At 46.6% G+C, this 57,671-nt stretch carries 42 protein-coding genes (2 of these 42 only partly in view); 31 read left to right on the forward strand and 11 right to left on the reverse strand.

Features of this window, described 5'->3' with window-relative positions:
- Positions 1 to 449: the 3' end of a glutamate biosynthesis transcriptional regulator GltC gene (gltC, locus tag M1K58_RS01030; RefSeq protein ID WP_256756808.1), read on the forward strand. Its footprint begins 454 nt before the window's first position; 449 of the gene's 903 nt are visible here — the last part of the coding sequence; the start codon falls outside the window, past its left edge; its stop codon occupies positions 447 to 449.
- A 124-nt stretch (positions 450 to 573) separates the two neighbouring features.
- Here gltC and M1K58_RS01035 read toward each other — a convergent pair whose 3' ends face one another.
- Entirely contained in the window at positions 574 to 1,260 is a 687-nt protein-coding gene (locus M1K58_RS01035) for a zinc metallopeptidase (RefSeq protein WP_256756809.1), read from the reverse strand.
- A 42-nt stretch (positions 1,261 to 1,302) separates the two neighbouring features.
- Positions 1,303 to 1,758 carry a MerR family transcriptional regulator gene (locus M1K58_RS01040; RefSeq protein WP_256756810.1) on the reverse strand — a complete coding sequence of 152 codons (456 nt, stop codon included), beginning with the start codon at positions 1,756 to 1,758 and terminating at the stop codon, positions 1,303 to 1,305.
- Between the two features lie 383 nt (positions 1,759 to 2,141).
- On the opposite strand from M1K58_RS01040, the gene M1K58_RS01045 reads away from it, so the two are divergent.
- The 3 genes from M1K58_RS01045 to M1K58_RS01055 are packed head-to-tail and all read left to right on the forward strand — an operon-like array spanning position 2,142 to position 5,358.
- The gene (locus M1K58_RS01045; RefSeq protein WP_256756811.1) at positions 2,142 to 3,503 is read left to right on the forward strand and encodes an ammonium transporter; all 1,362 of its coding nucleotides are present in this window, start codon (positions 2,142 to 2,144) and stop codon (positions 3,501 to 3,503) included.
- A 47-nt stretch (positions 3,504 to 3,550) separates the two neighbouring features.
- The gene (locus M1K58_RS01050) at positions 3,551 to 4,609 is read left to right on the forward strand and encodes a DUF294 nucleotidyltransferase-like domain-containing protein (RefSeq protein WP_256756812.1); all 1,059 of its coding nucleotides are present in this window, start codon (positions 3,551 to 3,553) and stop codon (positions 4,607 to 4,609) included.
- 5 nt (positions 4,610 to 4,614) lie between these two features.
- Complete coding sequence (locus M1K58_RS01055) at positions 4,615 to 5,358, forward strand: exonuclease domain-containing protein (RefSeq protein WP_256756813.1); 744 nt, start codon at positions 4,615 to 4,617, stop codon at positions 5,356 to 5,358.
- Here M1K58_RS01055 and M1K58_RS01060 read toward each other — a convergent pair.
- Both M1K58_RS01060 and M1K58_RS01065 read right to left on the reverse strand, forming a co-directional pair.
- Positions 5,315 to 5,779: a M67 family metallopeptidase gene (locus tag M1K58_RS01060; protein WP_256758191.1), complete on the reverse strand. Its 465-nt coding sequence runs from the start codon at positions 5,777 to 5,779 to the stop codon at positions 5,315 to 5,317. The two genes, M1K58_RS01055 and M1K58_RS01060, sit on opposite strands and share 44 nt — an antisense overlap.
- Positions 5,780 to 5,835: 56 nt before the next feature.
- Positions 5,836 to 7,146: an MFS transporter gene (locus tag M1K58_RS01065; protein ID WP_256756814.1), complete on the reverse strand. Its 1,311-nt coding sequence runs from the start codon at positions 7,144 to 7,146 to the stop codon at positions 5,836 to 5,838.
- A gap of 211 nt (positions 7,147 to 7,357) precedes the next feature.
- Here M1K58_RS01065 and M1K58_RS01070 point away from each other — a divergent pair, with 211 nt between their 5' ends.
- Positions 7,358 to 7,936, forward strand: a complete 579-nt coding sequence (locus M1K58_RS01070; protein ID WP_256756815.1) for a TlpA family protein disulfide reductase — start codon at positions 7,358 to 7,360, stop codon at positions 7,934 to 7,936.
- Positions 7,937 to 7,981: 45 nt separating this feature from the next.
- Here M1K58_RS01070 and cimA read toward each other — a convergent pair whose 3' ends face one another.
- The gene (cimA, locus tag M1K58_RS01075) at positions 7,982 to 9,598 is read right to left on the reverse strand and encodes a citramalate synthase (protein ID WP_256756816.1); all 1,617 of its coding nucleotides are present in this window, start codon (positions 9,596 to 9,598) and stop codon (positions 7,982 to 7,984) included.
- A 132-nt stretch (positions 9,599 to 9,730) separates the two neighbouring features.
- Here cimA and M1K58_RS01080 point away from each other — a divergent pair, with 132 nt between their 5' ends.
- From M1K58_RS01080 to M1K58_RS01105, 6 genes are all read left to right on the forward strand, one after another.
- Complete coding sequence (locus tag M1K58_RS01080; RefSeq protein WP_372339086.1) at positions 9,731 to 11,032, forward strand: DNA polymerase IV; 1,302 nt, start codon at positions 9,731 to 9,733, stop codon at positions 11,030 to 11,032.
- Between the two features lie 125 nt (positions 11,033 to 11,157).
- On the forward strand, positions 11,158 to 11,394 hold the full coding sequence (locus M1K58_RS01085) for a ferredoxin (RefSeq protein WP_256756818.1): 237 nt from the start codon (positions 11,158 to 11,160) through the stop codon (positions 11,392 to 11,394).
- Positions 11,395 to 11,579: 185 nt separating this feature from the next.
- Positions 11,580 to 13,412 (forward strand): CHASE2 domain-containing protein, encoded by a 1,833-nt coding sequence (locus M1K58_RS01090; RefSeq protein WP_256756819.1) that lies wholly within the window; start codon positions 11,580 to 11,582, stop codon positions 13,410 to 13,412.
- A 94-nt stretch (positions 13,413 to 13,506) separates the two neighbouring features.
- A complete protein-coding gene (locus M1K58_RS01095; protein ID WP_256758193.1) occupies positions 13,507 to 15,912 on the forward strand; it encodes a FecR family protein in 2,406 nt (801 codons plus the stop codon).
- 39 nt (positions 15,913 to 15,951) lie between these two features.
- Positions 15,952 to 17,556 (forward strand): stalk domain-containing protein, encoded by a 1,605-nt coding sequence (locus M1K58_RS01100; RefSeq protein ID WP_256756820.1) that lies wholly within the window; start codon positions 15,952 to 15,954, stop codon positions 17,554 to 17,556.
- A gap of 158 nt (positions 17,557 to 17,714) precedes the next feature.
- Complete coding sequence (locus M1K58_RS01105; protein ID WP_256756821.1) at positions 17,715 to 19,181, forward strand: L,D-transpeptidase; 1,467 nt, start codon at positions 17,715 to 17,717, stop codon at positions 19,179 to 19,181.
- Positions 19,182 to 19,197: 16 nt separating this feature from the next.
- Here the strand turns inward: M1K58_RS01105 and M1K58_RS01110 are convergent, their stop codons facing one another.
- Positions 19,198 to 19,341, reverse strand: a complete 144-nt coding sequence (locus M1K58_RS01110; RefSeq protein ID WP_256756822.1) for a hypothetical protein — start codon at positions 19,339 to 19,341, stop codon at positions 19,198 to 19,200.
- Between the two features lie 253 nt (positions 19,342 to 19,594).
- Between M1K58_RS01110 and M1K58_RS01115 the strand changes: the two genes are divergently transcribed.
- Positions 19,595 to 20,689 carry a quinone-dependent dihydroorotate dehydrogenase gene (locus M1K58_RS01115; protein WP_256756823.1) on the forward strand — a complete coding sequence of 365 codons (1,095 nt, stop codon included), beginning with the start codon at positions 19,595 to 19,597 and terminating at the stop codon, positions 20,687 to 20,689.
- An 11-nt stretch (positions 20,690 to 20,700) separates the two neighbouring features.
- A complete protein-coding gene (gene yjbM, locus M1K58_RS01120) occupies positions 20,701 to 21,507 on the forward strand; it encodes a GTP diphosphokinase (RefSeq protein ID WP_256756824.1) in 807 nt (268 codons plus the stop codon).
- Positions 21,508 to 21,567: 60 nt separating this feature from the next.
- Here the strand turns inward: yjbM and M1K58_RS01125 are convergent, their stop codons facing one another.
- Positions 21,568 to 22,023, reverse strand: coding sequence for a PCYCGC domain-containing protein (locus tag M1K58_RS01125; RefSeq protein ID WP_256756825.1), 456 nt, complete (start codon positions 22,021 to 22,023; stop codon positions 21,568 to 21,570).
- Entirely contained in the window at positions 22,023 to 22,526 is a 504-nt protein-coding gene (locus M1K58_RS01130; RefSeq protein ID WP_256756826.1) for a thioredoxin family protein, read from the reverse strand. Before M1K58_RS01130 ends, M1K58_RS01125 begins: the two co-directional genes overlap by 1 nt.
- Positions 22,527 to 22,673: 147 nt before the next feature.
- Here M1K58_RS01130 and M1K58_RS01135 point away from each other — a divergent pair, with 147 nt between their 5' ends.
- Positions 22,674 to 23,516 carry a pseudouridine synthase gene (locus tag M1K58_RS01135; RefSeq protein WP_256756827.1) on the forward strand — a complete coding sequence of 281 codons (843 nt, stop codon included), beginning with the start codon at positions 22,674 to 22,676 and terminating at the stop codon, positions 23,514 to 23,516.
- Complete coding sequence (locus M1K58_RS01140; protein ID WP_256756828.1) at positions 23,513 to 24,304, forward strand: Cof-type HAD-IIB family hydrolase; 792 nt, start codon at positions 23,513 to 23,515, stop codon at positions 24,302 to 24,304. The genes M1K58_RS01135 and M1K58_RS01140 overlap by 4 nt, the downstream gene beginning before the upstream one ends.
- Before the next feature lie 75 nt (positions 24,305 to 24,379).
- Here M1K58_RS01140 and M1K58_RS01145 read toward each other — a convergent pair whose 3' ends face one another.
- Complete coding sequence (locus tag M1K58_RS01145) at positions 24,380 to 25,570, reverse strand: GGDEF domain-containing protein (RefSeq protein WP_256756829.1); 1,191 nt, start codon at positions 25,568 to 25,570, stop codon at positions 24,380 to 24,382.
- Positions 25,571 to 25,702: 132 nt separating this feature from the next.
- Between M1K58_RS01145 and M1K58_RS01150 the strand changes: the two genes are divergently transcribed.
- From M1K58_RS01150 to M1K58_RS01160, 3 genes are read left to right on the forward strand one after another with little or no spacing between them, the layout of a single operon-like run.
- Positions 25,703 to 26,827 carry a glycosyltransferase family 4 protein gene (locus M1K58_RS01150; protein WP_256756830.1) on the forward strand — a complete coding sequence of 375 codons (1,125 nt, stop codon included), beginning with the start codon at positions 25,703 to 25,705 and terminating at the stop codon, positions 26,825 to 26,827.
- Positions 26,828 to 26,832: 5 nt separating this feature from the next.
- Positions 26,833 to 28,116, forward strand: coding sequence for a metallophosphoesterase family protein (locus tag M1K58_RS01155; protein WP_256756831.1), 1,284 nt, complete (start codon positions 26,833 to 26,835; stop codon positions 28,114 to 28,116).
- Between the two features lie 24 nt (positions 28,117 to 28,140).
- Positions 28,141 to 31,467 carry an AAA family ATPase gene (locus tag M1K58_RS01160; protein WP_256756832.1) on the forward strand — a complete coding sequence of 1,109 codons (3,327 nt, stop codon included), beginning with the start codon at positions 28,141 to 28,143 and terminating at the stop codon, positions 31,465 to 31,467.
- Here the strand turns inward: M1K58_RS01160 and M1K58_RS01165 are convergent.
- Complete coding sequence (locus M1K58_RS01165; protein ID WP_256756833.1) at positions 31,352 to 32,452, reverse strand: YkvI family membrane protein; 1,101 nt, start codon at positions 32,450 to 32,452, stop codon at positions 31,352 to 31,354. The two genes, M1K58_RS01160 and M1K58_RS01165, sit on opposite strands and share 116 nt — an antisense overlap.
- Positions 32,453 to 32,825: 373 nt before the next feature.
- On the opposite strand from M1K58_RS01165, the gene M1K58_RS01170 reads away from it, so the two are divergent.
- The 3 genes from M1K58_RS01170 (at position 32,826) to M1K58_RS01180 (ending at position 36,636) form a co-directional block, all read left to right on the forward strand.
- Positions 32,826 to 34,808, forward strand: a complete 1,983-nt coding sequence (locus tag M1K58_RS01170; protein WP_256756834.1) for a glycoside hydrolase family 15 protein — start codon at positions 32,826 to 32,828, stop codon at positions 34,806 to 34,808.
- 179 nt (positions 34,809 to 34,987) lie between these two features.
- Positions 34,988 to 35,368, forward strand: coding sequence for a BlaI/MecI/CopY family transcriptional regulator (locus M1K58_RS01175; RefSeq protein ID WP_256756835.1), 381 nt, complete (start codon positions 34,988 to 34,990; stop codon positions 35,366 to 35,368).
- Positions 35,365 to 36,636, forward strand: a complete 1,272-nt coding sequence (locus M1K58_RS01180; RefSeq protein WP_256756836.1) for a M56 family metallopeptidase — start codon at positions 35,365 to 35,367, stop codon at positions 36,634 to 36,636. The genes M1K58_RS01175 and M1K58_RS01180 overlap by 4 nt, the downstream gene beginning before the upstream one ends.
- Before the next feature lie 86 nt (positions 36,637 to 36,722).
- Here M1K58_RS01180 and M1K58_RS01185 read toward each other — a convergent pair whose 3' ends face one another.
- On the reverse strand, positions 36,723 to 37,448 hold the full coding sequence (locus M1K58_RS01185; protein WP_256756837.1) for a hypothetical protein: 726 nt from the start codon (positions 37,446 to 37,448) through the stop codon (positions 36,723 to 36,725).
- 250 nt (positions 37,449 to 37,698) lie between these two features.
- On the opposite strand from M1K58_RS01185, the gene M1K58_RS01190 reads away from it, so the two are divergent.
- The 10 genes from M1K58_RS01190 to M1K58_RS01235 form a co-directional block, all read left to right on the forward strand.
- On the forward strand, positions 37,699 to 38,271 hold the full coding sequence (locus M1K58_RS01190; protein ID WP_256756838.1) for a xanthine phosphoribosyltransferase: 573 nt from the start codon (positions 37,699 to 37,701) through the stop codon (positions 38,269 to 38,271).
- Between the two features lie 84 nt (positions 38,272 to 38,355).
- Positions 38,356 to 38,682 (forward strand): hypothetical protein, encoded by a 327-nt coding sequence (locus M1K58_RS01195; RefSeq protein WP_256756839.1) that lies wholly within the window; start codon positions 38,356 to 38,358, stop codon positions 38,680 to 38,682.
- Between the two features lie 96 nt (positions 38,683 to 38,778).
- Entirely contained in the window at positions 38,779 to 38,994 is a 216-nt protein-coding gene (locus M1K58_RS01200; RefSeq protein ID WP_256756840.1) for a hypothetical protein, read from the forward strand.
- A gap of 496 nt (positions 38,995 to 39,490) precedes the next feature.
- Positions 39,491 to 41,251, forward strand: coding sequence for an ABC transporter ATP-binding protein (locus M1K58_RS01205; protein ID WP_256756841.1), 1,761 nt, complete (start codon positions 39,491 to 39,493; stop codon positions 41,249 to 41,251).
- Positions 41,251 to 42,948 (forward strand): ABC transporter ATP-binding protein, encoded by a 1,698-nt coding sequence (locus M1K58_RS01210; protein WP_256756842.1) that lies wholly within the window; start codon positions 41,251 to 41,253, stop codon positions 42,946 to 42,948. Before M1K58_RS01205 ends, M1K58_RS01210 begins: the two co-directional genes overlap by 1 nt.
- Complete coding sequence (locus M1K58_RS01215; protein WP_256756843.1) at positions 42,945 to 44,015, forward strand: glycosyltransferase; 1,071 nt, start codon at positions 42,945 to 42,947, stop codon at positions 44,013 to 44,015. Before M1K58_RS01210 ends, M1K58_RS01215 begins: the two co-directional genes overlap by 4 nt.
- 18 nt (positions 44,016 to 44,033) lie before the next feature.
- Entirely contained in the window at positions 44,034 to 53,012 is an 8,979-nt protein-coding gene (locus M1K58_RS01220; protein ID WP_256756844.1) for a non-ribosomal peptide synthetase, read from the forward strand.
- Entirely contained in the window at positions 53,005 to 54,219 is a 1,215-nt protein-coding gene (gene fabD, locus M1K58_RS01225) for an ACP S-malonyltransferase (RefSeq protein ID WP_256756845.1), read from the forward strand. Before M1K58_RS01220 ends, fabD begins: the two co-directional genes overlap by 8 nt.
- Before the next feature lie 5 nt (positions 54,220 to 54,224).
- Positions 54,225 to 55,883, forward strand: a complete 1,659-nt coding sequence (locus M1K58_RS01230; RefSeq protein ID WP_256756846.1) for a type II CAAX endopeptidase family protein — start codon at positions 54,225 to 54,227, stop codon at positions 55,881 to 55,883.
- Between the two features lie 59 nt (positions 55,884 to 55,942).
- Positions 55,943 to 57,671, forward strand: partial view of a non-ribosomal peptide synthetase gene (locus M1K58_RS01235; RefSeq protein WP_256756847.1) — the 5' portion only. Its footprint extends 8,528 nt past the window's final position; 1,729 of the gene's 10,257 nt are visible here — the first part of the coding sequence; its start codon is at positions 55,943 to 55,945; its stop codon lies off the right edge, out of view.

Consider the following 57,671-nt stretch of genomic DNA (forward strand, 5'->3'; position numbering starts at 1 on the left):
AAAGTGAACAAGTTACTGGGGAGGTCATCTTAACAGAAGAGCTATTCGCGATTCTGCCTAAAACGCATAAGTTTGCGATGGAGGATTCGATTCGATTAAGTGATCTTAAAGATGAAAACTTTGTTTTATTTAGTTCAGGTTATTCTTTACGACCAATCGTTTGGGATGCATGCAAGGAAGCGGGCTTTACTCCTAAAATCGGCTTTGAAGGCGAGGAGTCGGGAACCATTCGTGGACTCGTCGCGGCTGGGATGGGTGTAAGCTTGCTGCCGGAAATGGCGATGTATGAGACAAGCTCAATGATGCCAGCAGTTGTTAAGATCAGCGAGCCGCATGTTACTCGAACAATTGGGCTTATTAGACGTACGGGGGAAAAGCTACCTCTGGTTGTTCAGATTTTTCATGAGTTCCTGCTTGATTTTTTCAATAAAAAATATAAGTCATTGTGACTTTGTTTGACCATAAAAACAAGTGAATAAGAGGTTGCCTTTGAAGAGGTGGCCCCAAAACGAAAAATAGGTAGTGCTGGAATTTCCATGCACCACCTATTTTTTCTGTTTAAATGCTCTTTTTTTAGTCCCGGTTATTGTTCGTGAAGATCAGAATGTATTTCAACAGCTCGAGAAGAGCGATCAGGGCAGCTGCTACATAAGTTAGCGCAGCCGCATTTAATACTTTGGCAACTCCTCGTTCTTCTTCGTGAGTAATAAAGCCTTCCGAAATCATCAGATCACGAGCGCGTGAGCTTGCATTAAATTCGACAGGTAGCGTTACGAGCTGAAAAGCAACGGCAGCTGAGAAGAAGATGATCCCAATTCCAATCAAATTGAATGAGGAGAGTAGGAATCCTGCGATGAGCAGGATAGGTGCGGCTCCAGAGGCTAAACGAACGGCTGGAAACATTCGATGACGCAACACGAGCATGGGGTAGGAGTTCTGATGCTGGATCGCATGACCGACTTCGTGGCAGGCAACTGAAATTGCGGATATTGAATTTTCATAATAAACAGGCTCTGACAACCGTACAACACGTTTGATCGGATCGTAGTGATCAGACAATTTACCTGGGACGGGCTCGATCGGCACATCATGAAGGCCGTTGTGGTCTAACATACGCCTTGCTGCATCATATCCAGTTAAACCACTCGCGCTGTGCACGCCAGACCATCGGTTAAATGTACTCTTAACTCGGTATTGAGCCCACAGTGACAAGAGAAAAGCGATGATGATGAGATAATCCATCGGGTGAAAGAGAATCATGGTGTTGTCCCTCCGTCTATTGGGTGGATGTCATAAGCTAAGCTACATAAAGTTACTCTTCCCTAAAAGGAGAAGTAGAGCCTCTACGCAAGCGGCAGTTTGAGGTGTGATGGCGTGAAAAAGACGTTTCACCTGCTGTGGCTTCATTTGATCGAGAACAGGCTCGAGGTCTTTAACTTCTCGTTCCAGTTGGGCTAAATGAGTTTGTAGCTCTGAAAGCTTACGCGTTACATCTTCATCAGCGACGATGCGTTTCAATGAAGTGAATTGCTCACGAATTTCTTCTAATGAATATTTTTGTGCCTTTAGCTGTTCAATTCTCCGTATGCGAGCTACAGTATCATCGTCATAAAGGCGGTAATTACCGGTCGAGCGTTTGATTGGGGCTAATAGGCCTAAGCCTGTGTAGTAATCGATTGTACGAGGGCTAATGCCGGCTAACGCGGATAGTTCACCAATCCGGTACAGGCGCGGGGAATTCATAGCTCCATTTCGCATCGGTACACCTTCTTTCTTGCTAATAACTTTTTTCTTATCATACCGAATGAGGAACCGTACAGTCAAACGTGATACTTAGCCCCACGAGACGTACTATTATAGGATTTTTAAAAACCACGGAACATATACTTACATGAAGGACGAATGGGGAGGAAGAAAATAGGCAGTGTGGTCTGAAATCCATGAGCATAAAAGTAAGAGTTGGATTTTTTAATGGTCTAATTCCTAACATGAATAGATGAAAACTCTAAATAAACAGCTCTAAAATAAGAAAAGTGAATTATTTTTTGTGATTTATATTGTCAAAATGCTTTTATCATCCTATAATGACACTAAGTCTTTCGTTAGATGTCATGTAATATTACATTTGAGGAGTGGTCGTTGTGGTTAAGAAAAGTTTAGTTTCATTAGGAGCACTTCTCGTGCTGTTTCCGACAATCGCATTTGCTGAGGATCCATCTGCAGGTCAACTTAACATGGGGCTTAATGCATTATGGGTAATGCTTGCAGCTATTCTTGTTATTCTTATGCAAGGTGGATTTATACTTCTAGAGGCTGGTTCCACACGAATGAAAAATGCAGGTCATGTTGCGGGTAAAACAATCTTCACGCTTGGCCTAGCTTCGATCGTATATTGGGCAGTTGGATACGGCATCACTTTTGGAGGAGACGCTTCTGAGTCTCTAAACAAATTCATTGGGTTAGGAAGCTTCTTTTTTAATCCGGAAATTGCTTCGATAGACAATGGAGCACCTTCCTCTATATTCTTCATCTTCCAATTAGCATTTGCTGCCGTATCGCTCTCGATTGCATGGGGTGGATTCGCAGAACGGGCTAAGCTATCTGCTTACCTTATCTTCACACTATTCTTCGTATCTGTTATTTATCCGGTTGTTGCTCACTGGATTTGGGGCGGCGGATTTCTTGCAGCAGATGGTGCACAAGACTTCGCGGGTTCGACAGTTGTTCACTTAACGGGTGCTATCGCTGCTCTAGCGGCAACGATATTATTGAAACCTCGTATTGGTAAATTTAATAAAGATGGCTCTGCAAACGAAATTCTTGGTCATAACCAAGTGTTCACAGCGTTATCGGTATTGATTTTGTGGGTAGGTTGGTTTGGGTTTAATGCAGGTAGTACAATCGCGATCGGTGATGGATTCTTCGGCTTCGTCGCATTCAACACGCAATTAGGTGCTGCAGCTGGTGCGGTAGCTGCGATGTTGATCTCATGGTTGGTTAACGGGAAAGCGGATATTACGGCAATGCTTAATGGTGCACTAGCTGGACTTGTAGCCATCACAGCGTCTTGTGCGTTCGTAGATCCTTGGGCAGCGGTTGTTATCGGTTTGGTTGCAGGTGTACTCGTATTCTTCAGTGCTAAATTTTTCGAAAAAATGAAAATAGACGATCCGATCTATGCACTTTCTGTTCATGGAGCAGCAGGAGTTTGGGGTACGCTAGCGAATGGTTTGTTTGCTACAGAAGAATTGTCCGCAAAAGTTGGTGTGGGTAGAGCGGGATTGTTCGAAGGCGGCGGCTGGGAGCAATTGTGGGTGCAATTTGAGTCGGTTGTTATCGCTGGAGCTTTCGCTTTCATCGCATCGTTCATCGTATTGTGGGTAGTGAAGAAAGCAATTGGTTTCCGTGTAACAGAAGAGCAAGAAATTGTTGGTTTGGATTTAAGTGAGCACGGTAACTATGGTTATCCAGAGCAAATGAAAAAAGCTGGAACGTCGGTCTAATCCAATAGTCCATATACCGGCGTAAATACAGGAGGGGTTGAAGCCGCATGCATAATCCCTTAAGGGAGAAGCGGTTGCTTGACATCGCCGGCGCCGAGAATATTGAGCAACTTAGAGAGATAAGAGTTAGAGAACAAAACCGATTGACAATGGAGCTATCCGAATCTTCAACACACGAAGTGGTAGAGTCGCTCAATGAGCTTCATGACGCTCTAATTACTCAAACGTTAAAGTTTGCGGAGAACGAATTGGCACGGTTGGGGCTAGGTGCCCCTCCCGTGCTTTATGCGTATATGCTATATGGCAGTGGTGGTCGTTATGAGCAAACGATGTACAGTGATCAAGACAGTGGCTTAGTGTATGCTGACCCTTCTAATGAGCTTGATAAAGGTCGATGTCAGAACTATTTTCCTCTGTTAGCTGAAACGGTAGTTCAATATTTAATTGCTCTGGAGTATCCTCCGTGTGAAGGAAATGTAATTTCGTCCAATCCGGAATGGTGCTTGTCATTTCAGGGCTGGGTGAACAAAATCGAAAACTGGTTCGCTGAACCGAGCTGGGAAAATGTTAGGTATCTGCTAATTGTCGCTGATGGACGAGCGGTGTTTGGGAATATGGAGCTAGCGGGTAAATTACAGGATCATTTCTATAATGATTTACTTAATCATCCGATTATTGCTCGTCGAATGATGGAAAATACACTCAAGCACAAAATGCTTGTTGGAGTATTTGGTCAATTGTTAACGGAGAGATACGGTGAAAATGCTGGAAGCTTAGATATTAAGTATGGTGCATATATTCCTATGGTTAATGCTTTCAGGCTGCTTGCCACGCAAGCGGGCATTCGTGAGACGAGTACACTTCAGCGAATTCAAGCGCTAAGGCTAAAGAACCTCTTGACCGAAGAAGAAGCGGATGAAGCGTACGAAGCATTCTCTTTCTTCTTGAAAATGCGATTGCTAACTACGATTATGAATGATGGAAAGCTATCTCCGGAGCAATTAACTAAAGAATTGATAGATTTGTTGAAGAAGGCTTTGAAGGCTGGCAAAAAAATTCAGCGTAAAGTTCAAAGGGAGTTGCAGCACCGCTTCGGCGGGAGGTGATAGCGATGAAGGAACCCAAAAATACGAATTCAATGGGGAGAATGTGGAACTTATACAAGATGGGCGGAATTACTCCGGCTATTGCATCCATGCTTGGCTCATCTAATGCTCAACAAATGGCCTTTATCCGTTCCATGTCACGGGATCAACGGAAGGAAAGCTCTTTGGAAATGCAACTTTCAGAGATGGAGGCTGTTGTTTTCGATCTGGAGACGACAGGATTTCATCCTTACAACGAAGATGAAATTATTTCAATTGGTGGAGTTATTATCCGCGGGGAAAACTTTGAGGATGTGGAGCCATTCTATCAGCTAGTGAATCCGAAAAGAAAAGTTCCTCGTCATATTACGGAGCTAACTGGAATTACGAATGAGATGGCAGAGAATGCGCCCGATTTAATGCAGGTATTGCATGACTTTATGGACTTTGTTGGGAAAAGAGTGTTAATCGCTCATGGTAGCGGACACGATAAGCAATTTTTGAATTGTGCATTGTGGCGCACATCGAAAGTTAATTTAACTCATCGAATCTTGGATACGATGATGATTGCGAAGTGGCTGGAGCCTAGAGCTATCCATTACGGATTGGACGAGGTGCTCGAACGGTTTGGAGTAGAGGTGACGGTACGGCATCATGCGCTTCATGATTCAGTGATGACCTCTAAGCTATACTTTAAATTTTTGAAACTCATCAGAGATAGACAGGTTACAACACTGGGCGAGTTATATGCTTACTTGAGTCGACATTAGACTTAATCGGAAGTCCAACCCAATCTCCTTGGGAATTCCGCGTGAATACGGCGATCACATGATTGCTTTGAGCTAGACTAATAATCCAATAAGTACCCCATGGAATAGATCCTTGGCTGTCATGGAGGCTAGGACGGGTTGATCCTTTTGGGTGGGTATGAAATAAACCAACGATTGTTCGTTGGTTTTTTTGTGCTTTATAGGTAATGGCAATCCAGTCTTCAGGGTGAAAGGAGAAGGAATCTAATGGGGAGGGTGAGATATTACGAATAATACTGAATCCGTCAGCAAGGATGATCCCATCGAATTCAACACCGAATACGACCCCGCATGTTTCATAAGGAAGTCGTTGACGAGTGGCGGATATCATATTATTTTCCAAACTTACAGCTAGTCGCACTTCTGTTATCGTTGATTCCATCACGGCATCACTTCCTCACCATGCATTATGAGGTAACAATGCGATACGGGCAAGCTTCATTGCACTTTTTTTCCTGGTTTAACCATGAAGAATACGAGCCCAAGAGCAATTAACGACAGTGCCGAGACGGTAATGAACACGAGCTGATTTGATTTTCCCATCATCCATCCGAATAGAGGTGGACCTAAGGCGACGCCGAAAAATCTCAAGCTGCTGTAAAGTGATGTGATCATTCCTCGCTCCGCCTTTTCCACTGATCCGGTAATCATCGTATTAAGACAAGGTAGCAATAATCCTGTTCCGATGCTACTAATCGTTAACAAACCAATAAAAAAGTATAAGTTGGTATTCCACCAGATGGCGAGAGCGAGAGAAATGACCATAAGTGCAAGACCAATATTCATGAGCCATCGCATGAGAACTCCGTTCTTCCGGATGACTGATCCCGTAATATACGCAGTGGTCACCATTCCGAAAAGAGGTATCGCCAGCACGAATCCTTTACGAACACCATCAATGGAATAGGGGGGCTCCTCTAAAATATTCGAAAGAAAGAAGAGGACACCAAACAAGATGAACAATGCCAATGATCCAGCGAAAAATGAAGAAATGAGCCAACGCCCATCCTGAGAAAAAATTCTTTTGATGGACTGGAGGTATTGTTTGAGAGGCTTGGGCTCTTCTTTGCGTTTTGGTTCTTTAATGATAAAGATAACAGCAAGCAAGGATAGCAAGCAGAATGCCGGGAAAGCAAAGAAAGCCGCATACCAGACGATTAGTGCAAGCAAGGCTCCGAGAATCGGGCTCACGACCTTACCTGCGCCATTGGAGGCTTCGATTAAACCAAGCGCTTGGCTTTCCTGTCCTCCCTTATACAAGTCTCCGACTAAGGCCATAGCTATGGGGGCAGTACCTGCAGCGCCGATGCCTTGCAGAGCTCTTGCGCCGATAAGAATGCCATAGGAGTCCCAAACTGCCCCAAAGCCTGCCAAAATACCTGCTCCCCCATACACGATAAGAGAAGGGATCATAACGGCTTTACGACTAAATCTGTCTGACAAATATCCAGCGATAGGAATGATTAGTGCTGCGCAAAAAGAAAATAGGCTGATGACCAAGCTACTTTGAAATTGTGAAATTCCTAGCTTGCTTTTCAAAGTCGGTAAAATAGGAACGAGCATCGAATTGCCGAGCACAAGTACTAAAGGGACAGTGGAGAGAGCAATGTATTCCCAAATTTTACTTTTACGACTGCCCTTATCTGAGGAATCGGACTTCCCTTTTGCTTGCTCAGAAGTGGTGTCAGAAGTGATGTCGCTTGTGAAGGTGACACTAATCTTACGCTTGGATTTTGTTGATGACGGCACCTGTTGATCCTCCTTATGACAAAGCCCTGTCCTTGTACATGAATACAGGCTTAAGGTTCCCAAGAGAATCATAAAATATGTGATTAAGAATTTGTATGGATGTTAAAGAAATGTTTCTAGGAGTTGGATGTTGTTGTAATTGGTACAGGAAGCGCAAATGGGGTAAAATAGAGTTAACATAAATGCTTAGAAAGAGATGAGTGTGTACCTGATGAAGAAAAATTATTTAATTTTAGCCTTGGTGTTTATCATTGCTGCTGCAGTATGGTACTGGGAGTCATCGGACAAAAAGTCGGCAGGTCAATTGACAGAAGGGGTTGTGGGCGAAAAAGTTGATGGGGATATTCCAAGCGCTCCTGCGCCAAAAGTTAATCGTTATGCACCTTCCTTTAGTCTCGATTCGTTGGATGGAAATTCAAGTTATGAGGTTGGGGGCAAGCGGGACAAAGTACTTATCATTAATTTCTGGGCAGCTTGGTGTGGGCCTTGTGAATTGGAAGCACCTGATCTAAAAGACATATACGAGAAGCACAAGGATAAGCTGGATTTATATGCGGTCAATGCGACCAAATTCGATAAGGTTAGAGAAGCTAAGGATTTTGTTAAGGAGCAAGAGTTCGTATTTCCTGTATTAACAGATCCAAAGGGTGAGGTTTTGGATATGTATAAGGTGGGTGGGTACCCATTAAGCTTAATCATCGATCGTGATGGGGTCATCCGTCATCGGATAGAGGGCGTTATTGACAGGGAGCAATGGGAGATCTATTTGCAAGAGGTTATGGAATCTTAGTTCGGTTAGCATGAAAAAGAGAGGCCACAGCCTCTCTTTTTTTGTTTAATGATTAATTAATCCGTGCATACCACCAGTAAACTCAGGCTCGAATTCATCCTTGACCATGCCGAGCAGGGCATAACGGATGCTATCAACAAGTGCTTCCCAGCTTGCTTCTATGACGTTGGATGATACACCGACTGTGCTCCAAGTATCTTTGAAATCGGTCGATTCGATCAATACTCTAACTTTTGCCGCAGTTGTATCCTTCTCATCCAGTACACGCACCTTGTAGTCGGTAAGATGGATATCGCGGATACCTGGATAAAAGTGTATGAGTGCTTTACGCAGGGCGTTATCTAAAGCATTCACAGGACCGTTACCTTCGGCGACGGTATATACTTGTTCTCCGGCAACGGTAATTTTCATAATGGCTTCGGTAACCATGCTTCCGCCTGTTTTTTCCACCATAATCTTAAATGAATCCACAGTGAATGCTTGTTGCATGGTTCCGTCGAATGCGTCTCTTAAGAGCAACTCAAGGGAGGCGTCCGCACCTTCGAATTGATAGCCCTGATGCTCAAGCTCCTTGATTCGATCAATGACATCTCTGGACTTCATACCTTCTTGATTGATATCGAGGCCCATTTCCTGAGCTTTGGACAAAATATTACTTTGACCAGCAAGCTCTGACACAAGAACACGCTGTTTGTTCCCAACAAGCTGCGGCTCAATATGCTCATAGGTTTTAGAATCTTTCATGATCGCAGAGACGTGAATACCGCCTTTGTGGGCAAAAGCAGCATTGCCGACGTAAGGTTGGTTAACTGGCATACTAACGTTAGCGATCTCGCTTACATAGCGAGCGACATTCGTGAGCATTTTCAGTTGCTCATTACTAACGCAGCTATAGCCCATTTTCAATTGTAGTGTAGGTAAAATGGAGCAGAGATTTGCGTTGCCACAACGTTCGCCGTAACCATTAATTGTACCTTGGATATGACGAGCGCCAGCAGTAATCGCGGCAAGTGTGTTCGCAACTGCAAGCTCGCTGTCGTTATGGGTGTGGATACCGATTGGAGCATCAATCGTTGTCACTACGCGTGAGACGATTTCGCTAATTTCTCCGGGGAGTGTACCGCCATTCGTATCACACAGAACGATCCAAGCGGCTCCCGCATCCTTCGCTTTTTTGAGCGCAGCCAAGGCATATTCGGGATTCGCTTTATATCCATCGAAGAAGTGTTCAGCATCGAAAAGGGCTTCCATCCCGCTATTTTTCACAAATGCTAACGATTCATAGATCATAGCTAGATTTTCTTCCAAAGTCGTTTGCAATGCAGTGTGAACATGGAAGTCCCAAGATTTGCCGACCAGTGTCGCAGCTTGAGCGCCTGATTCTGTCAAATGCTTGAGGTTGATATCCTGCTCACAGGTGCTATTCTTTCGTCGAGTACTTCCGAATGCAGTCAGTTTAGCTTGCAACTTCATTTCCCGGACACGACGAAAAAACTCGATGTCTTTGCTATTACTGCCAGGATTACCACCTTCAATATAATGGACACCCAAAGCATCAAGCTTTAGAGCAATTTTAACTTTGTCCTCGGCTGTAAGGCTAATACCTTCGCCCTGCGTGCCGTCGCGCAAGGTCGTATCAAAAATACATATTGGAGTTGACATGCTTAAACGGAAAGCCTCCTTCAGTAAAAACAGGTGAAACTATTATAGCACTTCTTGGATAAAATGTAGAGAGCAACGCGTCATTGCCGATGTATTCATTACCTCTGTATAATGAAGGGACGACTAGGAGGGATGAATGTGAGCGATAACGAGGGCGCGAGGAAGAGAAGAATCATTTTACACATTGATATGAACGCGTTCTATTGCTCTGTTCATGCCGCCGAAGAGCCAGATGTATATAAAGGAAAGCCGACAGCTGTTGCCGGAAGTGTGGAGCTGCGGAAAGGAATATTAGTTACAAGCTCATATGAAGCAAGGGCACTGGGAATTCGTACTGGAATGACCGTTCGTCAGGCGCTTATCCTTTGTCCGGAATTGATTCTAATTTCACCTAACTTCGATCTATATCGGAAGTATAGTCGTGGTTTTCTAAAAATTGTAGGCAATTATACACCACTCGTTGAAGCCGTATCGATTGATGAGTGTTTTCTTGATATTACCGGAAGCTCGCAATTCGGCACACCTATTCAAATTGCTGAAACCATTGCATGGAGAGTCAAGGAGGAACTATCCCTGCCTTGTTCAATTGGAATAGCTCCGAATAAGCTGCTCGCTAAGATGGCATCTGATATGCGCAAACCGGATGCGATTACGATTCTTCGTAAGCGGGAAGTGCCTAAACTTTTATGGGGCAAGCCATGCCAAACCTTGTATGGGATCGGTTCTCGTACGGCAGATAAATTGCTAAGGCTTAATATTAGGACGATCGGGGAGCTAGCTGCAGCAGACGAGAAGGTGTTAATAGAGAGATTTGGTGTATATGGTGCATGGATGAAGAGAGCAGCGAACGGATCAGATGATGCTCCGGTTGAACCGCTGCAGGAGGCACCCAAATCAATTGGACATACAACGACTCTCCCAGCGGATTTAATTGATCGAGACCAATATCGGAGAGTACTGCTTAATCTAGCTGACCAGACGACAAGGAGACTAAGGCATCAACGTATGGTATGCTCTACCGTTCAGATTACAATTCGAGATCCAGATATGCGTACAATCTCAAGATCATCAACTTTATCGATTCCAACTGAAGCCAATGAGGATGTCTATAGGATTGCATGTCGACTAATGGATATGCATTGGAAGGAAGGGAACCCGGTCAGGTTGCTTGGCATTACTTTACAGGGCTTGACGCAGAAAAAAGAAACGCCTTTGCAACTGGATCTCTTCTCATATGAGGAAAATCCGAAGAAGGAACGATTGATGAATGCAATGGATATATTAAGGGATAAGTATGGCGAGGATGCGGTACTTACTGCTGGCATGTTAGGGGATGATCCATCTACTCTCATTCGGAATAAGAAGCTTAGAGGGACCTCGCTTCAGAAGGATTTTTTGCGGGAGAAATTGGCAACCGATGAGAATGATTATTAAGAACTGGAAGCGATGGATATGATCTGGAATTTCGTTTGATCTTAGCTAGGTTTTATATTATATTGGACAGTAAGGACTGGACTATTAATGAATTCGGTTAGTAAAGATATTTGGGAGGTTAACTCATGGCTAAGTATACTTACGTAGATAAAGACACATGTATCGCTTGTGGCGCATGCGGCGCTTCTGCACCTGACATTTATGATTATGATGATGAAGGTCTTGCTGAAGTGATTTATAGTAACGATGGAAATCATGGTAACACTGAAATTCCAGAGGATTTATATGATGATCTACAAGATGCATCAGACGGATGTCCTACGGATTCCATCAAGATTGCAGAATCACAATTCAATATGTAATTGATATTGAGAATGAAAACAGCTTATTTCTAGGTGAATAGACCTAGGGGTAAGCTGTTTTTTTGTGTTTCCCATGACTTTCGTCACAAAAGTCAATTATTAGGCAAAATACTACAAGAAACCAAGTACCTACGTTATAATAGAGTATAACTGGAATCATTTACATTAAGGTGGGCGAGGGCTTATTGAAGGAACGAATTAAGAAGATTGCGATAGTGCTGAATGTGCTACTACTAATCGCTGTTTATTTTATTTATCAGTCACATTCCTTGCAGAGAGTTGACAATTTATTATTTGATTATGATATGAAACAAGCAGCAAACCATACTCCCGATTCTCGAATCGTTGTCGTGGCGATTGATGATGCTTCATTAGCAGAGCTGGGTAGATTTCCATGGGATCGGGCTGTATACGCACCTTTCCTAGCTGCACTAAACCAGGAGGGGAATATACCCAAAGCTATCGCTTTTGATATTATTTTCAGTGAATCAAGTGAGAGCCCTGATAGTGATATGGCTTTTGCGGAAGCATTGGCTAGCTATCCTAACGTGATTTTACCGGTAACGGGAATCATGGGAGATGTGTTTAGTACCTCTATAGCAAAACGGGATGAGCTAATAAAGGCACAGGCAACTGCCAAGCCTTATGAATTATTTGCCGAACTAGCTCAGCTTGCACATATTAACCGTGTTGTTAGTAAGGACGGGGTCATCCGACAAACCTGGCTGAATATGCAGGGGCCTGATGGGGATACGATTCCGTCATTGGCATGGAAAGTTGCTGAAATGGCTGGAGCGGATTTAAGTAAGTACACCGACGTTACAGATCCGAAGAAGTCTAATGAGCCTATTGCGAAGAATACGATGACGATTGATTATCAGCTCGTGACAGATGACTTCATGACTGTTTCATTCGTTGATGTGTTGAATGGGGCGTTGCCACCTGACTTGTTTAAGGACTCTATTGTTTTCGTTGGGTTTTCGGCTGTTGGACTGGCTAGTGATGGAGGGCAAGATACAGGAGTATCTCCAATCGAGAAAAACTTCAAATTAATGTACGCGCATGCGAATATTACGAATCAATTGTTGAACGGTACTCAGGTTTCTTATGCCCCGAATTGGTCGGAGCTCGCTTTGGCAGTATTGCTGTTTGCATTATTTGTTTTGCTGCCATGGAGACTAAAAAATATATATTCAATTTTGATTTTCATTGTCGTATTCATAGGTATTCTTTACGGACAGTATCAACTCTATCAAGCATACGCTGTGCATATTAATATTGTTGATTCTTTGCTAGCTCTGACTCTTGCATACTTGGCTAACGTATCGCTTAAATCCTACATGGATAGCGTTCAGAAGAGCTTCGTAACCCGACAATTCGGACGCTATATTTCACCTGATCTTGTTAAACAGATTGTGGCTCAAGACATTGAGATCAAGTTGGGTGGAGATTTGAAGCTCATTACGATTCTTTTCTTGGATATCAGAGGGTTTACACCATTATCCGAGAAATTGTCTCCACCGGAATTGGTAGATACTCTGAATACGATGTTCAATATGATTACTGAAACGACCTTAAGTAATGACGGAACAATCGATAAGTTCATCGGAGACGCAGCTATGATTTTGTTTAATGCCCCTCTTGAAGTTGTGGAGCATGAACGTATGGCTGTCAAAACCGCTTATGAAATCCAGCAAGGCATGATTAAGATTAGAGATGAAATTATGGACAAATACCAATGTGAAGTCAATGTGGGTATTGGGATACATACAGGGAATGTCGTTGTTGGTAATATTGGTTCCTATTTACGGGTCGATTATACGGCCATTGGCGATAACGTCAATATTGCAGCACGGATCGAATCGCAGACGAAGAAGGGGCAAGTTCATGTCTCTGAGCAAGTGTATGAGCAGACGAAAGACTTCTTCCGCTTCAACGAGGGTGAAGATCGTATGTTCAAAGGGAAGTCGCATCCAATTAGGGTATACGAGCTTCTTGGGCTTAATGGAGAGAAGTAAAGTAGATAGTTCAATAGCTGTTCTCCAATCTATCAAAGTGATCTATACAAATTCTGAACATATAAATTGAAGGGAGATAGACAAGTTGAGAAAAATGACGATTAGATTAATGGTGTTATTATTAATTGCATTGCCTCTATTGGGAGGCTTTGCAAACAAGTCATCAGCGGCGACATCCAGGGTAGCGATTATTAAGGAGCTTAAAGGGAAGGCGACAGTCAAGAAGGCTGGTGGAACGAAGGAATTCACTGCTTTTGCAAAGATGAGCTTAAACGAGGGGGATATTCTTGCTGTAGGAGCAGAGAGCTCTGCAGTATTGCAATTTTCCAACGGTACTTCTACGGATGACCAGATGACTGCTTCAGAAAATACGACATTAACGTTCTCTAAGCTATCAAATAGCAAAGGGACGGTAACTAAAGTCAGCATGCTTAAGGGCACAGTATGGTCAACGGTCAAGTCCATTACGAATTCAGAAGATGAGTTCACTCTTGAAACTCCAACTGCAATCATGGGCGTTCGCGGAACTAATCTGCTAATAGGCGTTGATCCTGTGACAGGAGAGTCTAGGTTCTTTATTGTTTCTGGTGTAGGGAATGTGGACAAAAAGGGTGAAGAAGGTCCGGGTAATGGAACAATCTTGTTTCCAGGTCAGAGTATCAATCTAGATCAGGAACTAGAAGCTGGAGAGTATGATGATCATAAAAATATAGTTAACCTAGGTGATTTAGTTTCATCAACAAGTAATGCGATCATCGAAGCAATTATTGCTAGTAAAGCAGCAATTGATAAAGAGAATGAAGAATATATTGCTAGGCTCAAGGAACAAAATGAATTGAGTAATGTACCGAATCTTCCGAATATACTGAATCAAGCTGAGATAGACCGAATCAAGCAAAATCTTGAGAATCTGATAGGTAACATTGTTAAAGAGGCGATTAAGCAGAATAAAGTTGATGAGACTGCGATTAAAGATTTAATTGATCAAATTAACAAACAAGTAAACAAGAAGCTCGATCTTGATAATGTGAAGCCTCTGGAGCTCAGCGCTCAAGAAAAAGAAAAGCAAGCCGAGCTAAAGGCATTGCAGGAAGCAAAAAAGAAACAGCAAGAAGCTGAGAAGAAAAAACAAGAGGAACTGCAAAAGCAAAAGGAAGATTTACTAAAGAAGCTTCAAGAGCAGTTGGAGAAACAAAAAGCAGAGAAACAAAAGGCAGAAGAAGCCGCGAGAAAGAAAGCGGAGGAGCAATTGAAATTAGGGCAAGAAGCAACTCCGTCGACTCCCCCTTCTGGGTCCGGTAATTCGGGATCGGGTGGAGGCCCTGTATCTTCGCCAAGCCCAGAACCATCACCAAGTCCGAGTCCAAGTCCAAGTCCGAGTCCAGAACCATCACCATCACCAAGTCCTGAACCAAGTCCAAGTCCGAGTCCAGAACCATCACCAAGTCCTGAACCAATTCCGGAAGAACTGCCAGAGGGAGTAACAAATTGGACATTAACTGATTCTCCCCAGAGCTATGCAATAATTAATAAAAAAGATGAAAAAATTGTTGCAGATATGCTGTATTACCAATATGCGACGGTCGTCTCAGACTCGACCACTTCACTCTTCATGGATATGAGTTTCAGTGATAAAGTAAATCATGTTGCTGTATATGGAGTACGTGGAGAAGGAGAAGGCGAAAGCTCTCCATTAATTTTAGAGAAGGATATTAGTGGAGCTCCAATTTCATTAAGCGATCACCTTATCAAGTTGAACGAGCTTGAGCGATATACGCGCTTCAATATTAATTATTCTATTGATGAAATTGATCATGAAAAATATTATAGCTTAACATTGATCATCCAAAAGGGTCAATTGGACGTTGAATCCATGATTATGAATGATGTAGAAATAAAATATTCTGAAGATATGTACTCAATAGATACTCGTAAGCTAAGCGAAAATGAATATCTTGCGTTTGCGGGGCGAGAAACAAGCGAATATGACTTATATGTTAAGCCCACTTTGGATAACGATTTTACTATTGTTGAAGTCATATTATTGAGTGAAGGTCTCTCAAAGACTACTTTGGGTTACCGCATTGAACTTCGTGAAGGATGGAACGATGTTACGATACGACTCTGGGACTTTTCCAAAAAAAATCATGTGGATTATAAGCTAAGTATTTGGAAAGGTGACGCTGAACCTCCGGAATTTGCTATATCAAGTTTCGGCGCTTTTGATCGCTTTTTTATTAAAGAATTACCTTCATGGTTTGCAGTTGTAACAGAAGAGGCAACGGCAGCGAATTTTACACCGATATTTGCAGAGGGCGTTGAGATATTGACGGTAGAGTACATGAACGACGGGCAAACGGTGGAAGTATCTAATCCTTCAGAACCCTTTGTGATTCCATTCAATGGTTCCGATCGCGTGGTAACCTTCTTCCTTCAAACAGGTGATCGAAAAATAATATACGATGTAATAGTAACGACTACCCCGACGAATATTGGATAATAATGAAACGCGAAGCTAGCGATTAAGGAGACTCATTAAATGAGGAATAATATACGGACGATTGGATTACTCACATTAGGCTTGTCCCTGATTGTGCCCTCCGTTGCGCTTGCAGCAACGGATACTAACTGGACGAAGTCAAGCGAGCTCTATGAGATTCGCACTTGGACAGGCCAATCACAATGGGGGCATGTTGATGGTCCAGTCAAATCTGCGACTCTCTTTCACCCGCGTTCCATTGTGGAGCTTCCGAATGGTAAGCTGCTTGTCGCGGACACAGAGAACCATATGTTGCGGGAGATTTCTGTGGATGCCGTAACGACTTATAGCGGTTTATTTGTTGGAGAATCTGAATCACGTACCCCGATTGGAGCATACAACGATGATCAGCTAAACTTGGCAGCTTATAATCAGCCAACTGGACTGACTGTAGATTCGCTAGGCAACATCTATATCGCAGATTCTGGCAACAACGCGATTCGTAAGATTACTAAGGATGGCAAAGTGAATACACTAGCAGGGAATGGCTCGATTGGTAATAAGGATGCGAAGGGTAAAGAAGCAACCTTCTATTCCCCTTCGGATATTGCAGTAGATTCAAAAGGGACCGTGTATGTGTCAGATACTTTGAATCATACGATCCGTAAAATTACGCCAGAAGGTGTGGTAACGACTTTAACGGCATCGTCTAATCGAGCTATTGAGTATTTCCCAGGAGCAGCAGAGTTTGCAGGAGATTATGCGGATGGAGCAATTGCCAACGCCAAGTTTAATGAACCAAGCGGGCTAGCTGTGGATGGAAATGATAACCTGTATGTAAGTGATCGTGGTAATCAGAGAATACGTTATATCGACTTCACTAAAGGCACCGTAACAACGGTAGCAGGTGGTAAATCATCAGACAATGGAACATCTATCTATACGAAGAATAGTGCTTATGCATTAGGAGACTTCTTGGATGGTGCTGCAGTAGAGTCTAAGTTTAATGCCCCTGAAGGCTTAGCGCTGACTGAAGACGGCTCACTCATTGTGGCAGATAGCTTGAATCATGCCATTCGAATTATTCAAGACGGAAAGGTCACAACTTTAACAGGGATACCTGTAGAGTTTGGCGTTGCGGATGGCCTAACGAATCACGCGCAGTTTAATCATCCTACGGATGTGACTGTTCTCAAAGATGGTCGTCTTGTTATCGTAGATGAATCTGGAAATAAGATTCGTGTCCTACAGAAGTATGCCAAACCGGCATCCATGCCTTCGGACAAGTCCATATCCGTTCTACTAAATGGTAAGATTGTATCGTCGGATGTACCTGCTCAATTGAAATCTAATGCCGTCTTGCTTCCTGTCCGCAGTGTAGGAGCCGCCTTAGGATACAAGGTGTCATTTGACAAAAAGACTGGAGCGGCGATCTTAACCAAGGGTGAAACGACATACACAATCAAGAGCGGTGCAAATACAGTAACGAAATCGGTGAAAGGCGTTAAGCAAACGCTCACCTTGAATGCTCCAGTTGCAGAAGTAGATAAGAGAGTGTTCATTCCCGTTCGTTTCTTTGCAAATGAAAGTGGCCTTGATATTCAATGGGATGCAGAAAATCAAACTGTAGTCATTCGTAATGTGGTTTTTAATTCAGGATTATAGAACTAGAAGCTAATCATGGTTAGTAATGAAGAAAGCTTAGTAAGTTAACGTCTGTTAACTTACTAAGCTTTCTTTATTTTTACTTCAAATTTGTACAGAAAAATCAATGTGCAACCGATAATAAGAAGAATGCAATTTTAGAATGGGAGGTGAACGGCATGAGCAAAGAGTCACGCATTGATGAACAGATCCAGCACTTCTATGACAACGTTCCCGATGTCGGAGACGCCCTGCCGCTCAAAGATTACCTCCTTAAGCATGAGGATAGTCGAATGGCTTGGTACTTGCTTGGTAAGGAGTATGAAGGACGGGGAGATGCGGCGAAAGCGAATTATTGTTTTGCGCAAGCTGGAGATATCTATGAGGCGTTTGAATCTAAGCCTGCACCAAGCTTGCCTGGGGGGACATCCAATAAGAAAAGCAGCTGGGGGAAATGGCTCCTTGGACTGTTATTATTTATTTTCTTAGCAGGGTCTGCTATTCTTGCCCTTAAAATACTTAATCCGGAAGACAACAAACCACTGGCAGCGAAGCCAGTAAATGAAGAGATAGCTTCTCCTCCTGTAGATACAAATGTGAAGCAGGGCTCCACTGGGAAACCAACGATATTACCTTCTAATATGGTGCCGCCGGATCAAATCGCAGGTGCATCTGGACCTAATGATAAAGGTCATGATGTTTTAGGGTCTTTGTTAACATTGAATCCGACGAAGCAACCGCGGATCCTCATATCAACACCTGAGCTTGGCAAATGGAATGATTGGGTGAAGAGTGGAAAGCCGATTGCCTCTACTACTTCAGATAAGGAAGCGGGAACTGCAAGTGTTCAATGGTACGATCCAAAGTGGTGTGATTGTAAACCGGACGACTCAAAGGCTATACAGAAGCTAGTACAAAGCTGGAAGCCGCTTCAGGAGGAGAAAATTGCGCTCCGCTCGGCGATGACTCGATATCGGGAAAAGACAGGCAAGTGGCCAGCAACACCTGAAACGTTAGCGGCGGATTATCCGGCGAATACGATGGCAGGTTGGTCAGAAAGTATGACATCTTGGTTCGATGAGCTTAAAGCTGAGCTTGAGAATAAGAAGGATGGTAAAATTCCACGAACGGCTGGGTGGCCGGAAGATACAGGGCCGAATAGTGGACATGGGACTCCATCTGGTAAATTGTCTCCACTGGCGGAGGAAGCACTCGAAATTATCGTGGATAAAAGCAATCATAGACTAGCTGTTGTGAGTGGCGATGTCATTTTGCGTAATTATGAAGTGGGTTTAGGGGGAAGTAAAACTCCCGAAGGGAAATTCGCGATTACAGAGAAGGTTAAGAATCCGAATGGAAGCAGCACTGGAGTATTTGGTAGTCGGGGGATGACCTTATCGGATAGTCGATATGGTATTCACGGTACGGATGAGCCCGCAAGTATGGGGAAGGATGAATCCTTAGGTTGTATTAGAATGAAAAAAGAAGATATCGAGGAGTTATATGATCTTGTACCTATGGGTACTCCTGTCACTATTGTAAAAGGAGGCTTGCCCGACGAGCAGCGCGTACCGTCGGAACGTTTCCGACTGTCGAGCACGCAGGACGAGACAAACCCCCACAAGGTATATGATTGGTTAAATTAGTACGATCGCTTACCTATTACTTGTCCAAAGCAAGAAGCAAAGTCATGACCACTACAATAACTCCAAAAGCCACCCCAATCCATATAAGCGCCTTCTTATTAATTTCTTCCTTTGGTTTCTGGCGTGACGTGATGGGTGGTTTCCTTTTGTGTGTGCTCATGTTTATCAACCTCTCTATCATATGATTCGTGAACTCTTTACATTGTAATCGTTTTCTCCAAGGAATACTAGACAAGTTGGATGGCATTGGAGATTGCAGTTGTGTTCTTTATATGAATATTGTTGTCATTAAAGGCACTAAGCTCTTTTCTTTTTGCTTGGAAAAGGCTAAACTGTTACCCGAAAGGTTTTCTTTATTCACCAACAACTATCTCTATCCATCGTATCGGTTCCGTGAAAGGATGTCGAATTCATTGTTGTACCAAATCGCCAAACCCTTCTTGTTCAAGATGGACCCTGAAGCGGCTCACCACTTGATCGTGGACGGAATGGGTACTGCTGCTAGGATACCTGGAGTACCCTCACTTCTATCTGCAGTATGGGGCACGAAAGCTTCTCCTGAACTCGCGGTGGATTTATTCGGACTTCATTTTACACACCCAGTCGGACTGGCCGCTGGCCTCGATAAGAATGCTAAAGCAGTAACTGGATTATCCAGAATCGGATTATCTTTCCTCGAAGTGGGAACAGTGACACCCAAGGGGCAAAGCGGCAATGAACAGCCTCGTCTATTTAGGCTTCCACCTGATGAAGCGCTCATTAATCGGATGGGCTTTAATAATGAAGGGGCGGATGTGATGGCTGCACGGCTTTCCAAGCTATCACGTCATCGGGTTCCTCTGGCTGTAAATATCGGTAAAAATAAGATAACACCTAACGAAAATGCTGCGGATGACTACCGAGCGTGCGTACAGAAGCTTTTTCCATACGGAGATTTCTTCGTAGTCAACATTAGCTCACCTAATACACCGGATTTGCGTGCACTGCAGCATGGAGATGATTTACGAAACCTATTGAACGCGGTGAAGGATGAGATGGCGAAGCAGGCCGAGAAGCATGGGGAGTTGCCTAAGCCTATTTTAGTTAAGATTGCTCCTGATAATACGGAGGAGCAGTTAGCTTATATGGCGGAAGCGATTCAGCTTAGTGGAATGTCGGGCGTTATTGCAACGAATACGACGATTAGTCGTGAAGGATTAACGCATAAAAATGCCGGAGAAACGGGCGGACTAAGCGGAAGACCGTTAACAGCACGTTCGACAGAAGTTATCCGTAGCTTGTATAAAATCACGAACGGGAAGCTTCCGATTATCGGTTCAGGAGGCATCTTTACAGCAGATGATGCCTATGACAAAATTCGTGCGGGAGCTAGTCTTGTCGAGGTGTATACGGCGATGATCTATAAAGGGCCAGCTCTTCTTAAGGAAATACATCGCGGTCTTCTTACAAGATTGAAGCAGGATGGATTTACACGTATTACTCAAGCGATAGGTGCGGATCATCGTTAGGAGGAATTTCGATGGACGGAAGGGATTGGGGAAAGTTCTTGCTCCCCTATGAACAAGCGGCCGAAGAGCTTAAGGTAAAGCTTAAGGCGCTCCGAGCCGAGCTTAAATCAAGGGATGAATATGCTCCGATTGAATTCGTCACCGGGCGAGTGAAGCGGGTGTCCAGCATATTGGAGAAAGCACGGAGGTTGTCCGTGCCCCTAGATCGTATCGAGCTTGGCATTGAGGACATTGCAGGAATTCGCATTATGTGTCAGTTCGTTGATGATATATACAGAGTTGCAGATCTGATCCGACATCGGAAAGATTTGACGCTTGTATATGAGAAGGATTATATAACGAACTTTAAGGATAGTGGTTATCGGAGCTACCACCTCATCGTGGAATACCCCGTTCAGACATCACTAGGATCCAAGCCAGTACTAGCTGAGATCCAAATCCGTACGTTAGCTATGAATTTCTGGGCGACGATTGAGCATTCCTTGAATTATAAGTATCGTGATCAATTACCGCCACATGTTAGAGAACGACTGCGTAAAGCAGCTGAGGCTGCGTTTTCACTGGACAACGAGATGTCCAGCATTCGTCAGGAAATTGTCGATGCTCAGCAGGATTTCGAAGAAAGCTCTGTTATTGTGCGCAGAGTGCTTAACGAAATTCAGGAGCTTTACTTTTTTCGTAGGGTTAGAGAAGCTGCGCAATTCCAGCTCCGTTTCAATGAACTATGGGAGCATGATGACGTGTGGGGGCTGAAGGAGCTATCCCTTGAAATTCAGGCAGCACTAGATCGTGCAGGTAAAGGCGGTCTTTCAACCTAATGCTGAAGCAGCAAAAAAGGCGTTATCCACCAGCAAATAGGGGGATAACGCCTTTCTTTATTAAGCATTTGGATTAAAGTTTTCTTCGATGAGTTGGTTAATTTGGTCGGGAGTTTTGCCTTCATTACTCCAATCTTCTATTTTCACCAATTCTTCTGTACAGATACCGCAGTGACCACTGTGATCGGTCCAAGTGATTCCTTTATCATTCTTGCTTGCGACATAGCAACGATGCAAGGAAGTGTGTACATCATCAAACTCCATACAGCCACAATAGCACTTCACCAATTGCATGATTTCTTCATATTTTCCAACAACGGAATAGAGATGTTTTGTCTGATCTGTATAGTCCTCTAAGAAAGAAGGCATATTTGCATAGGATGCTTCGAGCTCCCAGGTTTCACTTCCGTGAAGATGAGGCTCGCCTTCTTTCGCTCCGCCTCCGCAAGCAACTAGAATGACTCCACATGCTAATAGAGCAGCAGGCAATACTAGTAACCACTTGGCTGCCTTCATTAGTCGTTACCTTCTGGTTTGTGCTTGTTAAAGAAAGCCTTAAAATCTTCAATGGAGTAGCCAGCCGTCGCGTTTCCTTGCCGCAAGCCACCTTTCATCCGATCGCTTTCTACACCGTCTTTGTAATAGACAAGTGTTGGAGTAGCTTCAATACCCATTTTATTGAAATAGGGTCTGAATTCGAGAAGATTAAATTGATGAAGATTAATCCCCATCTCATCGGCAACAGGCTTCAATTGAGGAGTTGTCACTTTGCAATGAGGACAATCTGAAGCAAAGTAATAGACGAAGAAGCTTTCTTTATTGGCGATCTTATCGTCCAATTTATCTGGAATAATGATATTGTTATAGTTAGGATCATTTAATATTGCTCTTGTCTCTTGAAATAGATCATCCGACGGTTTACCGTAGACAGTGTCTGGTTTCGAGTTATTAATTACAACTAGTGCTACAATAAGTACAGCAAGTATTCCGAAAAAAATCGATAATTTCTTGGCGTTCATTCTTAATTCCCCCATTATGTATTGGTCTATATTTTAGTTAAAATGGACAGGCCCGTTCAACATTTACATTATACTTGATTTGGGTTATTCGCATAAAGGAATTAGGTGGAATGACATTAAACTGTCAAAAAGAAAGTTGGTTACCTTATGAAAGTGAAAATGCGAATAGATAAAATGCTTGGGAATCTAGGCTATGGAACGAGGAGTTCTATTAAGCTGTTGATCAAGCAAGGTGCTGTGACTGTTAATGGAACTTTGGTTAAGGACCATGGACTACAAATTAATCCAAATGAGGACGAAGTGGTACTCGATGGCATGACGATTCAGTATCGGGATACCGTCTATGTTCTTCTCCATAAGCCTGCGGGGGTTATTTCCGCGACGGAAGATAAGCGTGATCAAACGGTTATTGATCTACTAGACGAGGATATAACGGTGATGTCGCCTTTTCCTGTTGGACGCTTAGATAAAGACACGGAAGGCCTACTCCTGATTACGAACGATGGAAAGCTGTCTCATGAGCTTCTATCCCCTCGCAAGCATGTTCCTAAGACGTATCGCGCTTTAGTCGCAGGACAAGTCGGAGACACGGATATCGAGGAGTTCAAGCGAGGAGTTACACTTGATGATGATTATGTGACGATGTCTGCGCAGTTGGGTGTATTAGCGAGTAAAAGTGGCGAAGGCAGCCCAGTTGTCGGAGAAGCTCAATACGAAGATGAATTGACGTCTGCAGTGATGCTTGTTCCTCAAGAAGCGGAGCTTGATCCGAATGTAGCGTTAAGCTGGATAGAGCTAACGATCCATGAAGGGAAGTTTCATCAAGTGAAGCGCATGTTCGAAGCCGTTGGTAAAAAGGTACTCTATTTGCGTCGTATTTCAATGGGGCCTCTGAAGCTAGATCCGGCACTTGCACCAGGGGAATGGCGTGAACTGACGGAAGAAGAAGTCGACAGCCTGCGTAACTATCGAAAGGGTGGAACGGAATGAAATATGGCATTATTGCACTTGATGTAGACGGCACGTTACTTAATGATGAACACGAGCTAACCCCTCGAGTTCGCAATGCTGTTCGAGCAGCTGCTGAGCAAGGATCTGAGATCGTACTTTGCACGGGGCGTGGCTCGTCTAGCGCGTTACCTGTGCTAAATGAATTAGGCTTAAAAGGAACGATGATTACCCACAATGGTGCTTCTGTCGTAGATAGTGAGAGCCGGGAAATTATTTATGCGACGACCATATCCCATGAGCAAGCGCAGCGCTATACAGACTATTGCCGTGAGCGAGGCATTCATTTTGATATGAATACAGCTTTCGAATTGTATGTGGAAGCTATGAGGGATGATGCTGAGATGATGTATAGCCGGATGTTAGCTCGTCCGATTATACGCAGCAGGAATGAAGGTTTTCCGGAGGGCATGGTGAAGCTGTCCATTTTTGCTTTGAAGGAAGAGCTCGATGATTTAGAGGCAGGATGGTCGAGCTGGAATCATGAGCTACAAACGATTAGAAGTGGAGATTATTTTATTGATGTACAGCATCATCAAGCTTCTAAAGGCAAAGCGCTTGAACAGTTCGCGAATAAAAGAGGAATACCACGGGAGCAAATTTTAGCACTCGGCAATTATTATAATGATACCGCGATGCTTACTTATGCGGGATGGGGAGTGGCGATGGATAACTCACCTCCTGAGGTCAAGGCAGAGGCAAATGAAGTTACGGTTTCCAACAATGAGGATGGCGTTGCTATCGTAATCGAGCAACGGGTGTTAGCGTAGTTGAATGATTGAAGCGAATAATGAAAAAAAGCAAGCCGAAACATTCTCGGCTTGCTTTAAGCGGTGTTCAGAGGATTAATTTTTACTTCCTTGACGTTTCTTAGTTACAGGAACCCTATCTTCTCTTATTGTATCGTAGTCCGTGATTCGATTTTTACCAGAGGTCTTACTATGATACATGCCCTGGTCTGCTTGCTTCATTAAGGACTCAGCTGTTTCTCCAGGGGCGGACATACTATAGCCGACACTGATCGTGACGATTGTTTCCTTCTCTGTACGTGAACGAATGGATTCAGCGACTTGCATAACCGCTGAGACGGGTCCGAATACGAACGCAACAAGCTCTTCTCCTCCGTAACGGCCAGCTAGTCCAACGCCATCTGTTTCCTCCATCAACAGGGCTGCCGTCTGTTTAAGTACGCCATCGGCTTTATGGTGACCATGGGTATCGTTTAATTTCTTGAAATTATCGATATCACAGAAAATAACTCCTAGCTGACGTCCGGCAAATAGGGATTGCTCCAATCTTCCCATAAAATATCTTCGGTTATAAAGGTTCGTTAGTCCATCGGTGATCGATGAGCGATAAACAGACTGAAGGATCTCGACGACTCGTTCGAACAGAAGTACGAATAATAAGATGTAATAAACAACCGGTAATAGTCCTGCGATTGTCTTGAAGATTTGGACTTCTGGAGCCCAATAAGTACCGGATATAACGGCAAGCTGCATCGTAAATGCAATCATAAGGCTGGCCATATATTTGCGCGGTTGTCCGATGTGCGGGGCAAACATGAGCACGAACAGTGGACCGAGTAATAGTAAGAAACCGTCTAACACAGGGGTTGATTGGATATTACTCATCCAATTGTGATCCGATTTAGATACGCCTGGTAATACATCTCCAATGGCAATGAGTAGACCGGTTATCAGTAATCCGATAAACCATAATCGGGTTCTCGGACGTCTGCGATGATACAATTCGAAAACAGCGAAATTGATGACAATGAATGCATATACTTGTAGAAGCTTCCCGATAAAGACTAAAGATGGCAATGAAGGAGTTAGCCCTATGGATATGGCTAACTGTAGTAAATGATGGATAAGGATGAATGCGAGAGAAGTGAGTAACGACCGATAGGCTCTTGTATGGTTGCGCTGATATAGACGATAGGACATGAATAACATGAGAGCCACAATGACGACAGCCATAGCAGATGAGAATAGGAGGCCGAAATTATTGAGTGAGAGTGTGATCTGGTACATGTTTGGCTCCTTTAAGATGACGATGTAACTTGCAGAACATATGTTTCTAATATATCATATTTTTTGAGAGACTTAGAGCGTTATTTATTCATCTTGACGACTTAGATTGACGGAAGCGAGGAGGAATCGCCCTTGAACATCTTGCAGGCGCTGTTTTTCCCACCAGAGCAACCGGGTGGCGTCTCGTCCATGGTACCTTATATTGGGGAACGGTTCCGTAAAATCGGCTGGGAAATGGAAATGTTCTCTTTGCCGAAACGAATCCGTAACAAAGGACATGAAGAGATTAATTTTGTGACATTTGACTGTCTGCCTTATGCAGGAAATGCTATCGTAGACAGATATATTCAGACCTACAAGGATTACATCTGGTGGGTGAAGCTAAGGCTTTCCGGCCAGAAATACGATCTTATTCATGCTCATCATCCGATTGCAGCGTTAGCAATGAAGCACGTATTTCCGAATACTCCAGTGCTTATGACGATTCACTCGAGCTATGAGCGGGAGCTTATCCTGAACGGACGTATAGTCGAAGGTGGCCCAGAGCATCGTTTTCTTACATCGATATATGGAGAGCTAGAGCATCAAACCGAACGATTGATGACGGTATCGAACTCCTTTGCTCAATATATCGGCACATTCTTACAAGAACCTAAGGAAACGATTGTTATTCCGAATGGTTACGATGAAAAAAGGTTTAAGCCGATTCCCCATGAGAATGAAGTGGCACAACTAGTGACAATATGTCGTCTCGTACCAGCGAAAGGCTTAGATATTCTGCTTCACGCTTGTGCGGAGCTTCGCAAGAGAAACAGTAAGTTTGTATTGCATATTATCGGAGACGGACCTATTCGCGAAGAGCTGGAAGCTTTATCTCAACAGCTCGGTATATATGACGATACGATTTTTTACGGGTACATGCTGCATCCTGAAGAATTGCTTCCGTTTTTCGACATCTTCGTTCTACCTTCGCGTGCAGAGGCATTTGGTTCTGTGTTCGCAGAAGCTGCGCTTTGTTTACTTGCCCTAGTTGGAACGGATGTTGGCGGAATCGCGGAGCAGATTGAGAACGGCACGAATGGGTTGCTTGTTCCCTCGGAAGATCCGATTGCTCTTGCTGGAGCGCTTGAGACGGTCATTAATGACCCCCATTTCCGTTATGAGATGGCGCGGGCAGGCTGGAACAAGGCGAAGAAAACATACTCTCTTAACCGAGTCATTAGCGAGCTGAAGCAGATTTATGAACAGGAGATGTGATCGGAGTGGCTGTTCCTTTTACTTTCGTGCATGCAGCCGATCTTCATCTCGATAGTCCATTCAAAGGACTGACCAAGGTTCCGGACACTGTACGAGACAGGCTCCGTGAATCGACGTTCGCTGCATTGCAAGGGATATGTGAGATCGTCAAGAGGGATAAGATTGATTTTGTCGTGCTAGCGGGCGACCTCTTTGATGCCGCAGATCGCTCCTTGCGCGCGCAATTGCGGCTGCAACGCGCTCTTGGCAGTATTACAGAACAGGGAGCTCAAGTGTTCATCGTTCATGGCAATCATGATCCGGAGAGTGGTCGCCAAGCTAAGCTGGATTGGCCACAAGGGGTTCAAGTATTCGGATCTATGGACGTAGATTGCTTTCCTGCCTATACCCGAGAGGGTGAGCTTGTGGCACATATTTATGGTATCTCTTATCCAACTCCTGCTGTCACTGAGAATCTGGCGCTCCGCTTCAAGAAACGGGAGGGGGCGCCTTTTCATTTGGCGCTGCTGCATGCCAACGTAGATGGAGAGCCTTCTCATGACAATTATGCACCATGCAAGCTAGAAGAGTTAACTTCAGCTGGGTTTCAATATTGGGCGCTTGGTCATGTACATAACCGTCGGATTCTTAATGAATACCCCCATGTCGTCTATCCAGGCAACATACAAGGACGCAGCATCCGCGAAACGGGTGGCAAAGGTGTCTATGTCGTCTCGGTCTCAGATGCGGGGGCTATTGACATGCGGTTTCGGGATATTGCAGATGTCTTGTGGAAGGAATTAACCGTATCCATACAAGGGATTGAGCGAGAGCAAGAGCTTAAGATGAGACTGTTGTCTGCGCTAGATGAAGTGCGTTCCGACGCCGAGATGAGACCCGTCGTCGTGCGAATTCGCTTGGAAGGTCGTGGCAGCTTGCACGATCGGCTGCTCCAGCCGACTGTTGCGGAGGAGTGGTTGGAGGAGTTAAGGGAGTCGCTTGGCGAGACAGAGGTCATAGAGGACTGGATATGGCCGGAGTCGATTGTCGTGCGTACCGGGAGCAACCTGCAGCTAGAGGTAGTTGCAGAGGAGGACGGGTTTGTAGGCGAGCTTCTGCGAAGAGGCCTAGCAGTGGCGCAACACTCCGAAGGATCGAAATCTCTATTGGATGAAGCGATGGAAGCTCTTAATAAACAGCCCAAAATTCGAGAATGGCTGGAAACAAGAAGCCATGAAGATCGTGTGCAATGGATACAGCAAGCGATGGAGCTGTCTGTTTCATTATTAAGGGATGATGAGACGGGGTAAAAGCGAAAGAAAGGAGGCTACGCGATGTATTTACGAGAGCTCCATGTAGACGGATATGGTGCGCTTCAAGACGTGAAGCTTCAGTTGGAAACGCCTGTTACCGTTCTCTATGGTCCTAATGAAGCAGGTAAAAGTACCTTGCTTCGGTTTGTACGAAGTATGCTTTACGGATTTCCCACGCGCAAAGATCTAGTGGAACGGGGAGAGCCCGTATTCGGGGGCAAGCATGGCGGACGAATCCTTTTATCGGACAAGTCTGGTCGCGATTGGATACTTGAGCGATATTCAGAACGAGGAAGCGTTCTAACGGTTAGAGATGACAGCGGAATTGAGCAAACATTCGGACAAAATGAATGGGAGCGCTTATTCCTTGGTGGAGTCTCGGAGCGACTGTTTCGGCAATTGTTTGCTGTTTCATTAAATGAGTTACATGAGCTGCGTACGCTACAAGGCGAGGATGTTGGTAATTATTTGTACCACTCCGGGCTTGCGGGCGGTACCGCATTAACAGCTGCTAGACGCCAGATTGGCACGGAAATGGATCGCCTGTTTCGTCCCAAAGGAGCAACTCAGGAGATCAATAAGCTACTCAGCGCGATGAAGGAAATCGAAACAGCTATTCGCCACAATCGTGACGGAGTCCGCTATTACCAGGAGACGGGGCAGGAGCTGGCTCACGTTGAGCAGCAATTGGCGTCACTGGAGTTGACCTTTCCGAAGCTACGTTTACAAACTGCAAGGCTCCAAGGTGCCTACGAGCTGCGTGAATGGTGGCTGAAACGGGAAATGCTGCTCGCTGAGGAAGCGGAATTACGTGGACAGCTAGCAGATCCCTCGGTGCCATTATTGTCGGAGGAAATGGCATCCTCTTGGGAGGAAATGAAGCGGCAACGGAGTGAAGCATCGAGTAGGCTAGCAGGTGCTCGAAGCTCGGCTCAGGAATTGCACTTGGTACGAGACCAGCTTTTATGGGATGAGGCGTTCGTAGCCTCTTATCCAGAGTGGGAACGTTTAGAGTCTGTACGTGAAGCAATCATCGCTAAGAGGGATGAGAGGTCAGAGCTCGAAGCTGAACGTAGGACATTGGAAGAAACCGTGCAAAGTACGTTGTCGAGATTGTCCGTGGCTTGGGGAGAGACAGAGCTGCTTGCATTCGGTGGTCTAGCGGCTGAGCGTGAACAGGTTCGCAAAATTCAGCAGGAGTGGGAGCAATCTGAACGAGCGACGGTAACATTACAGGCTGAATTGCGTAGAATTGCGAGGCAGCAGGAGGTGCTGCAAGCCGAAGAAAGGTCAGCATTGGGAAGTAGCGATGCTTTATTTGGTTACGCCCACGCCTCATCTAAAGATCTTATGTTGCCTTTCGGACATTTCGTTCCGCGGACGAAGGCAGCTCTGTTACAGGCTTGGCACAACTCTGAGGATGCGAGACGGGATTACGAGCGGGCTCGGACAAGCATACGCCCTTCACGTTTGATTACGACTCGGGTTAGATCAAGTTCCGAACAGATTTCTACAACCGTATTGTATGCGATGGCGGGGCTACTTGGAATAGTGTCAATTGTATTGCCGTTCATTCTAAGTAGTGAGGGACATAACTCAGCAATGTATTTTGGAATATCCACTGGCTTACTACTTTTATCCATTGGATTAGCGTTTGCTGGTTCACGTCGTAAATGGGGCAAAGCTGATCGAGAACGAGCTACAGCAGGTACATCTTCAACGATGAATCAGGTTTCGGATGACTACATAGCCAGCATTAGAGTGCATCATCGACAGATGAGCGAACGGCTGCGTCAATTAATACAAGATCCTGAGGTCGCGGCTACTCAGCTTATACCAGACTTATCAGAATTGGAACCATCGGAGTTCATGCCTTCTTCAGAGACGTTCGATCTAGTATGGCAGCAGCTTCGGGATGCTGTTCACGAACAGATTGAACGACTTGAGGAATTGGATCGGGATAAATCCAAGCAGCAGGAATTGCAAGGTAGAACGCAGGAGCTGCAGATGGAGCGAGAGCTTGTAGAACGTGATTCTATCGTGCAAGACACACGAATGGAAGAGCTACAAGAGCGCTGGCAGCAGTGGCTACACGCGCGGAAGCTTCCTCTTCATCTTACACCGGATAGTTTACCGGAGTTGCTCGGAATGGCCGAGCAAGGGCAGACGATGCTACGGCAGCGTCAGCGTACAATGGAACGATCACAAACACTAGACAAAGCGATTCAAGAGTTCGAGCAAGCAGCAGCTAGGCTTATGGAGGAATGTCCACCTCCTGTTGGCATGCGACAGGATGCTGTCGTTGCTGTTCAGTGGCTACATCGGGAATCGGCCAAGCAGCTATTGGTGAAGGAAGAGGCGAGCAAGTTAGATCGCAGGCTCGCTGAATTGAAGCTAACTGTAGTAGCAGCTCAAGATGCGCTTCACGACGTAGACAACGGCATCGCAGCATTGTTCCATGTGGCGCAAGTTGAAACCGCAGTACAATTGGAACAACGATTGCGCATGGATGAACGCTGCTTGGTGCTGCGTAAGGAAGCTCGTGAAATCCAGCTTCGGCTAGAATCTGGACGGGGCTCCGATGAGCAGGCACAGCTATATGAACTGCTTAGAGCTTACGATGAAGCCTCCCTCTCATCCCTCCTAAGTGAACGGCAAGCTTTGTTGGAGCAAGAAGAGGCATCTCGTACGGAGTTGCTGGATAAGCGCGGGCGCTTATCTCAAGAACTCGAACGGCAACGCACAGAAGCTGAGCTTGAAGACAATGGACAACGTCTGCGTGAGCTCCAAAGCAAGCTTGAGCTTCTAACCGAACGGTATGCGATTCTGGCGATCACGGATAGGCTTATTGTTCAGACGAAAGCGGTTTACGAAGAAGAGAAGCAGCCGATTGTTCTGCAACGCGCATCTTTGTATTTTCACCAGATGACGAATGGTGCTTATACTCGTATTGTGGCTCCTAGTGATTCCAAAACCTTATATGCAGAAACCAGTGACCACCGCATGCTGGATAGTCTATTCCTTAGCAGGGGCACCCAGGAGCAGCTATATTTGGCAATGCGATTCGCATTGTGTGATGCAGCATCACCCGAGCATCCACTGCCGTTACTTCTAGATGATTTGTTTGTTCATTTTGATGAGCAACGACTAATGCACACCTTACCTGTATTAGAAAAGCTAGGACAAGCCAGACAAGTGATCTTATTTACTTGTCATCGGCATGTAGCTCAGACTATAGCTTCGGGGATTCCAGCAGCCCGGATGCTGACCCTGGGGGAGAAGAAGACGTTGGTGGATAAGGCGGACGTGTTCGATCACGGCTTATCAGAAAGAGCCAGCCTAAGCTGAGTATTCCGAATATCGGATACAGAGTCGACAATAACGTGCCGAAGCCGAACTGGCCTGCGAGAAAGCACAAGAGCAACAGAATCGCGGTAATCATCCATTGCGAGGCTTTTGTTCTTTCTTGTAGTTGCAGGGTTAGTCCATAAATATCAGCGACTAGTGTCGTGAAAATTTCCATGAATATGAGGAAAATGTAAATCCAGTGTATCCAGGGACCAAGCTCGCGAGCGATTCCACCCATTGGGATTTCAAATTGTAAAATGCCAGGCATACGAGCGGATAAGGCGAAATGTCCTCCTAGCAGCAGCAGCCCGATTCCAATACCGCCCATCCATGCCCCTCTTCGTAAGAGCTTAGCATCGCCTATTGCTGCTCCAAGTGGGACAAGGACAGCTTGTGACATGGACAAGTTAAATGCAGCGTATAGAAAGGGCGATAGCCAGGCCGCCCAGGGTGAAAGCTCGTTAGGGCTCCGCATCCAGTGATCGGAAATGGGGGTGCGAAGCGTCTCGAACACTAGAAAAGCCGTAAATCCTATCATCAGAGGCACGACAACGGTGTTTATCGTTAATATGGCATTCATACCCTTGCGCAGCAGCATGAAACAGGCGAACATCGTAATGATTAATCCAGACTGATAGCTTAAATTCAAATGCTCAGAGAATACGGAGCCAGCACCAGCAAGCATGACCGCATTGACTCCAAGTAACACGATTAGCATCACATGACTGACCCAACGCCCTGTTTTTTCCCCAAATAAGTATTTGTTGAGATCTTCATAAGATTTCGCCTTTAACTCAGCTGCGAGCAGCATGACTTTTGCTCCGATCCACACGAAGAATAGCGTGGATACAATGATGAGATACGGCCCCCAGTGACCGAAACGGGTAAAAAATTGCATGACTTCTCTTCCAGAAGCAAAGCCAGCCCCTACGACGGTTCCAATAAACACGAGTGCGACCTGTATACTTTTAGCCCATTGCTTCATTAGTAAGGAACCTCCCAACCTGACTCGTCCACTATTCTAATAATCTATGTAACGAAGTGGACGGGCATGACTTCCGTTGGAGGGTACAGAACATTTGGTAGCGCTTTAATTGCAAATGTAGATAAAAAGAGTCGAAAACTTGCGGAAAGAACGTAATGAAGGGGTTGATGGAAGGAAAAGATAAGGTAAAATAGAATGAGGACGATTCACGGTCCCGAGGGGGAAGCGAGGAACTATCGGTTTGGGTGCTCCAAACCGTATTGTGATTGCTTCGGGCGCTGATGGCTGAAAAGCTTAAATCAGTGATGTGAGTTGACGACTACCCGGCCCGGGAGAATCGTCCGTGTGTTCCGGGCATTAAAGGAGCTGCATCATGATTAATGAATTACAATTGCAACAACATTTAAGTAAGAAACCTTATTTAGTAGACGCTATTGCGGGGAACTCCGCTATGCTGGTCTCTCTTGGTCAAACGGGGAGATTGTACCGGTTATGGTGGCCGCACATTGATTACCCGCAGCATATGGATGAAATTCGGACGGGCTTGAAGCTTGGGTCTACGCCGGGGGGCGTAACCTGGTTTGATGATTCCGATGCGGGTTGGCAGCATACTGCAAGCTACGTACCTCGTACAAACGCATACCGTGTAACCTCTACCCATCCTCAATATCCGGTGACGGTGGAACAGACAGATTTTGCTGTTCCAGGGCAGTCTATCATGGTTAGAGGGTACCGTCTGACGAATCACGGTAACGAAGCAACGGATTTAGAGTTTTACCACTACAGCTCTTTCCGAATTATGGACAATGAATTGTACATGACAACGGAGTTCGCTGGCGAGCAAGACGCACTACTTCATTTCCGCCATCAGTATGCTTTTGCTGTAGGTAGCTCTGAGGAGTGTGGCGGGTACCAAGCTGGAGGCGGCGCATGGCATCATGCCGCTAATGGAAGTTTGAATGGAAATCAAATCGATATGAAGACGGACGGCGCTATGAAATGGAATTTCGCAGCAATCGAGCCAGGTCAATCGGTGGAGTTTCCAGTCTATATCGCAGCTGGTCATTCTCGTAACGAAGCTTTAGCCGAATTAACATTGGCCAAAAGTCGTTCATACTCGGAATGGTTCGTAGGGATGGAATCGTATTGGTCGGATTATCTGCGTAATGCAGCACCTTGCCCTGGTGGGAATGAAGCGATTGTTGCGTTATACGAGCGTTCTCAGCTTGCGATGAAGCTAATGGCTGATGAAGCAACTGGAACGATAGTCGCTGCTCCTGAATTTGACGAATATTTCAGCCGATGCGGTGGATATGCCTATAGCTGGGGCCGCGATGCAGCATTCGTAACGACGGCTTTTAACAAAGCCGGCTTAGGATCGTTAACGGAGAAGTTCTACGATTGGTCCGTTACAGCACAAGAACCGGATGGTTCTTGGCAGCAACGCCATTATCACGATGGCAGCTTGGCACCTCATTGGGGGCTGCAAATCGACGAAGGCTCGTCCCTAATCTGGGGAATGTGGGAGTACTATCTGCATTCCGGAGAGCAGGAGGCATTTCTTGAACGGATGTGGCCTGCTATTGAGAAAGGTGCTTCGTTCCTGGTTCAATATGTGGACCCGGAAACCGGTCTTCCTCAGCCAAGTAAGGACTTGTGGGAAGAACGCGAAGCGGAGCATACTTATTCAGCAGCAGCGGTGTACGGTGGCTTGACGGCCGCAGCGTCCTTCGCTAGACGTAAAGATAAAGTGCAATTAGCGGAGACGTGGGGCAAGGTTGCACAGCAAATCGCTGCTTCCATTGAGGAGCGTTGCTGGAATGAATCCAAGGGCTCCTATTATCGTGGATTAAAACTTACGGTTTCTAAGGAAGCCTATGAAGCAGCTATCGCACGAGGTGAGCGCGGATCTATTCAACAAAGGGACAAAGGTTATGTGAAATATGTCCTAGAGTTCGATCCTATTGTCGATATTAGCCTACTCGGAATAAGTGTCCCATTTAACGCTGTATCAGTTGACAATCCACGAATGGTACAAACTGCGGATACGATTGAGCAGTTGCTCACTTCACCTAAGGTTGGCGGTATTAAACGGTATGAGAATGATACTTATATCGGTGGGAATCCGTGGATATTGACTACCTTGTGGTTAAGCCATTATCGAACTCTTCAGGGACGTTATGAGGATGCAAGACAGCTGTTGGATTATGCGGTGAAGCATGTAACCCCATCTGGACTTCTCCCTGAGCAAGTCGATCAGAATACGGGCGAGACGGCTTGGGTTGTACCACTCACTTGGTCTCATGCGATGTTCGTACTGGCTGTTCATATGCTGGCCGAGCGCGGAGAGCTGTGAGGCTATGACATTTTTCGTATAATAGATCGAAGAGGAGGCTTGCACAAATGTGCAAGCCTCCTCTTTTTGCTTGCAGCAAAATAATTTTCATTTTTACATTGACAACTGCGACAACTTGTCGTAATTTAAACGTACGACAAGTTGTCGCAGTAAAAACTTAGTAACCAGAGGTGTACACCATGGGAAAAGTTGGAAGATTGTCTGAAACAGAATTAGAAGTGATGGAGGTGATTTGGGAATTAGAACCGCCTGTAACGGTTTCACAGCTGTTAGACATTTTTGAAAGCAAAGGTTGGAAAACGTCTACGTTATCGACCATACTGAAACGGCTGATTGAAAAAGGCTTTTTGACAAAATCATTGAGCGGCAAGGTGAATTACTATGATCCTGTTATGAGCATGCATGATTACAAGAAGGTCGAAACACAATCATTTCTTAGTCGTTTATATCATGGGAAAGCCAAAAATTTTATTGCTGCTTTGGTTGATGACAATGAACTCAGTCAAGAAGACATAACCGAGTTAAAAGAATGGTTTAAGAGCAAGGAAGGTAAGAAATGATGGCTTTAGTTGTATGTCTCTTCCTTTCATCTGCTGTTGGAACGATCATTTGGATTGTGCAACTAGCGATAAGGCGTTTTACGAACATAGCTTTTTCGCAGACGTGGCATTATTACACCGGATTAGTTCCTGTATTTTTTCTTCTTGGCGGTTCAGAGATTGTAAATAGGCTAAGTCCTTTAATACGATCTATCTCAGCTGATTTTGGAAAGAGTGCGAAGTCAGAAACGATAACGATAGCTGAACAACAGTTAAGCGTCACCCCTTTTTCATTACCGGAAGGCAAGGCTTCGTTTATGAATTCATTGGCCGACTTCGTTCTGCGGTTGGAGGATCAGAAACCATTTCTTCTGTTGGCCATAGTCATTTGGGGGATTGGAATTCTGGTTTTCCTAGCTGTGAATATTAAAAATTATTGGACTTTCAAACATTCGATCTTACAAGAAAGCCGCATATGTGATAATGTGCAATGTTCAGTAAAGGTTATTGTAAGCGATCATGTAACGACTCCCATGCTTATCGGTTTTTGGAAGCCCGTAATTGTATTGCCTAATAAGCCTTTGGGGGAAAAAGAACGATCTATGATCTTGTCGCATGAACTCGTTCATTACAAACGAGGGGATCTGTATGTGAAGCTGCTCGTATTTGTGGCAAATGCAGTTCACTGGTTTAACCCAGCGGTATATACGATGAATAAACAGGTCACTATGCTTTGCGAGTTATCTTGCGATGAGAAAGTTGTTCAGAAAATGGACAGGGATAGCCGAAGGTTATACGGAGAGACTCTCCTATCCATGCTGGAGTATAGTGTCGGACAGCGGAATGTGATTTGTACAAGTCGTCTAACTAATCCTAAAACAGAGATGAAAAGGAGACTTATCAATCTAATGAATGAGAAAAAAACAAAAAAGTCGATGATGTTGCTGTCGCTTGTTGCTACGATTGCTTTGATTGGAAGCGGTGGGGCTACCGCATATGCGGCGGGGTCGGCTGTGCCGTCATCTAAGGAAATAACAGGGGCTAATGTTACCATTAAGTATTCGAATGGAAAAGTTGAATCCTTTGATAAGAATGGTAATAAGGTGCCTACACAATCGAAGGAAAGCATTAAGCCGGTAAAGCTCAGCTCTGAAAAGATTGTTGATCGAATTGAGAAACATATTTCCAAGGGACTGACTGTACCACAAGGCTATATAGACGAACTTTCACAAAAAGAGCTAGATATCCTCAATGACACTCATGGACTGACACTTCAAAAGTCAAAATAAGAGAACGAAAAGGATCTGAAGCCAGTGTAAATGAAATGAACAGCCATCCTATTGTCGGTTGAATAACCGATAATGGATGGCTGTTTTTAGATTTCTTTGCTTATAAGCTTAAGTGATAGCACTTTCTGAGTGTCGGGATCGAGATCGACCTTAATCCATCCACCGGATACTTCTACTGTAAGTACATTAGATTGTTCATTGGATTCGATCCCAAGCTTATCAGCGGCTTCGGAGCTATTCATTCCGATGAGAAGCCCTTGAATACCTGATTTCACCTGTGATGACGTTATCTCGACATAGACCACTTTATCTTTGTCATTCAAACCAATGGAGAAGCCGTCGTATTGCCATATCTCAATCGTTTGCTTGTCTCCGGGTAGGGGGTAAGTTTCCGGAGGAAGTCCGAAGTGCTTCACTACAATCTTATCCGTTGCGCCTAGTGCAATACTTGCTAACGAAGGTGATTTCGGTTCGAAGGCATGTTCCTTGGGCGTTTTAGCTTGATCTGTTGGTTTGGTATGTATAGTCGATGCTTCAACTGTGGACGCAGATTCAACCGGTTGCTTGTCTATTAGAGTTGGTGATGATGTTAAGGGTGAAGGCGTTGTAGCCGATGAGCTGTCTGGAGATCCCGGGCTTGATTGTCCAGGTGCGGAGGCTGTCGGCAAAGGTACTTGTGAATGAATCAGTGGAAGATCACCCGAAGCTTCGAGAGTCGGCAGTGCAGCAGGAGAAGTGCTGCAGGATACCAGGCTAAAGGACAACAGAAGAGCACCCCAAATTCTTAATCGAGCAGGGGAAGTTCTCGGCATGATCATCCCTCCTTCAAATTCGGTATACTCTATAAGACATTACATATCGTGGGAAAGTTTCGTGCTTGTTCATTATTTTTGAAAAATAAACCTTTTGTCATATCGAGTCGCAGTTTGTCGGGACTAAAGTCGTATTATTTTAAGATGATAAAATCAACAATTGATCCCATTCAAATAAGCTCAAAATGTTGCACGAGGGAAAAGGATATGGTACGTTAGACGGAAAAGACAACAGGTGGTGGTGAAGACGATGGATATTCTCAAAGAGAGAATTCTAAAAGAAGCAAGCGTCATTAACTCAGGAGTGTTGAAATTGGATTCTCTGCTCAACCATGGCGTCGATCCACAGTTGACGATGGAAATGGGTAAGGAATTTGTAGCAAGATTTGCTGGTAAGAAAATTACGAAAGTGGTTACAGTAGAATCCTCGGGAATTCCCGTCGCATTTGCTACTGCATACCAGCTCGGAGTTCCACTTGTTTTTGCCCGGAGGAAGAAGACATTACTTGGGGAACCAGATGCATATTGTGAAAGAGTACCTTCCTTTACCAAAGGGATCGTAACTGACTTAATCATTTCACGTGATTTATTGAGTGCTAATGATTCCGTTCTTTTCATAGATGATATTATTGCGAATGGCGACGCTGCTCGCGGACTCATTAAGATCATCGAACAATCCGGAGCTGACCTCGTGGGAATCGGAATTGTGTTAGAAAAGTCATTCCAAGCAGGTGGTAACATGTTACGTGAGCTTGGTCATCAAGTGGAGATGTTAGTTAAGGTTAAGTCGTTAGAAAACAATACCATTACCTTTGCCGATTAATATAAGGGCTATGAACATCCTTTCCCAAACGGAATTCATTGTCGTATAATAAGGGTAACCTGCATATGGGGAGGCGAACAGCAAATGGAAAACATTAATTTGTCGGTCGAATATTTCTTGAAAAAGCTGGATGAGTCCAAAGTTCATTTTGAGCGTGCACTTGACTGCAAACACACGGAGTTCGATGACCTGTATCCATACATGATCGAGCACCCGCAATTTTTCTGGTATAAGCGTTATGTAGCTTGGTCTGAACTTCTTACAATCGTTAAGCTTTGTGAAGAGCTTAATATTCCTTGGATCGAACGATTTGCAAGTCATCAGGCTGATTATGTGAGTAAGCGTGTGATGTCTGGCAAGGTTCTGGATTGCTGGTATGAAACGAACGATACGAGAGAGCACGTTGGCTAATTGATGATACGGAGCTACTTGGGAACAAATCCGGGGAACCCGCGTGGACTTAGGTCTTTGCGGGTTTTTCTATCTCATTGTAAGGGGGACAATAAATTGATTAGCGAAGATCAACTGGATCATTATAGAGTAGAAGGTACGAAAGTCAGGATCGTGAGAGATTCATTGGAACAAAATGACGTCGTAGGAATCGTAGTCGCTTGGGATGATGAACAATTACTTATCCGACGCCCTAACCGTAAGGTTGTGAAGGTGAAAAGAGCCTACACCATCCAGCTAGCGAGTGAACCTCGGGTATGGTCGTTTGAATAAGCTTGCCCCAACCTCATCATCTTAATAGCCTTGTTCAGCAAGGCTTTTTTTGTCGAATAAAACATGGTCTCGACAGCCTATATACATAGGGATGATTACGTGATAACTTACTGTTGATGATTTAGAAAACGTTTTATAACATGAATTCGTGAAGAATAAATATTAAAATATTTTACATTTTTATAATATATTAGTGTAATATCACTTAGGTTTATGTTATTATTTGTCTATATTAATCTTTGCCAACAACATTGTATAAGGTGATATTCCTGCAATTCGCCTTCCTAACCACTCCGATTCTGTTTTTCACTTCTTAGTAAAGCGGTGTAGTCTCCAAACCGCGACAAAATCCATCAATTTCAGCATCAGGTCAACTCAAAAAGATACTATTATCGTTTGTGTACAAAATACTCTAAGGATTAGGGGGAAGATGATAAATCTGATTTAACCTATAGACAAGAATTTATCCGAACGACGTAGACAAAGAGGTGATGCGTTGTTTTTTGAGAAGTTTAATTCTAGTCGTATTATGAACCACTCAGTCATGGGCTCATACCGATATTTGCTTATGGCGGTGTTGGCAGCTCTTGGGGGGGCTCTGGCCGACATGGGCATAGCCATGTCGATTATGCGAATGGCGGATGCCGGATTATCAGGGGATGAGAGTTCCGCTATTCGGATGTCGATTTACATGGCGGCAACGATATTGGTCGGTTTTCTGTTGAAATTTTCGATGAAATCCGCCGCAACGCAATTCGGGGCAAATACCGCCTTTAGGTTGCGCTCATCGCTATTCGGGCATATTGCAAAAATAAAGCAATCCGAAGCGGAATCCCGACATGCGGGTGACTGGATGTCTGTTCTATCCAATGATGCGTTCGCGGTCGAGCAATTTTTCACTTTTCACTTAAGCAATATGTTATTTCACCCTGTCATGGCGGTAGGTACTTTTATATTCTTGTTCTTGTTGCAATGGAAGCTTGTTCTACTTTGCTGCTTGATCATGCCGTTATCGCTCCTGATTTCGTGGCAACTCGGCAAACCGATCATCAGAAAATCGCAGCAATTGCAAGAGATCGAAGGGACGATCAATTCCCAAGTCCAGGATGCCGTGATCGGTCAGGCACTAATCAAGTCGTATGGAAGGCAGGTTTGGCTAAGGGAACGTTTTGATCGTACTTTGAGGATGGGGCTACTCAAAAGCTTTGATTTGGAACGGCAAAGGTCGTTCATCATACCGTGGCAAATCCTACTGCAAACGCTTCCATTTTCGTTATGTATCCTTTATGGAGGCTGGCTTTCCATTCATGGCCAGATGCGGCCGGCAGAGCTGCTTGCTTTCATCTATCTATTAGGCTATTGCATTCAATCCGCATCCGCGCTTCCGGAGCTGATTGGACAGCTCTTTGTTGCTGCGGGTGCTGTTAGGCGGCTAGATCAGATCATGGGCTATCAAACGGAAAACGATACAGGTAAGTTATTGGCTTATTTAGGCGATCGGACAAATACGAATGAAAGCGAGAGCGTAATTTCTTTCGACAAGGTCAATTTTAATTATGAGGGACGATCTGATCATGCACTCAAGGATATTTCTTATGTCATTGAGAAAGGTCAATTCGTTGCTATTGTTGGTCCGAGCGGATCTGGGAAGAGCACGATTATGAAGCTAATAAGCAAGCTATACGAACCGAATGGGGGAGAAATTCGGTTACTTGGTGAGCCATTGGTAGATTATCATCCACAAGCAGTTCGCTCACTGATCTCTTTCGTGAAGCAGCATACGTTTTTGTTCCCGGGCACAATCCTGGACAACATCAGACATGGCAACCCAATTGCAACGGATAAGGAGGTGATCGAAGCGAGCATAGCTGCAGGGGCAGACGTGTTTATTCAACAGCTTCCCGATAGTTACCTGACGCAGATAGGCGAGAGGGGGGCGGGATTATCCGGTGGTCAGATGCAAAGGATTGCGATTTCGCGCGCACTGTTGAAGGAAGCTCCGATTATCATTTTTGACGAACCGACCTCCTCGTTGGACGGAGATTCGGAAGCAATCATTCAAGAGACACTTCGGAAAGTCCGAAGGAAGAAAACCATCATCGTCATCGCGCATCGGTTGTCTAGGGTACAAGATGCGGATCTCATTCTGGTGATGGACCAAGGCCGCATAGTCGAGTCGGGAACGCACGAACAGTTAATTCGGCATAGCGGGCTATATTCAGGCTTGTATCAAAATTTATTAGAAGGAGTCTCCTAATGGCCGAACGGCGTTCGGAATGGTTGAGCTTCTATTCCATGCTGCAGAAACCGAGGCGAAGGTATGTCCAATACGCGATCGGTGAGTCCTTGATTCGTTCGGTTGTTCCGATCGTCACGGCATTCGCTCTCAAATGGACGATAGATTCGTCGGTGTCGGAAGATATGAATATGTTATGGAAAACGTTTTACATTCTATGTGGCTCCACTCTCCTGTTCGCCGCCCTGTCACCCTTGCTCGTCTACAGGTTGAAACGATCGGCCAAGCAGCTAAGCATCGGCATTCGCGGCCGGTTGATCGACAAGGTCGCATTCTTGTCCTTCCCGTTCTTCGAGCGGCATGAAAGCGGTGAGTTGATGTCTAAGATGTCGAACGACGTGCTTCAAATGGAGGAAATGTATACCGAGCATATGCGTAATCTGGTTCACTATACGATCGTGGGTGCTGGCTCATTCGCGGCAATGCTTTTCTTGGACTGGCGATTTGCCCTATCACTGATCGCGTTAACCGTTGTGATTGGAGTGGTGAACTATCGATTCCTTCGACCATTGCGAACGCTTAGCGATACGTTGCAGCAACGGAAAGGAGAAGCGAATGCCAGATGCAGCGATCTGTTACATGGTCTGTCCACGATCAAGCTCTATCAGCTGGAAGCCGTCGTCATCAATCAATATGATAAGAAAAATCGCGAGATTCAGTACTTAACGAGCAGATTTGGACGTCAATCCGCGTGGCTGGAAGCCGTAAACTATTTGCTAACCTTCATAAGCTTCGGAGGTATTGCCGTAGCGGGAACGATTCTAGTGTTGCGCGATTCAATCGAAACGGGCTCGCTGATCGCCCTTATCCAGTTACAGATGAACGTTACGTTCGTCATCATGCTTATGGGTGGATTGTTTGCAAGAATGCAGGTTTCCATTACAGCTTCCGAACGAGTCAACGGATTGCTTGAAACTGAAGAGGAAGAACATGTGATTGTGGAAGGAGGCATGATTCATTCAGAAGGCACGATAGACTTTGCCATCGAATTTGACGATGTATTTTTCTCCTATGACCAGCGTTCTGTCCTACGAGGGGTCTCAATGTCGGTTCGGTCAGGTGAGACGGCCGTCATCACGGGAGGGAGCGGCAATGGAAAAAGCACGCTGTGCAAGCTGCTGCTTGGTTTTTATCGACCCGACAGCGGCAGTATTAGATTGCTTGGCGATGATTTCTCGCAGTGCTCGCTTGCCGATTGGAGAAGCAAAATCGCCTATGTTCCACAGGAGCCATTTCTATTTTCTGGGACGATCGAGGATAATATTCGTTTCGGTAATCTTGAAGCATCGGATGAGGATGTACGGGCAGCCGCAGCTGCCGCAGGAGCCCATGACTTCATCGAGTCACTACCCGACGGTTATGGCACGAACATCGCACAAGATGCGTCCAACCTATCGGGCGGTCAGAAGCAAAGGATTACAATTGCTAGAGCTTTTCTGAAAGACGCCCCGATTCTACTTCTTGACGAACCAAGTTCATCTCTAGATGCCGCGGCAGCGAATGCAGTTGCGGATGTCGTCAACAGCATGAGGGGGATTAAGACGTGTCTCGTTATTGCTCATGAATCTAAGTCACGGTATCGGGTGGACGTCGCCTATTGTATTGAAGAAGGGAAAGTGTATCAACCGTATTCGGAAATGAAAGTAGGGAGCTCGTGATTAGCGTTATTATGCCGACATTCAATAAAGCAGCTTATTTGAATCTGACTTTAGCCTCGTTCGCAAGGCAAACCTCCAAGGATTACGAAATCGTTCTAATTGATGACGGCAGCGTAGATAGCACGCCAGCCATCGCGGAGAAGTACAAGAATAAACTGAATTTGATCTACTTGAAACAGGACAACCTAGGCCGATCGGCTGCGAGGAATAAAGGGATTGCCGCTAGCTCGGGAGAGTATCTTCTGTTTAATGATGACGATCGTATCGTTCAGGGCGACTTTGTCGATCGGCATCAAAAAGCACTCTTAGGAGAGTCGAACACTGTTCATATCGGTGGCAAAGGGCGGATTTTAACGATTTGGTGCCGGAATCAGTTGATTCTACAAGGGAAGGACCGCCGAAAGCTTGAGGAGAGACTTGGTGATCGTTGGCATCGGATTCGAAAGACGGCGTATGCCGAACTTGCATCAGCCGAGGAAGTGGAGACGAATTTCAAGCCGACCATCGATCGATTATATCTAGGGAAAGAGTTCGAATCGGATCATGTTTTAGGGGTCCCAATCGATCAGATCGAAGATTTTCGCTTGAAGTGGATGCTAGGTACGACGGCCAACCTCTCCGTAAGCAAGGATGCCGTAATCGAAGCAGGTATGTTCGATACGGAATTCAAAGGTTGGGGAATGGAGGATTCCGAGCTCTGCTACAGGCTGGACAGGAATGGACTGGAGCTAAAAGAATATCCTGAGGCGTTGAATTATCATCAAATTCACCCGATCGGTCGAAAGTTCTGGATGAATTCGACGATGAGCGCTTCGCGTATGAATGAGCTTAAACGAAACATCGAGTATTTTTATGAGAAATTCAGAACACCCTCCAGTTATATTTTTCGCAGAACGTTCTACGATAATATCCCGACCCTGATCGTGAATGAGATATTGATACAATTCGAAGGCGCATTAGGTGAATCAGATACTGTAGAGGAGTGGGACTCGCTATATCGCAGGATCATGAGAGATAGAAGAAACCAGTCGATAAGAGCGAAGCTAGGTTTTAGATCCAAAGGTTAGCGGAATAAGGAGGTAGCCATGATGCGGACGCGACAATTGACACTTGCGGAAGTTCTTCACGACCTTAGGAATTCCGATAAAGGGATAACTTATACGACCAGGAAGGAAGATATTTTCGTCTCATACGGGGAGTTGTACGGTAAAGCGCAGGAAAAATTATATGTCCTGCAACAGAAAGGTATGCAGCCCAAAGACGAGCTTGTATTTCAGGTGGAGGATAACGGCGAATTTATCACTTTATTCTGGGCTTGCCAGTTAGGAGGCATTATTCCCGTACCCCTTGCAGCTGGGAATAACGAGGATCACAAGCTTAAGCTGGCTAGAGTCTGGAATTCCCTTCGTCAACCTTATCTGGCATGTTCGAAGGAAATTCTTCGGCAAATCGAGAAATACGCAGAGCTTCCTGAGATATCATCTTGTATCGCGGCAATGAAAAGACAAGCGATCCTCACTGATGAAGACGAGGGGGTGTTAGAACCCAGGAAAGGAAACCCGCAACCGATGCGGTCGGAGGATATTGCGTTAATACAATACTCATCAGGTTCGACCGGCACGCCCAAAGGGGTCATCTTGACGCACGGGAATATACTTTGCAACATCTACGCCATCATCGAAGGTGCTGGGGTATCCTCGGCCGATTCCTCCCTGAGCTGGATGCCACTTACGCACGATATGGGGTTGATCGGCTGCCATCTGACAGCTTTTACCGCCAACATTAATCAATTCATCATGCAGCCGACGTTATTCGTTATGGATCCAGAGCTGTGGCTGCATAAAGCGCATGAGCATGGGATTACGCTGCTCTCCTCACCCAATTTCGGTTACAAGCATTTCCTGAGTCACTGCAAGAAGGAGCGTATCGCCGAATGGAATCTATCGCGATTAAGGCTCATCTTCAATGGGGCGGAGCCGGTATCGGCAAAGCTATGCAATCGGTTTTTGGATGCGATCGGACCGACCGGGGCGAACAGAAACATTTTGTTCCCCGTCTACGGAATGGCGGAAGCTAGTCTAGCCGTCACCTTTCCTCCGACGAACGAAGAAGTGATTCCCGTATATTTGGATAGAAATCGGCTTTCGGCGGGCGAACCCGTTAGGGATACCGGCCCCGATGACAAGGAATGCGTAACGTTCGTGGACGTCGGTTATCCTGTACAAGATTGCCAGGTCCGTGTATGCGATGATGACGGCGGCCTATTGATAGAGGGCTATATCGGAAATATCCAGATCAAAGGAAGTAACGTTACGCAGGGTTACTATCGTAATCCCACGGAGACAGACAAGCTCTTGAACGAAGAGGGCTGGCTGAGTACCGGAGATTTGGGATTTTTGCGAAGGGGGCGCCTTGTCGTTACCGGAAGGAAAAAAGATATTATTTTCGTAAGAGGACAAAATTATTTTCCTCATGATTTGGAAAGTATCGTACAGGAACAGCTTGATATTGAGCTTGGAAAAATCGCGATATGCGGTATTGCCAGCGAGAGTGCGGGGACGGACGAGATCGTTTCCTTCATCATACATCGGGGCAAACCAGACAGTTTCGTCGATATCGCCTTGGATGTCAAGATGACCTTGAATAAAGCGACCGGACTATCGATCAAGCATGTCATACCGGTAAGAAGTATACCCAAAACGACCAGCGGAAAATTGCAACGATACAAGCTGGAAGAAAACTTTGTAAGGGGAGAATTTACGGAAGTCATGGAGAGACTGCAAGAGCTGCTAAACGAGCGGATTACGCCTGAAGCTATGGAAGCTTCGGACGATTCGCTGGAGTGGCGGTTGTCCCTGTTATGGGCTGATGCATTGGAGCTGGGAAGCGTAGGCATCGATCAAGATTTTTTCGAGCTGGGTGGAGATTCTTTAACCGCGGCCTTGCTGCTCAATCGTATTCATAGAGAGTTTCATGTCGAAATACCGGCAGCCTCTCTATTTGATTTATTTACTGTGAGGAAGCTAGCCGATTATATGCGGGATGCGGAGACGAGCATTTACAAGCCGATTTCAAAGGCAGAGAACAGCGAGTATTATCCGGTTTCCTCCTCGCAATACCGGGTGTACGTGCAAGAACAGTCCCAAGGAGTCGGAACTAGCTATAATATGCCGGTTCTCATCCATATCGAAGGCGAACTCGACATCGTGAAAGCGGAGGACGTCTTCCGCCGATTAATAGGCCTCCATGAGAGCTTGCGAACCTCTTTTTCCGAAATCGACGGAGACATTGTTCAAATCGTCCATCGGGTGGAGGATATTGAGTTTGCTTTGCAAACCTTAAGTATCGGACATGCCGGTGTACGGGAAGCGATCGATGGATTTATACGTCCGTTTCGTCTGAGCGTAGCGCCATTATTTCGAGCGGGGATTGCTTCGAGCGACGAGGAGCGGACGGGAGCGCGCAAGCACCATCTTATTCTGGATATGCATCATGCCATTTCCGATGGGATCTCGGTCAACCAATTAATCGAACAATTCGCCAAGCTATATGCAGGGGAGGGTCTTCCTGACTCTGAACTGCAATACAAAGACTATGTGATGTGGCATCTGGAGCAGAAGCATTCGGATCGATATGAACGAGACAGGCGCTATTGGGAACGGAGATTATCCGGCGAGGTTCCACTTCTGGAGATGCCGACGGATCGCAAAAGGACGGACGCTCGAAGCTTCGAAGGAGATTCGATTCCATTCTCTCTCGACTCGTTCTACACGAGGAAGCTGAACGAGCTTGCGCATCGGCATTCGGTCACCGTTAATGCGATCTTATTAACCGTCTATGCAATTCTATTAAATAAATATACGAGACAGCAGGATATTGTCGTCGGTTCATTGGTTTCGGGTAGGAATCATGCGGATTTGGAGTCCATCGTCGGCATGTTCGTTAATTATGTCCCATTGCGGATGATGATTAATCCGGAAACGACCTTCATGGAGACGCTTGAACGTTGCGCAAGTTCCATAACGGAGGATTATTCCCATCAGAACTTCCCCTACGAGGACATGATCGGTTTAGTGCCGGCTAGAACGCCACTGGGGCGTAATCCGTTATTCGATACGATGCTGATTTTGCACAATCAGATGGATCTCGGTTCGGTAAAAACAATTGGCGATAGGAAACTGACATTCGAGGAATGGCGGACGAATACGTCGAAGCTCGATTTCAAGCTGGACGTTTACGTGGAGGGGAGCGGTTTAACTTGCTGGCTGGAATATAACCGCCGGCTCTTCGACCGCGAGACGATGGAGAGATTGTGCGGACACTTCGAGAAGATCGTCCACTCGGCGCTTCTTAATCCGCATGCCCGCCTGCTTGATATCGACATGTTGTCCGGGACAGAACGTCTGCAAATTCTTCGGTCGTTCAACAGCGAGGAAACAACCGTTGATAGCGATGAGAGCGTGCTGCACAAATGGTTCGAGCAGGCCGCTGGACATTGGCCCGATCGGATAGCCGTCTTAAATGGCGATCAACGGATCACGTATCGAGAGTTAAATGAGAAAGCGAACCGGCTAGCAGCGGAATTAAGGAGGAACGGTCTGGGCCCCGATCGGATCGCCGCGATCGTCGTCGAACGATCCGCGGAGATGATGATCGGCATTCTTGCCATTCTGAAAGCGGGCGGAGCTTACTTGCCGATCTCTCCCGACTATCCGCCTGAACGGATACGTTTCATGCTCGAAGATAGCGGAGCCGTCCTATTACTCACCCAGAAGCCATGGCTGAAATTATTTGTCATGTCCGAGGACGGGCAGCATAAGGTGACTTGCATTCCATTTTCCGGCGCGATTCTGGACATCGGAGACGAAGGGAGGTATCGCGACGATAGTCACAATGAAGCGACGATTGGAGTCGAGACCGTCCATAGTCGGAACTTAGCATACGTCATCTATACATCAGGTTCGACGGGCAACCCGAAAGGGGTCATGATCGAACATAGAGCCGCGGTCAACCGGATTCGTTGGATGCAGAAGCAATATCCAATCGGACAGAACGATGTCATTCTGCAGAAGACGGCTTATACGTTCGACGTGTCGGTATGGGAGCTGCTTTGGTGGTTTTTCGCCGGAGCCGCAGTTAGCTTCTTACCGCCGGGCGGCGAGAAGGATCCGGACATCATCGTCCGAACGATCGAGGAGCATCGGGTGACGACTCTTCACTTCGTGCCTTCCATGCTGCATTTATTTCTGGAGCACCAGGAAAGACGGCAAGAAACCGGTAAGAGCCAAGCTTCTTTGGCGACTTTGAAATACGTGTTCGCAAGCGGGGAAGCCTTGCCCCCGCAGCATGTCGAACGCTTTTACGAGCGGTTCGGATTGTTGCAGGGCGGACTTATGCTCGTTAATTTATACGGACCTACGGAAGCGGCCATCGACGTATCGTATTACGATTGCCAGCCGGAACCGCTAGCGGACAGCGTTCCCATCGGTAGACCGATCGATAACATTCAATTATACGTTCTCGACGAAGCGCGGCAATTGCTTCCGATTGGCGTTCCTGGCGAATTGTACATCGCGGGCAAGGGGTTAGCCCGTGGCTATATTCAATTGCAGGAGCTGACCTCGGAGAAATTCGTCGACAATCCTTTCGTCTCGGGAACGCGGATGTACCGGACGGGAGATCTCGCGAAATGGCAGGCGGACGGAACGATCGTTTACATGGGCAGGCTTGACCATCAAGTGAAGCTGCGCGGCTATCGGATAGAACTAGGGGAAATCGAAGCGGGACTGCTGCGGCACCCGGATATTCATGAAGCCGTCGTGACGGTGAAAGCAACGCCCGAAGGCGACAAGTATTTGAGCGCGCACATGGTGAGCGACCAGACGCTGACCATTGCCGATATTCGTGGTCATTTGGACAAGTTGCTCCCGGAATATATGATTCCCGCTCGCTATAGCCTCATTGGGAAAATGCCGCTGACTTCGAGCGGCAAAGTCGATCGGAAGGCGCTGGCTAATCTAGAAGATGTCGAGCTGGCCGCCGCGGATTACGAGGCGCCGCTCGATTCAACGGAAGAGGCCTTGATCGCATTATGGCAAACGGTGCTTCATCGGGAGCGAATCGGCGCCTTAGACAACTTTTTCGAGATCGGAGGGCACTCGCTTAAAGCGACCGAGCTTCTGAACAAGCTGCACAAAGAGCTTAGGGCTACCCTATCGTTAAAAGAGATCTTCGACAACCCGACGGTACGCAAAATGGCAAACGTACTGCGCGGAAAGGGCAAAAGCGACGTTGCCCTGATCCCTCCATCGGAGGAAAAAGAGCATTACGCGCTTTCGCCGGCTCAGAGCAGACTGTACGTCCTGCAGCAATTCGAACAGATCGGCACGGCTTATCATTTGCCCGCGGCTTTCCTATACGAAGGGACCGTCGATCAAGACCGGTTCGAGAAAGCGTTGAGTTCGGTCGTCGGGCGGCATGAAAGCTTGCGAACCTCATTCCGGATGGTGGATGGAGTGCCCGTACAGAAAGTCCATCCTTCCTCAACCGTTTCGATCGAACGGAGGGACGGTTCGCAAGCGACATTACCGGAGGTGATCGGGGATTTCATTCGCCCGTTCGATTTGAACGAGGCTCCGCTTATGCGGGCTTCGATTGTGCAATTGCACCCGAACGAGCAGCTTATTCTGTTCGATATGCATCATCTTGTGTCCGACGGCGTCTCGATGGGCGTTCTCGTAGAAGATTTCGTCGGGTTCTATGAAGGAGAAGAGCCGGATAAGCCAGTCGTTCCATATAAGGATTTCGCCGTTTGGCAGCGGGAAGCATTGGCTAACGGGACTTGGAGAGAGCAGGAGCGCTATTGGGTCGGGCAATTCGCCGATGGGGTGCCGACGCTGAACATGCTAGCCGATTACAACCGGCCTTCCATGAGATCGTTCGAAGGAGACAAGCTTACGTTTCGACTGACAGAAGAAGAAACGCACGCGTTGCGGAAGCTCGCCGCGGATCTTCGAATCACGATATATATGGCCATGTTGGCCGTCTTCAACGTTTTTCTGTCCCGTTATTCCGGTCAGGACGATATTGTGGTCGGTACGCCGGTGTCGGGCAGGTCCCATGCCGATCTGCATAACGCGGTGGGCATGTTCGTCAATACGCTGCCTATAAGAAATTACCCGTCAGCGCATAAAACGTTCAAATCGTTCGCGGAGGAATTAAGGGAAAATACGCTAGGCGCGTTCAGCAATCAAGACTATCCGTTCGAAGAGTTGGTCGGAAAATTGCAGCTGACGCGCAGTCTTAGCCGAAATCCGCTGTTCGACGCTATGTTCGTCATGCAGAACATGACGATACCGGAGCTGACGCTCGATCAACTTCCGTTGAAGCGTTGCGAGTCTCCGCACGTCTCTGCTAAATTCGACTTCACTTTGGAAGTTGTCGAGACGGAAGAAACGGAAATCGAATGCCATTTCGAATATTGCACGAAGCTGTTCCGGGAAGAGACGGTCGGGACGTGGGTACATCATTTTCGCAATATTCTGAAAGAAGTGACGGTCAACCCGGAGATCGCGATCGGAAATATCGATATGCTTTCCTCGGACGAGATCAGCCAGTTGTTATCCGTTCCTGATGATGAGGTGCGTTATCCGCGCGAGAAAACGATACACGGGTTGTTCGAAGACCAGGTGGAACGAACGCCGGATAATATCGCCGTCGTCTGCGGCAACGAGCGCATTACTTATCGGGAACTGAACGAGAAGGCGAATCGACTGGCCGTAGGGTTGCGGAGCAAAGGGGTCGTACCCGATCAGAGGGTCGGTCTCATGCTGGATCGCTCCATCGACATGATCGTTGGCATCCTCGCGGTTCTGAAAGCCGGGGGCGCTTATGTACCAATCGATCCGGATTACCCGGCGGAACGGGCGGCGTATATGATTGCCGATAGCGAAGCCTCTATCGTCGTAACGGAATCGAAGTACGAAGCCGGTCTGCGGTTAATCGCTCCGGAAGTCATCGATATCGCCCAGCTTTCTACTCGGTCTGGCGATTTCGCGAAGAGCGCGAGCGTATCCGGTAATCTGGCCTATATCATCTATACGTCCGGTACGACCGGAAAGCCTAAAGGGGTCATGATCGAGCATCGCAACGTAGTTAGTCTAATGGTTCATGACCCATCGTTATTCGACTTCAATGCAAACGACGCTTGGACGATGTTCCATTCCTATTGCTTCGATTTCTCCGTATGGGAGATGTACGGTGCCTTGTTATTCGGAGGAAAGCTGGTCGTGCTGGAGAAGCAGGTCGCGCAAGATCCGGAACGATTGCTGGATGTATTGATAGGGGAGAAGGTGACGGTATTCAATCAGACGCCTTCGTCCTTCTATCATCTCATTCGCTATGAATCGGCGAAGCAGAGACCGGAGCTTCAGTTCCGTTACGTGATCTTCGGAGGCGAGGCATTGAAGCCGTCGATGCTCGGCTCTTGGAAACAACGATACCCCGATACCAAACTGGTGAACATGTACGGGATTACCGAAACGACGGTTCATGTCACTTACAAAGAAATGACGGACGTAGAAATCTCGTCGAACGTCAGCCGAATCGGTCAGCCGATTCCGACGTTAAATACCTATATTCTGGACGGCAACTTAAAGCTTCTGCCGGTAGGCGTTGCCGGGGAACTATACGTTGGCGGCAAGGGCGTCGCGCGAGGATACTTGAACCGCCCGGAATTGACGGAGCAGAAGTTCATCGCCAATCCCTATCGCCCTGGTGAGACTTTATATCGTTCAGGCGATCTGGTCCGCATGTCTACGGACGGCGAATTGGAGTACATGGGCCGGATAGATCACCAGGTGAAAGTTCGGGGATTCCGAATCGAGCTTGGGGAAATCGAGCACGGGCTTCAGCAGCATCCGCATATTCGCGAAGCCGTCGTGCTGGCAAAAGACGATGCGGCCGGGGAAAAGGCGTTATGGGGTTACGTAGCCGTGAAAGAAGAGCTGCCGATCGCCGAGCTGCGTAAACATCTATCCGCAACGCTCCCTGATTATATGATTCCGTCGTTCTATGTGCAGATGGAGAAATTACCGCTAACGGTGAACGGCAAAATCGACCGAAACGCTCTTCTGCGTTTGGAGGCGGAACGACGGACGAGCGCTTCTAACGCGGCGCCTCGGAACGAGCTTGAAAGGAAAATAAGCGAGATATGGCAAGATGTGCTCTCGTTGGACAGCGTCGGCGCTCACGACAATTTCTTCGACGTCGGCGGCCATTCGCTGCTTCTGCTTCGATTGCATTCCCTTTTGGAACAGGATTATCCCGGGGTCGTAAAGGTGACGGACTTGTTCACCTATCCGACGATTCATGCGTTGGCCGCGTTCATCGAAGCCGAAACGGCGTCCGATTCGGCTTTAGGGACAATGCGTCACGTTGAGCTGCCCGAATCGTTCTTCGCGAACCGGCAAGGCCAGCCGCAGCGGACATCCCTTACGTTCCAGTTGGATTCGCGAATGACGTCCGACGCGAAGCGCATGGCGGAAGATGCCCAAGGCGACCTGGATTCGGTATTGGCGGGGGCTTATCTCTATCTGTTTGCGCAATTGACGAAGAAAGCCGAACAGACCATTTACGTAATGGCTCGCGATCAGACGGTACATGTGGTGGATATCGATTTAAGCGGGCAACAGGAGGCGTTCGCGCTTGTCTGTTCGGTTCAGCAGCATCTTGTTGGGATGCGTGCCGGAAACGAGGACGTATCGGTTACCAAACCATTGAACGCCATACCCCCTTCCCCAGAGAGCGGCATCTATCCGTTGTTCTATAAATACGGCCGGAGCGGAGCCAGCGCGAATATGGACGAAGCGTTCGATATTGCCTTGTCTTTCTTCGAAGAGAACGATCGGATTACGCTACTATGCAGCTACGACGAAAGGAAGCTTCGCAAAGAGAAAATGAAAGAGTTTTGCCAAGGCTACGTGAAAATGGTCGGTTGGTTGACCAAACCATACGCGAGCAGTCGGCAAACGGCGGCTGGAAAGGAAGGAGCGACGCATGAATAAAACGGCATTTCTCTATCCGGGTACCGGATCGCAATACACCGGAATGTTCAAGAGCCTGCACGAGAGTTATGCGGTCGTCAGACATACTTTCGAGGAAGCGGGGGAGTCGATTGGGCTCGATCTGGCGCGAACGTGCTTCGAAGACGGCTTTCCCGAAGAGGGAAGCATCGCGAATACGCAAGTCGCCATCCTCGCCTGCAGCGTAGCGGGACATCGGCTCTTGGCGCAAGAGGTCGGCTTGAAGCCTTACGTTGCGGCCGGGCATAGCTTGGGAGAGTGGTCCGCGCTAACGTGCGCGGGTGTACTCAAGTTGCCCGACGCCGTCAAGGCGGTACGGCAACGGGGCAAATGGATGGAGGAAGCCGTTCCGGACGGAGGCGGACTCATTGTCGCGGTGAACCATTTACCACTGCATGTGATAAAGGAATACTGCGTCTCCGACCCGGTCACGGGGCAAGTCGTCGAGATCGCGTGTCTCAATGCTCCTGACCAGGCGGTCATCGCAGGTCACAGCGAAGCCGTCGAACGGATCGCGCTTGTTCTCGAATCATTGGGCGGCAAAGTCGTCCGATTACGCGCGAAGGTTCCTTTCCATACTTCGCTCATGCGGCCCGCCGCCGAGAAACTGTCAATTGAGCTAACCAACCTATCGTTCAGCAAGCCGGAATGGCCTGTCATTTCCAACGTTACCGCCATCCCGCACGAGCACGATTCAACTACGTTGAGGCAGAAATTGGCCGAACAACTGACGACGGCGGTCCGATGGGAGGAAACCGTACGGCTCATGCAACGGCAAGGGGTTCAATACGCCATCGAGATCGGTCCGCACAAAGTATTGAAGCAGCTTAACCGCAAGACGGCCCGAAATATCCGTTCCTATGCGCTGGACGTGCCCGAGGACTGGGACTCGATGTTCGAGCTGCGCCGGCTGAAGCCTGCATTCATCGACCAGTGCCTGACCGTCGCCGTCACGACCCGGAATCGCAATGACGATGCCGAGCAATACCGCAAGGGAGCGGTCGAGCCTTATAAGCGATTGCTGCAAATCCAGGAACAATCGGTCGCCGAAGGGAGCGAGCTATCGTATTCGCGGATGAAAGAAAGCTTCGAACTGTTAACGGAAATATTGGCGTGCAAACGAGTCGCGGAAGATGAGCAAAACGAACGCCTGGCACACTTGGTTTACCAACTCAACGGAGAGGGATGACGTTAATGAAAAAGATAGCGTTCATGCTGGGAGAAGTATTGCTTCTGCTTGGCTTGTTCATGGCGGTGGCATTCGTTCACAACACGGTGATCGTACCGGATTCTGGGGCCTACGGCAATTATTTGATGGACAATCTGCCTGTGTGGATTTCGATTATGTTCGCGATTACAGCGGCAATCATTCTGATCGTCTTTCAAATTAAAAAGAGAATAGTAGGAGAACGTTACGTCAGCGTATGGAAAATGAGCAAGTTCGCTAAAGTGAGCCGGGTGGATGCGGCGATGCTGACTTTGATCGGTATTTTCGCGGCACTTCTGTTCATGAGCGTTATCCGGATTTCTTCGGTAGCCGACGCTTTGCCCGACTTTGATGATTACTTGAACTTGTTTATGAAATCGGATAGCTTCGTCATGGTCATCGTAGGCGTGTGTATCATCGGTCCGCTATTCGAGGAAGTACTCTTCCGCGGTGTGCTCTTTAACCTTATGCGCCGCGCCGTTCCGTTCGGTGTTGCTTTACTGTTGCAAGCGATCATCTACGGGTATGCCCAACCTAATCCGAGTATCCAGGTTACCGCGTTTTTCCTTGCCCTGATGTACGGAATTTTGTATACGAAGCTGCAATCGGTCTGGGCAACGATCTGGACGGCATTCGTCATCAACACGATTTTGTTTTGCTCCCAGAAGTTCGGTTTGCTGGAGCTGTTCTCGACTTTCACCGATTCCGTGCTGTTCCTAATGGCAGTCTTATGCTTGTTCGTCACGGTCGTGTTGGTCGTCTCGGTTTGGAAAGGTCACGAGAAGGTGGGCCACCTTAAGATGATCGGCGGGCTGCTCCTATGGCCACTCATCTTCGTCGTGACCTATTTTCCCTTCCTGAATGTATGGAATAACAAGATTATGTCTATCTCCTCAATATCTGGCTGGCTCGGCAATAATAACGTCATCGGATTCGTCATTTTCGACTTGGCGACTTTCGCCATCTTTTTCTACGCGATGAAAGCGATCCATAAGAAAAACCTGATCGTCGTAAGCAATTTCTCGCGAATCGATCGTAAGGTTATGGTAATGATCTCGATTCTGGGCGTCGGCATGGGTGTATGGGTACAGGCTTTTTTCAAAATCCCTTATTTTCATGATACCTTCCCGCAATTCGAGCAGCTATTCGAATACCTAACGACCGCTTCCATTCCGATCTTTATTTTGTTTCTATTCATTCATTCCGCCTATAAAGAAATATTTTTCCGCGCCTTGGTCTATAACGTTTTGAGGTCCGTCCAGCCGATCTCCGTCTCGATTCTCGTGACAGGCATTATTTATGGAGGGCTGTTTTTCTTATGGGATATTCCCATGACGATCTATGCCCTTGCTGGAGCGTTGATCTTCGGTCTTATGTTCGAATGGTTCAAGACGATCTGGGCTCCGATTGTGAACGAGCTATTCCTGTTCGGGACATATTTCGTGATGAGAAAGCTGGATATGCCCTATAGCTCAGGCATGGTCTGGCTGATGGCGATAAGTTCGGTGTTGGTTGTCTCCATGATGGTCATTCTTTACCGGATGCGGGAAAGCGCGCCGGTCGATTCCTCCGCGCCTGATCGAGCTGGACAAGCACCACATCCGATCAACGTCGATCCTTCTAAGCGGAAAGCGATCGCGAAGTAAGCCATCACGCGGCTTAGCTTACATCGTTCATTTTCGGACTTAAGGTTAGGAGGACAATTATGCTAGATTTTAATCTATTGGACGACAATGAAACGGAAGAACCATTCGAAATCGAAGAAGATTCGATGCAGGAAATTGCCATTATTGGTCTGTCGGCACAGCTTCCAATGGTAGACGACATCGAACAGTTCTGGCAATTCATTTGCAATGGAGTGGACTTCATCACGGAATTTCCCGAGGCGAGGCGAATGGACGTAGATCTATTCGCGCGGAGCAAAGCCCGGGGTGGCGAATCCCCTCTGACCTATTTCGATGGCGCCTATCTCGATCGGATCGATGAGTTCGACTATAGCTTCTTCCGGCTATCGCCCAAAGAAGCAAGTCTGATGACCCCGAACCAGCGATTATTCCTGCAGACTGCGTGGAAATCGATCGAGGACGCAGGTTACTGTAGGCGAACACTGGCGGGCTCCCGTACCGGTGTGTACGTAGGCTTCAATGCGGATAGCTTGTACGATTACAAGAGAATGATCGTCGACGCGGATCCAGAGCTTCTGTCGATGGGTGTGCCCGGCAACATCTCCTCGATCATCGCTGGAAGAATCTCCTACTTACTTGACTTGAACGGACCAAGCTTATGCGTTGATACGGCCTGCTCGTCTTCATTGGTGGCGATTCATCTGGCATGCCAGGCGATACGTAACAGAGAATGCGAGATGGCGATCGCAGGAAGCGTAAAAATTAATTTGCTTCCGCTCGCGAATGAAGTGAAGATCGGGATCGAATCCTCTAATGGGCGTGCCCGTACCTTCGACGACAGCGCGGACGGTACAGGAGCAGGCGAAGGCGTTATCGCTTTCGTTCTCAAACCGCTCGTCAAAGCGCTGCGGGATGGTGACGCGGTTCATGCCGTTATTAAAGGGAGCGCGGTCAATCAAGACGGGAGATCGGTCGGGCTGACGGCACCGAACGTAGCGGCGCAAGAGGACGTTCTGGCCAGGGCATGGGACAATGCGGGCATTCATCCAGAAACGATCTCTTATATGGAAGCGCACGGAACGGGTACTAAGCTGGGAGATCCGATTGAGATCGCAGGCATGGACAGAGCGTTCCGCAAGTATACCGACCGCAAGCAGTTCGTAGCCGTCGGGTCGATCAAGTCGAACGTCGGACATCTAGATCACGCGGCAGGGGCTATTGGGATGCTCAAGGCCATCTTTGCTATGAAGCGGAAGCAGATTCCACCGCTGCTGCATTTCGTAAGGCCGAATAGAAGCATTGATTTCATTGATTCTCCGGTCTACGTGAACGATCGCTTGATGGAATGGACGGCGGAGATGTATCCTCGCAGATGCGGTGTCAGCGCGTTCGGGATCAGTGGAACCAACTGCCATATTGTGCTGGAGGAAGCGCCGGATACCGATTGCGAGAAAAGCGAGCTTCTACCCGCAGAGTCGGATGGGAACCGTCACGGTCATATGCTGACTTTATCCGCCAAAAGCGAAAAGGCTTTGCGTGAGCTAGTTGCTTTATATCGGACGATCGTTGGGAACGAGACAAGCGCGGAACGTATTTGCTTTACTGCACACACGGGAAGAGACCATCATGATCATCGGTTGGCAATCGTGTTCCGGGATTATAAAGAGCTGCGGAACAAGCTGGACCGTCTGACGACCGGCGAATTCGCCTCTCTGGAGCCGCAAGGTATTTATTATGGCTCGCGTAAGCCAGCGGCAGCGGGATCGGAAGATCTCGACTTTGCTTCGGAAGGGCAAGACTGGGTAGAGA

The sequence above is a fragment of the Cohnella sp. WQ 127256 genome, from assembly GCF_024519285.1.
GTDB lineage: Bacteria > Bacillota > Bacilli > Paenibacillales > Paenibacillaceae > Cohnella.

Bases quoted from the DNA above. Each gene is read 5' to 3' on its own strand.
- M1K58_RS01035 (WP_256756809.1), bottom strand. From the start codon at position 1,260: ATGATTCTCTTTCACCCGATGGATTATCTCATCATCATCGCTTTTCTC.
- M1K58_RS01040 (WP_256756810.1), bottom strand. From the start codon at position 1,758: ATGCGAAATGGAGCTATGAATTCCCCGCGCCTGTACCGGATTGGTGAA.
- M1K58_RS01050 (WP_256756812.1), top strand. From the start codon at position 3,551: ATGCATAATCCCTTAAGGGAGAAGCGGTTGCTTGACATCGCCGGCGCC.
- M1K58_RS01055 (WP_256756813.1), top strand. From the start codon at position 4,615: ATGAAGGAACCCAAAAATACGAATTCAATGGGGAGAATGTGGAACTTA.
- M1K58_RS01060 (WP_256758191.1), bottom strand. From the start codon at position 5,779: ATGGAATCAACGATAACAGAAGTGCGACTAGCTGTAAGTTTGGAAAAT.
- M1K58_RS01070 (WP_256756815.1), top strand. From the start codon at position 7,358: ATGAAGAAAAATTATTTAATTTTAGCCTTGGTGTTTATCATTGCTGCT.
- cimA (WP_256756816.1), bottom strand. From the start codon at position 9,598: ATGTCAACTCCAATATGTATTTTTGATACGACCTTGCGCGACGGCACG.
- M1K58_RS01080 (WP_372339086.1), top strand. From the start codon at position 9,731: ATGAATGTGAGCGATAACGAGGGCGCGAGGAAGAGAAGAATCATTTTA.
- M1K58_RS01085 (WP_256756818.1), top strand. From the start codon at position 11,158: ATGGCTAAGTATACTTACGTAGATAAAGACACATGTATCGCTTGTGGC.
- M1K58_RS01095 (WP_256758193.1), top strand. From the start codon at position 13,507: ATGACGATTAGATTAATGGTGTTATTATTAATTGCATTGCCTCTATTG.
- M1K58_RS01100 (WP_256756820.1), top strand. From the start codon at position 15,952: ATGAGGAATAATATACGGACGATTGGATTACTCACATTAGGCTTGTCC.
- M1K58_RS01105 (WP_256756821.1), top strand. From the start codon at position 17,715: ATGAGCAAAGAGTCACGCATTGATGAACAGATCCAGCACTTCTATGAC.
- M1K58_RS01110 (WP_256756822.1), bottom strand. From the start codon at position 19,341: ATGAGCACACACAAAAGGAAACCACCCATCACGTCACGCCAGAAACCA.
- yjbM (WP_256756824.1), top strand. From the start codon at position 20,701: ATGGACGGAAGGGATTGGGGAAAGTTCTTGCTCCCCTATGAACAAGCG.
- M1K58_RS01125 (WP_256756825.1), bottom strand. From the start codon at position 22,023: ATGAAGGCAGCCAAGTGGTTACTAGTATTGCCTGCTGCTCTATTAGCA.
- M1K58_RS01130 (WP_256756826.1), bottom strand. From the start codon at position 22,526: ATGAACGCCAAGAAATTATCGATTTTTTTCGGAATACTTGCTGTACTT.
- M1K58_RS01135 (WP_256756827.1), top strand. From the start codon at position 22,674: ATGAAAGTGAAAATGCGAATAGATAAAATGCTTGGGAATCTAGGCTAT.
- M1K58_RS01140 (WP_256756828.1), top strand. From the start codon at position 23,513: ATGAAATATGGCATTATTGCACTTGATGTAGACGGCACGTTACTTAAT.
- M1K58_RS01145 (WP_256756829.1), bottom strand. From the start codon at position 25,570: ATGTACCAGATCACACTCTCACTCAATAATTTCGGCCTCCTATTCTCA.
- M1K58_RS01160 (WP_256756832.1), top strand. From the start codon at position 28,141: ATGTATTTACGAGAGCTCCATGTAGACGGATATGGTGCGCTTCAAGAC.
- M1K58_RS01165 (WP_256756833.1), bottom strand. From the start codon at position 32,452: ATGAAGCAATGGGCTAAAAGTATACAGGTCGCACTCGTGTTTATTGGA.
- M1K58_RS01170 (WP_256756834.1), top strand. From the start codon at position 32,826: ATGATTAATGAATTACAATTGCAACAACATTTAAGTAAGAAACCTTAT.
- M1K58_RS01175 (WP_256756835.1), top strand. From the start codon at position 34,988: ATGGGAAAAGTTGGAAGATTGTCTGAAACAGAATTAGAAGTGATGGAG.
- M1K58_RS01180 (WP_256756836.1), top strand. From the start codon at position 35,365: ATGATGGCTTTAGTTGTATGTCTCTTCCTTTCATCTGCTGTTGGAACG.
- M1K58_RS01185 (WP_256756837.1), bottom strand. From the start codon at position 37,448: ATGCCGAGAACTTCCCCTGCTCGATTAAGAATTTGGGGTGCTCTTCTG.
- M1K58_RS01190 (WP_256756838.1), top strand. From the start codon at position 37,699: ATGGATATTCTCAAAGAGAGAATTCTAAAAGAAGCAAGCGTCATTAAC.
- M1K58_RS01195 (WP_256756839.1), top strand. From the start codon at position 38,356: ATGGAAAACATTAATTTGTCGGTCGAATATTTCTTGAAAAAGCTGGAT.
- M1K58_RS01210 (WP_256756842.1), top strand. From the start codon at position 41,251: ATGGCCGAACGGCGTTCGGAATGGTTGAGCTTCTATTCCATGCTGCAG.
- M1K58_RS01220 (WP_256756844.1), top strand. From the start codon at position 44,034: ATGATGCGGACGCGACAATTGACACTTGCGGAAGTTCTTCACGACCTT.
- fabD (WP_256756845.1), top strand. From the start codon at position 53,005: ATGAATAAAACGGCATTTCTCTATCCGGGTACCGGATCGCAATACACC.
- M1K58_RS01230 (WP_256756846.1), top strand. From the start codon at position 54,225: ATGAAAAAGATAGCGTTCATGCTGGGAGAAGTATTGCTTCTGCTTGGC.